This is a genomic window from Nonomuraea sp. NPDC001636 (genome assembly GCF_040298265.1).
Lineage (GTDB): Bacteria > Actinomycetota > Actinomycetes > Streptosporangiales > Streptosporangiaceae > Nonomuraea.
In genome coordinates, this window is the sequence record NZ_JBEOZT010000034.1 from 1 (window position 1) to 54,178 (window position 54,178).

Below are 54,178 nucleotides of genomic sequence, written 5' to 3' on the forward strand. Positions count from 1 at the left end.
GGTCCGCCGACCCGGGGGTGGGGGTGGGGCGGGACTTCGTATACGTGGACCCCGGCCCCCGACCCAGCTGACGCCCCCCCGGCGGGGACCACAACCCCCCCCCGCGGGGGGCGCCCCGGGGGGGGGGCCCCGCCGCTCGGCGACGGCCTCAGTCGTCGCCGAACTCCAGGCGCAGGGCCAGCGTGAAGTCGCTCACGGCCTCCTCGTGCCGCTCCATCTCCTGGAAGATCTCGCCGCGCACCCGGTAGGCCCAGATGTACTCGGGGTCCAGCTCGATGGCCCTGTCCAGGTCGCGCAGCGCGGCCTCGTTGTCGCCCATCTCGCTCAGCACCGCGCCCCGGCTGCCGAACGCGCGGTCGTTGTCGGGGTCGAGCTCGACCGCGCGGTTCAGGTCGGCCAGCGCCTCCTGGTAGCGGTCGGTCATGCGCAGCGCCTCGCCGCGCCGGCTCAGCGCCCGCACGTGGTCGGGGTCGGCCTCCAGGGCCCTGGTGTAGTCGGCGATGGCCTCGCTGTAGAGGTGCATGCGCTGGTACAGGTCACCGCGCGCCACCCACGAGTACGCCAGCTCCTCGTTCAACGCGATGATCTTGGCGTGCTCGTCCAGGGCCTCGTCCAGCCGGTCCAGGTCCACCAGGGCGTCGGCCTTGGCCTCCAGGATCCACAGGGACTCGGGGGCGAGGGTGAGCGCGTGGTCGAAGTCGTCCATCGCCTCCTCCAGCCGGCCGAGCGCCGCGTACGCCTGCCCGCGCGAGCCCAGCGCATACGCGCTGTCGGGTTCCAGTCTCAACGACTCGTCGAAGTCGGCCAGGGCGGCCTCGTACCGCTCGATGACCCGATGGCTCTCGCCGCGCAGCCGCCAGGCCCGGGCGTTGTCCGGGACCAGCGTTATCGACTCGGTCAGATCGGCGATAGCGGCCTCGTGCCGCGACAGCGCGATGTACGATTCGGCTCGGCTGCGCAGCACGGACGCGCGCGACTGGGCGGCTGCCTCGGACAGCTCGGTCAGCTCGGACTGGTCGTTGATCCCCTCGCTCATGGAGGGAATCTATCTAACTAAATCTGGATGATGGCCGCCTTTTCCCGGGTGTACTCCAGGACGGAGTCGTGGCCGTACCCGCTGTCCTTCACGCCGCCGAACGGCAGGCCCGGAGGCATCTGGCGGTAGGTGTTCACCCACACGGTGCCGCTCTGCAGATCCCGCACGAACCGGTGCGCCCGTCCGAGGTCCCGCGTCCACACCCCGGCCGCCAGCCCGTACGGCGAGTCGTTGGCGATCTCCAGCGCCTGCTCGTCGCTCTCGAACGGGATGGCCACCGCCACCGGCCCGAAGATCTCCTCCTGGCAGATGCGCAGGCCGTTGTCCTCGGTCGTGTAGAGCGTGGGCGCCACCCAGTAGCCGCCCGGCAGGCCGGGCACCACCTCGGCCCCCGACCGTCCGCCGAAGACCAGCTCGGCCCCCTCCTTCTCGGCCGTCTCCAGGTACGAGCGCACCCGTTCGAACTGCCCGGCCGACACGATCGGGCCCATGGTCGTGGCCAGGTCGAGGGGGTCGTCCAGGACCAGCCCGGCGCAGATGTGCCTGATCCGCCCGAGCAGGTCGTCCCAGATCGACCGGTGGACGAGGATGCGCGAGCCGGCCACGCACACCTGCCCGGCGTTGCCGGTGTAGACCGAGTTCACGGTGACGCCCTGCGCGGCGGCGTCCAGGTCGGCGTCGGGGAAGACGATGTTGGGCGACTTGCCGCCCAGCTCGAACGTCAGCGGCTTCAGCGCGTCCGCCGAGGCCCGGGTGATGGCCTGGCCGGTGGCCGTGGAGCCGGTGAGGCTGATCTTGCCGACGTCCCGGTGCCGGACGAGCGCGTCGCCGACCTCCTCGCCGAGCCCGCTGACGATGTTCAGCACGCCGGGCGGGAACACCTCGGCCAGCAGCTCCCCCAGCCGCAGCACCGACGCGCCGGCCTGCTCGGCGGGCTTGACGATCACCGTGTTCCCGGCGGCCAGGGCGTAGGCGGCCTTGGCGGAGAAGGTGGAGATGGGGGAGTTCCACGGGATGATGCAGACCGCCACCCCGTACGGCTCGCGCCGCGTCAGCCCGAGGGTGTCGGGCCCGAGCAGGACGGTGTCGCCCTTGACCGCCTCCAGGCACTGCCCGGCGGCCAGCTGCCACAGGTGGGCCATGCCCGGCAGGTCCTTCTTGAGTGTGTCGCGCAGGATGCGGCCGTTGTCGCGGGTCTCCAGCCGGGCCAGTTCCTCGGCGTGCCGGGCGAACAGCTCCGACACCTTGCGCAGGAAGTGCGCCCGGCCCAGGGCGGGCATGGCCGACCAGGCGGGGAAGGCCGCCCGCGCCGCCGCCACGGCGGCCTCGGCCTCGCGCGCGCCACTGGCCGGGATCCGGGCCCACGCCTCGCCCGTGGCGGGGTTGACGGTGTCCATCGTCCGGTCCGCGGGGACCAGCTCGCCGCCGATGAGATTGCGGTAGTCAGGCACGCGCCCAAGCATATGCTTGCTTGTGACGGGCAGGCCAGCCCCGGACGGATCGCGGCATAATGGTCTTCCGTGAAAATCGACCTGACCTGGCCGGAAACCGCCGACGAGCCCCTGCTCGCCGCCGTCCACCGCGTGCTGCACGCCGTCGTCGAGCTGGGTGGCGCGGTCGGCTACCTCGCGCCGCCCACCAGGGACGAGACCGACCCCTGGGTGGAGGCCACGCTCGCCATGGCCGGGAAGGGCGAGGGGCGGCTCGCCCTCGCCACGGTCGACGGCACGGTGCAGGCCATGGGCCTGTGGCGACGCGGCCAGGAGGCGGTCTTCCGGCACTCCGGCGAGATCGGCAAGGTCATGGCCCACCCGCAGGCGCGCGGGCTCGGGCTCGGCCGGGTGGTCGTGTCCGGCCTCGTGGACGACGCCCGCGCCGCCGGCATCGAGACGCTCACGCTGCGGGCGCGCGGCAACAACCACGGCGCGATCGCGCTGTACCAGAGCCTCGGGTTCCGCGAGTGGGGGCGGCTGCCGAACGTGGTCGAGGTGGGCGAATGGCGCTTCGACGAGGTGAACATGTACCTGGAGCTCGGCCGCCCGCCCGGCACCGTCCTGCACGGCTCCTCCCCAGGCGGCCCCGGCTCCTCGCCCCAGCCCGGCTCCTAGCCTCGGTCCCGCCTCCTCCCCGCAGCCCGCCTCCTCCCCGCAGCCCGCCTCCTCCCCGCAGCCCGGCTTCTCGTCTCAGCCCGGCTAGGATCGGGGCATGCTGCTGGCCCCCGGAGTGCACGCCGTCGTCACCGACCGCCACGGAGGGGTCAGCGCCCCGCCGTACGGCTCACGCAACCTCGGCGGCATGGTCGGCGACGACCCGGCGGCCGTCCGGGCCAACCGCGAGGGCCTGGCGGCCGAGCTGGGCGTGCGCGCCGTCGTCTACATGCGCCAGGTCCACAGCGCCGACGTCGCCTACGTGAGCGAGCCGTTCGGTGACGACCCGCCGCCGCTCGACGGCGTGTTCACCACCGAGCCGCGCCTGGCGCTGGCCTCGCTGGGCGCCGACTGCCCGGCCGTGCTGGTGGCCGACCCCGAGGCGCGCATGGTCGGCGCCGCCCACTCCGGACGTCCCGGCACGGAGGCGGGCGTGGCCACCGCCCTGGTCGAGGCCATGACGGCCAAGGGCGCCCGGCCGGGCCGGATGGTCGCGCTGATCGGCCCCGGCGCCTGCGGCCGCTGCTACGAGGTGCCCGAGGACCTGCGCGAGCAGGTGGCCTCAAAGGTGCCGCCCACGTGGTCCACGACGTCGTGGGGGACCCCGGCGCTCGACCTGCGGGCCGGGATCGAGTCCCAGCTCAGGGCGGCGGGCGTCGCCGACGTGCGGCACGACGCGCGCTGCACCATCGAGTCCGCCGAGCTCTACTCCCACCGCCGCGAACAGCCCGGCGGCCGCTTCGCCGGCCTCATCTGGCTGACCTGACCCGGAAGCCGGCCCCGCAGGGGGCTACTTCTCGCGGGAGCCGTTGAAGACGACGTTCACGATGATGATCCCGACCCAGATCGGGATCAGCGCGATCGCCCGCCCGCCCCCCGCGAAGGCCAGCGCGACCGTGGACAGCGTGCCCAGGGAGAGCGAGACGATCGCCAGCGCCAGCCGCTGGCCGTCGGACCCCCTGGCGGGCGCCTTGGCACGCGGAGCCGCGCCGGCCAGGCGCTCGTCGACCCGCCGGTCGACCTCCTGGCCCACCTTGTCGAGGAACGACTCCACCAGGGCGTCCTCGAAGTCGGGGCCGAGGTCGCGCCGCGCGGACACGGCCGCCTTGAGCTCATCACCGGTGGTCATAAGGGAGAGACTAGACCGCTTTGCCCCCTAACGGGCGAGGATGTCGTCGAGGTCGTAGCTGACCGGCCGTTCCAGCTGCTCGTACGTGCACGACTCGGGTGTGCGGTCGGGCCGCCACCGCCGGAAGTGCGCCGTGTGCCGGAACCGGTCGCCCTCCATCTGGTCGTAGGCCACCTCGATCACCAGCTCGGGCCGGAGCGGGATGAACGACAGGTCCTTCTTGGCGTTCCACCGCGACACCGCGCCCGGCACCCGCTGCCCGCCGGTCGCGGGCCCCGCCGCCGGCTGCCCGGCGTTGGCCGTGGCCTGCTCGGCCCAGTGGCCCCACGGGTGCTCGCTGAGCTCCGCCAGGTACGGCTTGAGCTCCTCCACCAGCTCGGCCCGGCGCGCCATGGGGAACGAGGCCGCCACGCCCACGTGGTGCAGCCGGCCGTCGTCGCCGTAGAGGCCGAGCAGCAGCGAGCCGACGATGGGCCCGGTCTTGTGCTCGCGGTAGCCGCAGATCACCACGTCGGCCGTGCGCTCGTGCTTGACCTTGAACATCGTGCGCTTGTCGGGCACGTACGGCTGGTCGCCCGGCTTGACGATGATGCCGTCGAGGCCCGCCCCCTCGAAGGCGTCGAACCATTCGCGCGCCTGCTCGTCGGCGGTGGTGACCGGCGTCAGCCGGACGGACCCGCCCTGGTGCGGGAACAGCTCCTCCAGCCGCCGCCGCCGCTCGGAGAACGGCTCCTCCATCAGCGACTCGTCGCCCACGGCCAGCAGGTCGAAGGCGATGAACTGGGCCGGGGTCTGCTCCGAGAGCAGCTTGACCCGCGAGGCGGCCGGATGGATGCGCTGCTGGAGGGCGTCGAAGTCGAGCTGCGCCCCGCGGGGCAGCACGATCTCGCCGTCGATCACCACCTTGCCGGGCAGCTCGGCCTTGACCGCCTCGACCAGCTCGGGGAAGTAGCGGGTGAACGGACGCTCGTTGCGGCTGCCGAGGTAGACCTCGTCGCCGTCCCTGAACACGATGCAGCGGAAGCCGTCCCACTTGGGCTCGTAGAACAGGGTGCCGTCCTGCTTGGGCATGGCCTTGACCGGCTTGGCCAGCATCGGCGGCACGGGCGGCCGGACCGGGAGGTTGGGCACCGGCTCCGGCTCTTCGACGGGCTGCTCGGTCATGGGCTCTGCTCCCTCGTGTATCTGCAGAAGAGGACCCCCTCCTCTTCCAGGACCTGGCGGAGGTCAAGCGGGACCTGCGCGGCCACGCCGTTCAGTATGCGGGCCGCGCCGCCCGCGACCAGCATGGGACTCACCGACAGGCACAACTCGTCGATGAGGTCGTCGGCCGACAGCTGCGCGTTGATGCGCGGGCCGCCCTCGCACAGCACGCGGGTCAGGCCCCGCTCGTGCAGCTCGCGCACGGCCAGCCGCATGTCGACGCCGTCGTCGCCGGCGATGATCAGGTCGGACCGCCGGCCGGCCAGCTTGCGGCGCTCGGCGGGCGCGGACTCACAGGTGATCACGATCGTCGGGTTGGTCGCGTCGGTGAACAGCTCGCCGTCGAGGTCGAGGTCGAGGCTGCGGGTGATCACCGCGATGGGCGGCACGTCGGGCCGCCCGGCCCGGATCGACGACCAGGAGGCGCGCGGCTTGACCGGGCCGTAGCCCTCGGTGCGGACGGTCGCCGCCCCCGCGACGATCACGTCGGACAACCCGCGCAGGACGGCGAAGATGCGCTTGTCGCCCCTGCTGGACAGCCCGCCCGAGCGCCCCTGCAGCCACGCCGCGCCGTCGGCGCTGGAGACCATGTTGAGCCGCAGCCAGGGCCGCCCCTCGGGGTAGGCGTACGCCTCGGGGATGTCCGGATTGTCTTGAAAGTCGGGATAGATGCGCCGCACTCCTCTACCTTGGCACACCCCACCGACAAACCGTCCCCGGGGGTTTTGCGGCTGACAGCACTTTTGAGTAACTGAAGGACGAAAGGCCCGGAGTCTGCATACGGTGACGGCAGAGCCTCGCCGGGAGGGGACATGGGCCTGCTCACCGCCGTCACATGGACGATCGCCGCACTGATCGGGATCTACCTGCTCCACCGCTGGCTCTCGGCCGGCGGCCTGCGCCGCCAGGAGGCCAAGGTCACCCGCTTCCCGGTGACGCTGCTGCTGTCCCATCCGGCGCTCGCGGCCGCGTCGCTGGCCTGCTGGGTGGCCTACCTGCTGACCGGCCGCGCCCCGCTGGCCTGGCTCGCCCTCTGCGGGCTCACCGTGGCCGCGCTGCTGGGCTTCACGATGTTCACCCGCTGGCTCGGCGGCGGCCGCCACCAGCGCCGGGCCACCGGCTTCCCGGTGCTCGCGGTGATCCTGCACGGCGTGGCCGGGGTGACCACGTTCGCGCTGCTCCTCGTCACGGCCGGCATCGCCCGCGTCTTCTGACGGCCCCGCGGGTCAATACGGCCAGGCGGTCGATGGAGCTAGGGCGTCTGCGGCTCCCTGGGCAGCCGCAGGACCTGGAACGACCGGCCGGTCACCGCCACCAGGTCGCCCGCCCGCCACCGCTCGTCGCCGAACGCCTCCTCCACCACGTCGTGACAGGTGTCGAGCACCGGCAGCCACTCGGCCCCGAACTCCGGCCCCGGCAGCGTGAACGACAGGTTCTCGTGGTGGGCGTTGATGAGCAGGAGGAAGGAGTCGTCCACGATCCGCTCGCCGCGCGGGCCCGGCTCGGTGATGGCCTCGCCGTTGAGGTAGACCATCAGCGACTTGGCGTAGCCGGTGTGCCAGTCGCCGGCCGTCATCTCCTTGCCGCCCGGGGTCAGCCAGACCAGGTCGCGCTTGCCGTTGTCGGGGTGGCGGCCGTGGAAGAAGCGGCGGCGCTGGAAGACCGGGTGCTCGCGGCGCAGCTTCGACAACGTCTTGACGAACTCCAGCAGGTCGGACTCGGCGTGCAGCATCGACCAGTCGATCCAGGCCAGCTCGTTGTCCTGGCAGTAGGCGTTGTTGTTGCCCCGCTGCGTGCGGCCGATCTCGTCGCCGTGGGAGAGCATCGGCACGCCCTGCGACAGGAACAGCGTGGTCAGGAAGTTGCGGCGCTGGCGGCGGCGGAGGGCGACGATGTGCGGGTCCTCCACCGGGCCCTCGGCGCCGCAGTTCCAGGAGCGGTTGTCGTTGGTGCCGTCGCGGTTCTCCTCGGCGTTGGCCTCGTTGTGCTTGTGGTCGTAGGAGACCAGGTCGGTCAGGGTGAAGCCGTCGTGGCAGGTGACGAAGTTGATCGAGGCCACCGGGCGGCGGCCGGAGGACTCGTACAGGTCGGCCGAGCCGGTCAGGCGGGAGGCGAACTCGGGGAGCGCGGAGTTGGTGCCCCGCCAGAAGTCGCGCACGATGTCGCGGTACTTGCCGTTCCACTCCGTCCAGAGCGGCGGGAAGTTGCCGACCTGGTAGCCGCCCGGCCCGACGTCCCAGGGCTCGGCGATCAGCTTCACCTGCGAGATCACCGGGTCCTGCTGGATGAGGTCGAAGAACGCGCTCAGCCGGTCGACGTCGTGCAGCTCCCTGGCCAGGGCCGAGGCCAGGTCGAAGCGGAAGCCGTCGACGTGCATCTCCAGCACCCAGTAGCGCAGCGAGTCCATGATGAGCTGCAGGGCGTGCGGCGAGCGCACGTTGAGCGAGTTGCCGCACCCGGTGTAGTCGAGGTAGTAACGCCGGTCGCCGTCGTGCAGGCGGTAGTAGTTGACGTTGTCGATGCCCCGGAAGCCCAGCGTGGGGCCCATGTGGTCGCCCTCGGCGGTGTGGTTGTAGACCACGTCGAGGATGACCTCGATGCCCGCCTCGTGCAGCGCCCGCACCATCGCCTTGAACTCCAGCACCTGCTGGCCGCGGGTGCCCGAGCCGGAGTAGCGGCCGTGGGGGGCCAGGTAGGCCATCGTGTTGTAGCCCCAGTAGTTGGTCAGCCCCCGGGCCACCAGGAAGTGCTCGGGCACGTAGTGGTGCACCGGCATGAGCTCGACCGCCGTCACCCCGATGGACAGCAGGTGCTCGATGATCGCCGGGTGCCCGACCCCGGCGTACGTGCCGCGCAGGTCCTGGGGCACGCCCGGGTGGCGCATGGTCAGCCCCCGCACGTGCGCCTCGTAGATCACCGTCTCGTGGTACGGGATGCGCGGCGGCCGGTCGTTGCCCCACTCGAAGAACGGGTTGATCACCACGTTCTTCGGCATGTACGGGGCGCTGTCCTCCCTGTTGCGCACCGACGGATCGGTGAAGTAGTAGGGGAACAGCGCCTCGTTCCAGGTCAGCTCGCCGTCGATGGCCTTGGCGTAGGGGTCGAGCAGCAGCTTGGAGGGGTCGCAGCGACGCCCCTGCGACGGCTCGTACGGCCCATGGACGCGGTAGCCGTACCGCTGGCCCGGCTGGATCCCCGGCAGGTAGCCGTGCCAGACGAAGCCGTCGACCTCCGGGAGCGGCACCCGCTCCTCGCTGTCGTCGTCGTGAAAAAGGCACAGCTCGACCCGCTCGGCGACCTCGGAGAACACGGCAAAGCTGGTGCCGACGCCGTCCCAGGTGCCGCCGAGTGGATAGGGTTCGCCCGGCCAGACCTCGCGCATGTGACCCAATTGTCGCACGCGAATGCGTTCCTGTTAGAGGAGTTCGGCTTTCAGGGTGATCGTGGTGCCCGCCAACGCCTTGCTGACCGGGCAGTTCGCCTTGGCGGTCGCGGCGGCCTCCTGGAACTGCTCGGCCGAGATGCCCGGAACGTGCCCCTGCACGGTGAGCACGATGCCCGTGATGCCCTCGCCCGGCTGGAACGTCACGTCCGCGCTCGTGCGCAGCGACTCCGGCGGCGTGCCGGCGCCGGCCAGGGCGTGCGACAGGGCCATGGAGAAGCACGAGGAGTGGGCGGCGGCGATGAGCTCCTCGGGCGAGGTGCGGCCGCCGGGGGCCTCGGCCCTGGAGGGCCAGGAGACCTCGAACGTGCCCACGCCCGAGCTGTCGAGCGAGACGGTGCCCGAGCCGTCGAGCAGGGCGCCCTTCCATTGCGTGGTGGCGGTGCGGGTGGTGGCCATGGCGGGTGATCCCTCCGGTCGTCGTCCGTTCGACACTATCGCGGGGCCGCGGAGCCGGTGGCGGGGGGCGTTCGCCTCAACATTTCCGGCGAATGGTGACATGCTCGGGTCGCGGCGCACCCGCCCGCCTTGGTCCGGACCACGGGAGTGTGGTGCCAGTGGAGGCACCGTACGACGACCGCCTGCTGCACCAGCGGGTGGTCGGCGGCGACGAGTCGGCGCTGGGGGAGGTCTACGATCGGCTGTCCGCACTGATCTTCGGGCTCTCCTTACGGGTCACCAGGGACCGCGTGATCGCCGAGGACATCACGCAGGAGGTGTTCCTGGTGTTCTGGGAGCGCCCGCTGGCCTACGACCCCGGACGCGGCGCGCTGCGCGCCTGGCTGGCCACGATCGCCCACCGCCGCGCGGTCGACCACGTACGGGCCGAGGAGCGCCGCCGGGTCTCCGCGCTCGGGCCGCGGCTGTTCGAGCGCGAGCCCGCCAGGCTGGAGGAGGCCGTGCTGGCCGCCGAGGAGGCCGAACGCGTGCGGCAGGCGGTGACGTCGTTGCCCGAGGGGCTGCGCCGGCCGGTGGAGCTGGCCTACTTCGGCGGCCGGACGTACCGGCAGGTGAGCGAGGAACTGGGCGTGCCCGAGGGCACGGCCAAGTCGCGCATCCGGCTGGCGCTGCGGCGCCTGGCCGACGCGCTGGCGGAGGAAGAAGCGTGATGGATCCTGTCGAGCGCCTGTATCTGGACGCGTTGATGGAGGACCCGGCGGTGTCGGTCCGTTCCCTGCGCCCGCAACTCCTGGCCGGGGCCAGGGCCCGCCGCCGCCCCGCGGCGCCGACCGCCGGCTGGGCGCTGCCGTACGCCGGCCGCGTCGCCGCCATGGACGCGCTGCTGGCCGCGGCCGTGGACGACGACTGGGCGCGCGTCGTCGTCGAGGGCTGGACGCTCCAGGAGCTCGTGGCCCACCTGGCCGCCAAGGACGGCCTGCTGGCCGCCTCCGTCGGCGCGCCCGTGCTCGGCCCGCCACTGGCAGACCTGGACGCGGCCGGCCGCACGGCGGACGTGCAGGCCTACGAGCGGGCCCGCAGCCCCGAGCAGACCAGGCGCGACTGGCGGGCCCAGGCCGACGCCCTCTGCCGCCACCTGGGCGAGCTCGACCCGGCCACCCCGGCCACGGTGGACGGCATGGAGACGGTCGTGCGCGACCACGTCCTGGCCAGGAGCCTGGAGACGTGGGTGCACGCCGCCGACGCCGCCACGGCGGCCGGGGTCCGCCTGCCCGACCCGGTGCCCGAGCACATCCGCCCCACGGCCGACCTGTGCGCCCGCCTGCTGCCCTGGACGATGCTCCTGTCCGGCCTGGACGGCTCCGGCCGGACCCTGCGTCTCACCCTCACCGGCGCGGGCGGCGGCGACTGGCGCATCCCGCTCGGCGTCACCGACACCGCCCCGGGCCCGCCGGACGCCCACCTGACGGCGGACGTGGTCGCGTTCTGCTTCCTGCTGGGCGGCAGGGGCGAGCCGGACGCCTTCCCCGCCGAGCTGACGGGCGACCTCGCGCTGGCCCGCGACGTCCTGACCACGGCTCCCGCCCTGTCGGGACCGTGAGCTGGTAAGCTGTGATCGATCTGTGACCTAATATAGGGTGATAAATCGGGATCCATAGGGAATCCTTTGATCCGAAGTCCAGCAGAGGGCTTCACCTCACGTTCAAACGTGGCGTGCCTCTGCCTGGGCTTTTTCCATGGGCGGGGCCGCCTTCGGGCATATGGAGCTACTCAGATGGCCGTCCTGGATATCGCACTCGACGAAATGACCGCCGAACAGCTTCTGGCTGAGATGAACAGGCCGGAAGCCTCGGACGAGCACAAGGCCCGCATCCGTGAGCGCGTCGTCACCATGTACGACTCCCTCGTCACCGAGGTCACCCGTCGCTACCGCCACCAGCGCGAGCCGATGGAGGACCTGCGCCAGGCCGCGTACGTCGGCCTGATGAAGGCCATCAACGGCTTCGACCCCGAGCTCGGCCACGAGTTCCGCGGCTACGCCATGATCACGATGGTCGGCGAGGTCAAGCGGCACTTCCGCGACCGCACCTGGGCCGTCAAGGTGCCGCGCGTCTACCAGGAGCGCCGGCTGGAGCTCAACAAGGCCACCGCCGACCTCACCCAGACGCTCGGCCACTCGCCCACCGTCGCCGAGCTCGCCGCGCACATGAACATCACCGAGGAGGACGTCCTGCTCACCCTGGACGCCTCCACCGCCTACAGCGCCCTGTCGCTGGACGCCCCCGTCGGCGGCGACAACGACGGCGCCGACCTCGGCGACTTCCTGCCCTCGCAGGACGAGTCGCTGGACACGCTGCTCGGCAAGTACGCGGTCAAGCCGCTCATCGACGCCCTGCCGTCGCGGGAGCGCAACATCCTGCTGATGCGCTTCTACGGCAACATGACCCAGTCGGAGATCGCCGCCGAGTTCGGCATCTCGCAGATGCACGTCTCCCGCATCCTGCGCGCCGTGCTGAACCAGCTCCGCACCGCCCTGTCGGACTGACCGGGGTGGGCGGGCGGCCCCCTGCTCCAGGGCCAGAACCCGGGCCCCCGGCGGCCCCGCCCAGCGGGCGGCCGCCGGGGGCGACAGGATCACTCCCCGCCGATCTCCATGACGAGGTCTCGGGCGTATTCGTCGTCGCTCTCCTCCAGCACCCGCCGGACGCCCTGCTCGGCCCGCTCGTCGCCGCGCGCCGCGAGCCCCCGCGCCGCCTCGGCCACCGTGCGCAGGTCGGCGTCGGCCAGCCGGTCGGCCAGCGCCTCCCGGATGCGGGGCGTGTCCGCCGACAGCCCGGCCAGCCCGGCCGTGGCCCAGTCGCGGACCTCGGCCTCCTCGTCCCGGGACATCTCGATGAGCAGCGACAGGCCCTCCTCGTGGTCGGCGGGCAGGACGTCGGCCAGCGCGATGGCGTCGGTCATCGTGCGCTTGTGGCCCGGCCGGCCGATGATGTCGAGCACGGCGGGCAGCGCGCGCGGGTCGCCCTGGTGGCCGAGCGCGGCCAGCACCGAGCGCAGCACTTGCGGATTGCCCTCGGTGGTCACCATCTTCTGCAGCAGCGCGAGCGTGCGGTCGAGGTAGGGCTTCTCGCCGTCGGCGAACCCGAACTGGGCGATCGCGTCGACCCCGAACTCCCGCTCGCGCGCGTCCTCGCTCACGCACAGCCGGGACAGGGCCTCGTACGTCTCGTCGTCGGCCCGCCGGCCCAGCGAGTCGGCCACGATCCACCAGGTCTCGGCGTCCTCGTCGACGTCGCGGTGGGCGACGGCCCTGGCGACGAGCTGATCGACCGGCGTGTGGACGCCCGCCGCGTCCTCCAGGACGGTCGCCACGGCGGCGTGGCCCCGCTGGGCCTGCACCTGCTCGGTCTGCGAGCCGTCGGGGGAGCGGCCGGCCACGGTGACCAGCTCGGTGCCGTCCTTGGCGTACTGGCGGCCGACGACGTACTCCCAGCCCTCCTGGGCGATCTGGTCGAGCAGCGCGGACTCCAGGTGCACGCCCACCCAGTCGGCCGCGATGTCGAGCGGGCTGTCGCCGTCGCCGTCGAACTTCTCGTGGTCGGCGCCCGCCTCCAGCAGCGTCTGGACCACGCCCAGCGCCCCGCGCCTGGCCGCCAGCGTGAGCGGCGTGTCGCCGTCGTCGTTGGCCGCGTCGACCTCGGCCCCGGCCTCGATCAGCACGCCCGCGGTCGCGGCGTGGCCGTTGGCGGCGGCCCAGAGCAGCGCCGTCCAGCCGCCTGCCTCGCGGCCGTTGACGTCGGCGCCGGCCGCCAGCAGCGCCTCGGCGACCTCGACGCGGTCCCAGGCGGCGGCCGCGCACAGCGGCAGCCCGGCCTCCTCGCCCTCGCTGGCCTTGTTGGGGTCGGCGCCGCCGGTGAGCAGCTTGCCCACGGTCTCGGTCTCGCCGTTCAACGCCGCGCGATAGAGCTGTTCCTCATGCATGACAGGACCCTAGCGTCTTCGCAGCCCGCGGTCGCCGGAGCACGCTGACGGGCGGCCTGGAGGCCCAGGGACCCATCCAAGGGTGTACGGATGTTCCTCCCAGGGGAGGAGCCCCAACCGGCCCAAGACGCGATATGTTGCGTCTATGACAGATCCGGGTGAGGTGCGCGCGTCGGACGCCGAGCGCGAGGCCGTCGTGGAACAGCTCCGCGTCGCCTCGGTCGAGGGCCGGCTCACGCTCGCCGAGCTGACCGACCGTACCGAGGCCGCCTACACCGCGACCACCCACGCCGAGCTCGCCCTGCTCACCCAGGACCTGCCCGTGGGCGGCGGGCCCGCGCCCGCGCCCGCCCCGGCCCGCGAGGGCGGCAAGCGGCGCTGGTTCGTCGGCATCATGGGCGACACCAAGCGGCGCGGCACCTGGCGCATCGACCAGGAGCTCGGCGCGGTCGCCGTCATGGGCGACGTGCTGCTCGACCTGCGCGAGGCCGAGGTGCGCACGGACGTGGTCGACGTCACGGCGGTGTCCGTGATGGGCGACGTCAAGATCATCGTGCCCGACGGCGTGAACGTCGACCTCGACGGCGTCGCCGTGATGGGCGACAAGAAGGTCGACGTGCTGGAGGCGGCCCCCGGCATGAACGTGCCGGTGATCCGGGTGCGCGCCTACGCGGTGATGGGCGACGTCAAGGTGCTCGGCGACTCCCGCGCCCAGCCGGTCAAGCGCGGCCTGGCCGCCTGGCGGGAGCACTGGCGGGCGCTGCACGGCGACGACTGGCGCGAGGTCGGCCGCCAGATGCGCGACGACGCCCGCGAGGTCGGCCGGCAGATCCGCGACGAGCACCGCGCCCTGGAGCGCGAGCGCCGCGACCGCCGCCGCGACCATCGGGGTTACTGAGGCCGTGCAACGCGGGCGGGGGTCTTCGGCGTAGTGATCGGTGAACATCACCGGACAGTGAGGACCCCTCGATGCGGGATCGTGCCGACTTCGAGCGATACGTCGAGCAGCGCTCGGCCCGCCTGCTCAGGACGGCGTACCTGCTGTGCCGCGACTGGGCCACGGCGGAGGACCTGACGCAGACCGCGCTGGCCAGGGCCTGGCTGGCCTGGCGGCGGGTCGGCGCGAACCCCGACCCGTACGTCTACCGCATCCTGACCAACACGCACGCCTCCTGGTGGCGGCGGCGCTGGCGGGGCGAGGTGGCCACGGGCGAGCTCCCGGACCGCCCCCAGGAAGCGGACGACACGGCCGGGCTCGGCACCCGGGACGCGCTCAGGGCCGCCCTGGCCGCGCTCCCGGCCAAGCAGCGGGCCGTGGTCGTGCTGCGGTACTTCGAGGACCTGCCCGACGAGGCCATCGCCGAGATCGTGGGCTGTTCGGTGTCCACCGTACGCAGTCAGGCCAGCCGCGCGCTGGCCAAGCTGCGACTCGACCCCGCGGCCAGGGCCGCGGCGGAGACGGGGAGCTGACGATGACGGAACAGCGACTGCGCGACCTGCACGACCTGCTCGAACACGACACCGCCGACGCGCCCCCCGGCGGGGTGCGGCTGGCCGACGTGGACGCCCGCGTCCGCCGGATCCGGCGGCGCCGGGGCCGGGCGGCGGCCTCGGTGGCGGCGGCGGCCCTGACGGTCACGGCCGTCACGGTGCTCACCGTGGACGCCCGGCCCGTCCCGGTGTCCGCCCCCGCCGCCGGGGACGTGTGGGCCGGCGCCCTGGCCCAGCCCGCGCCGGCGCGCGCCCAGCCCCGGCCGCCGCTCTTCCACGGCTACACCCGGGGCGGCAGGCGGGAGACGTTCACCTTCGAGTCGAAGGCCGGGAAGGTGTCCTTCGCCCTCACCTGCCCGTCCGGCGGCTACGGGCTGGTCTGGCTGAACGGCGACCTGGTCGCCACCGGCGCGTGCGGGCCCACGGTCCGGCAGCCGCCCGGCTGGTTCGGCGACGCCCAGGCCCGCGACGGCGTGAACGAGCTGAGCGCCGCCGTGGTGCAGGCCGCGGACGCGGGCACCGGCACGATGACCGCCGAGCGCGCCGAGCTGCTGCTTGCCAGGACCGCGTCCTACCCCGCCGAGTGGCGGCTGACGGTGGTGGACGCCCGCACCCGGGCGTGCCGGCCCAACATGGTCAGCGTCGATCCGAGGACCGGCGAGATCAAGGCCCGGTGCTGAGGGTCAGCCGGCCACGGGCAGGCGCTCGCGCAGGGCCGACTCGTACCGCTCCAGCAGCACGTCCACCAGCTCGGGCGCCGGGCCGAGCACGTCGGCGCAGACGGCCGGGGCGGTGGCCCGGCGGATCCGGTCGGCGAAGAAGCCGGGAGCCAGCAGGTAGGGGGCGACGGCCACGCGCGGCGCGCCCGCCGCCCGAAGCCGCGCGACGGCCTCCCCGGGCGTCGGCCCGGCGGCCGAGGCGTAGGCCGCGGTCACCGTCCACCAGCCGGCGCGCCGCCAGGCGCGGGCCATGCCGGCGATCACCTCGTTGGCCCTGGCGTCGCTCGACCCGGCCGAGACCAGCACGACCGCAGTCTCGGGGTCGCCGGCCGGCACGCCCGCCTCCGCCAGCCGCCGCTCCAGCGCCGGCAGCAGCAGCGGGTGCGGCCCGAGCGTCGTGCCGTAGCGGACCCGCAGGCGCGGATCGCGCGCGCGGGCCTCGTTGAGCGCGGCGGGCAGGTCGACCCGGCTGTGGTAGGCCTCGGTGAGCAGCAGCGGCAGCACCACGGCTTCGCTCAGCCCGTCGAGCGCCTGGCCCAGCGTGGGCGCGCAGTGGTCGAGGTAGGCCACCCGCACCGGCACGTCGGGACGCGCCAGGCGCACCCGGTCCAGCAGCGCGGCCACGGTGGCGGCGGCACGCGGGTCGCGCGACCCGTGCGCGACCGCCACCAGTGGCACGCGCCCGGGGGCCGGCCCGTCTGCCAACGGGACGCGGCCCCTGCCGGGGATCACAGGTGAATGCCGCATTCGACCTTCCCCAGCCCCGCCCAGCGGCCGCTGCGCGGGTCCTCGCCCTCGGCGACCTGGCGCGTGCACGGCGCGCAGCCGATCGAGGGGTAGTTGTCGTAGTGCAGGGGGTTGATCAGCACGCCGTTGTCGGCGATGTAGTTGTCGACGTCCTCCTGCGTCCAGGCGGCGATCGGGTTGACCTTCACCATCTGGCGCTTGGCGTCCCACTCGACGACCCTGGTGTCCGTACGGCTGGACGACTCGTCCCGGCGGATGCCGGAGATCCACGCCAGGTACGGCTCCAGCGCCCGGTTGAGCGGCTCGACCTTGCGCAGGTAGCAGCACAGGTCGGGGTTGCGGCCGAACAGGCGCGGCCCGAGGTCGCGATCCTGCTCCTGGACCGTCCTGGACGGCTTGATGTCGATCACGTTGACGTCATAGACCTGCCGCACGGCGTCACGGGTGCCGATCGTCTCGGCGAAGTGGTAGCCGGTGTCGATGAACAGCACGTCCACGCCGGGTTTGACGCGGCTCACCAGGTCGATGAGCAAGGCGTCGCTCATGGAGGACGTCAGGCACAACCGGTCGCCGAACGTCGCCGCCGCCCACCGGATGATCTCCCGGGCCGGGGCGCCCTCAAGGAACGTGGCGGCGGACTCGACGATGTCCTGCAGGTCGAGCGTGCCACGCTGATCTCGCAAACCCACCTCGATGTCGACGAGCGTCATATCTTCACTCCGATTCCGAGAAACTTCAGCTTGAAGGCGCGGGCGCAGGCGCGGCAGTACCAGCCGCCGTCCCCCTCGTAGGGCTCCAGGTCCTCGTCACCGCAGTACGGGCAGTGGAAGGGGACCGCTCGCGTGGTCATTTCAGGTCCGCCTCGTCCGCGCGCTGCACCCAGTCGGCGAAGGACTCGCCCTCCTTCTTCTGGGCGTCGTAGTTGCTCACCACGCGCTCGACGTAGTCGGGCAGGGCCTTGGCGGTGGTCTTCAGTCCGCGCACCTTGCGGCCGAAGCCGGAGTTCACGCCGAGCGAGCCGCCCAGGTGGATCTGGTAGCCCTCGACCTGGTCGCCGTTCTCGTCCACGACGAGCTGGCCCTTCAGGCCGATGTCGGCGACCTGGATGCGGGCGCAGGAGTTGGGGCAGCCGTTGACGTTGATGGTGAGCGGCTGCTCGAAGTCGGGCAGCCGCCGCTCCAGCTCGTCGATCAGGTTCGCGGCGGTGGCCTTGGTCTCGACGATGGCGAGCTTGCAGTACTCGATGCCGGTGCAGGCCATCGTCTGGCGGCGGAACGTGGAGGGGTTGACCTGCAGGTCGTTGGCCTCCAGCTCGGCCACGATGGACTCCACCCGGTCCGGCGCGACGTCGAGGACGACCATCTTCTGCTCGACGGTGGTGCGCACCCGGCCGGAGCCGTGCCGCTCGGCGATGTCGGCGATCACGTGGAGCTTGTCGCCGTCGAGGCGGCCCACCTTGGGCGCGAAGCCCACGTAGAAGTTGCCGTCCTTCTGCGGGTGGACGCCGACGTGGTCGCGGCGGCCGCCGCGCGGCAGGGTGGGCGCCGGGCCGTCGGGCAGGCTCTCCTTGAGGTACTCGGTCTCCAGCACCTCGCGGAACTTCTCCACGCCCCAGTCGTTGACCAGGAACTTCAGCCGGGCCCTGTGCCGCAGCCGCCGGTAGCCGTAGTCGCGGAAGATGCCGATCACGCCCCCGTACACGTCGTCGGCGCGGTCGGGGCTGACGAACACGCCCAGGCGCTTGGCCAGCATCGGGTTGGTGGACAGGCCGCCGCCGACCCACAGGTCGTAGCCCGCCTCGCCGTGCTCGTTGACGACGCCGACGAAGGCGACGTCGTTGATCTCGTGCACCGTGCAGTGGGCCGGGCAGCCGCTCAGCGCGCTCTTGAACTTGCGCGGCAGGTTGGAGTACTCGGGGTTGCCGATGAACTGCCGGTTGATCGAGTGGATGTCGTCGGTGGCGTCCAGCACCTCCTCGGCGTCGATGCCGGCCAGCGGGCAGCCCAGGATCACCCGCGGGGTGTCGCCGCACGCCTCGGTGGTGGACAGGCCGACGGCCTCCAGGCGCTCCCAGATGTCGGGCACCGACTCGATCTCGATCCAGTGGAGCTGGATGTTCTGCCGGTCGGTGAGGTCGGCCGTGCCGCGCGCGTACTCGTTGGCGATGTCGGCGATCGTGCGGAGCTGGCGCAGGTCGAGCTGGCCGCCGTCGATGCGCACGCGGAGCATGAAGTAGCGGTCGTCGAGCTCCTCCGGCTCCAGGACCGCGGTCTTGCCGCCGTCGATGCCGGGCTTGCGCTGGGTGTAGAGGCCGTACCAGCGCATGCGCCCGCGCAGGTCGGCGGGGTCGATCGAGTCGAAGCCGCGCTTGGCGTAGACGTCGATGATGCGCTGACGGACGTTGAGCCCGTCGTCGTTCTTCTTGTTCTCTTCGTTCTTGTTCAGCGGTTCCCGGTAACCGAGGGCCCATTGGCCCTCGCCGCGCGGGCGCTTGTGATGCCGGCTGGCAGGGGTGCTCATTGCGCGTCCTTCGTTTCGTGGGCGCGCGCAGCGTTCCTCCTGCCTCGTCGTCGAGTGCAGGGGTTCAGGTGAATGCGACGCGCTCTGCGGTGGAGAAGATGAGTTAGCGGGCGTCGCAACAGATGGCACTGCGGACACGCTGAAGGTCGACGTGGCGTCGACCGACGAGCATGGGGTCCGCTGGCATACCTTGAAGATACTCCGGAGATCCCGGATGTCCAAGATGGGGTCCAGAGTCTGGACTCCGCGGGCTCCTAACCCTGGCGCGGCCAGTCGAGCGGCGACTCCTGCGGCCGCTCCTCGCTCTGGTGCTGGCAGTCGCACCAGGAGCCGCCGCGGCAGTCGTCGTGACGCTTGTCCTTGCAGCTCTCGCAGATCACGTCTGCATTATTCTCCCAGAACGTTGTTCGGGTTAGGCTGGCGCGCGTGGACCTCATGGCCGGACTGCTGGCCGACCTCCGGGCCGAGAGCGATTCCCTGGAGGCGCTGCTGGCGCCGCTGCGCCCCGCCGACTGGGAGACGCCCACGCCCGCCGCGGGCTGGGCGGTGCGCGACCAGGTGAGCCACCTGGCCTGGTTCGACGACGCCGCCGTGGTCTCGGTCACCGACCCCGACGGCTTCCGCGCCCTGGCCGCGCGGGCCGGCTCGGTGGACGACCTCGCCCACGCCGCGCGCGGCCTGCCGCCGGAGGAACTGCACGCCTGGTTCCGCGCGTCCCGCGCCCGGTCGCTGGAGGCGTTCGCGAGGCTCGGCGCGCGCGTGCGGGTGCCGTGGTTCGGTCCGGCGATGTCGGGGGCGTCGTTCGTCACCGCGCGCCTGATGGAGACCTGGGCCCACGGCCAGGACGTGGCCGACGCGCTCGGCGTCGCCCGGGAGCCCACCGAACGGCTGCGGCACGTGGCCCTGCTCGGCGTCCGCGCCCGGCCCTACAGCTTCGCAGCCCGCGGCCTGCCCGAGCCCGCCGGGCCGGTCCGCGTCGAGCTCACCACCCCCGGCGGCGACCTGTGGACCGCCGGCCCCGCGGACGCGCCCGCCGCCGTGCGCGGCCCGATGCTCGACTTCTGCCTGCTCGTCACCCAGCGCGTGCACCTGTCGGACACCGCCCTGGAACCGGCCGGCGAGCCCGCCCGCGCCTGGATGGAGATCGCCCAGGCGTTCGCCGGGCCGCCGGGGAGCGGGCGGCCGCCCAGGTCAGGGTAAGTTCAGGGTCGTACCGGATGACGTCGGAGGCACGGCCGGTGACATGCTGTGAGCATGCGGACCATTCTGAACGTCATCTGGCTCGTGTTCGCCGGCATCTGGCTGGCGATCGGCTACGCCGTGGCCGGGATCATCTGCTGCATCCTCATCGTCACCATCCCGTTCGGCATCGCCTCGTTCAGGATCGCCGCCTACGCTCTGTGGCCGTTCGGCCGTACGGTCGTGCGCGATCCCGACGCCGGCGTCTTCTCCCTCATCGGCAACGTCATCTGGTGCGTGGTCGCGGGCATCTGGCTGGCGATCGGGCACGTGGTCACCTCGATCCCGCTGTTCATCTCCATCATCGGCATCCCCATGGGCATCGCCAACCTCAAGCTGATCCCCGTCTCCCTCCTCCCGCTGGGCGCGCGCATCGTGGACAACGACTAGGGCAGGAGCCGGGACGTAAGCTGTTCCGGAGAGTCACTGCGAAATACCGTTGGGTGCCATGACGTCCACCAATGCGCCTTCCCGGTCCAGGAGGCGGCTCGCCTCGAACGCCCGGGCCAGGCTGAACTGGGTGCTCGACACCAAGTCGTGGGCGATCGTGCGCGCGGCCACGAACGCCGGTGTCGACTACCGGGTCACCGGCCTGGCCGGCGAGGCCGCGTTCTTCGCGCTGCTGTCGCTGCCGCCGTTCGTGCTGGGCCTGATCGGCGTGCTGGGCAAGCTCGGCACCTGGCTCGGCGGCGGCGTCGTCACCGAGGTCAAGACCTGGGTGATCGAGCAGGCCGGGCTGCTGTTCACCGACGACGCCGTCAAGAAGGTGATCAACCCGCTCATCACCGACGTGCTCAGGGACGACGCCAACAAGGTGTCCATCATCTCCCTGGGCTTCCTGCTGTCGCTGTGGTCGGGCTCGCGGGCGCTCTACGTCTACGTCGACCTCATCTCGGTCGCGTACGGGCTGGGGGAGGAGCGCGGCATCATCCGCACCCGGCTGATGTCGTTCGGCCTCTACGTCGTCGGCCTGATCATCGGCATCATCGTCATGCCGATCCTGGTCATCGGCCCCACCCTGCTCAAGGACGCCCTCCCCGGCGAGTACGGCATCCTCATCGACATCCTCTACTGGCCCGTCGTGATCAGCGGCTCGGTGCTGTTCCTGACCGTGCTCTACCACGTCAGCGTGCCGGTGCGGACGAAGTGGTACCGGGAGCTGCCCGGCGCGATCCTGGCCCTGTTCCTGTGGATCGTGTGCGCCGCCGTGCTGCGGGCGGTGCTGGCGGCCTGGTTCTCGCCGGTGTCGGTCTACGGCTCCCTGGCCGCCCCGATCGCGCTGCTGCTGTGGCTGTACATCACCGCCCTGGCCGTGCTCATCGGAGCCATCCTCAACGCCGAGGTCGACCGGCTCTGGCCGGGTGTGAGCCGGACCAAGTAGCGGGACGAGCGGCCGGTTGCGCATCCGCTATCGTCTAGGGCGACGCGACTGGCGCATTCGGTGGGATCGACCACCAGGGAGCGAATCAACCGGGAGCGGAGGCCGAGCGCCTGGGTCTTCGCCAATTGTCAATGATGACAGGGGAGTCATGAGTTCTCTTGCTAGCGCCGACCCGCAGCTCGCCGAGCTCATCAAGGCGGAGGAGCGCCGCCAGGCCGACACCGTCAAGCTGATCGCGTCCGAGAACTACGTGTCCAAGGCCGTGCTCGAAGCGACCGGCACGGTGCTGACCAACAAGTACTCCGAGGGCTACGCGGGCAAGCGCTACTACGAGGGCCAGCAGGTCATCGACCAGATCGAGACGCTGGCGATCGAGCGGGCCAAGGCCGTGTTCGGCGTCAACCACGCCAACGTCCAGCCGTACTCGGGCTCGCCCGCCAACCTGGCCGTCTACCTGGCCTTCCTGCAGCCCGGCGACACCGTGCTCGGCATGGGCCTGCCGTTCGGCGGCCACCTGACCCACGGCTGGTCGGTCTCGGCCACCGGCAAGTGGTTCAACCCGGTCCGTTACGGCGTGCGCCGCGACACCGGCCGCGTCGACCTCGACGAGGTCCGCGAGCTGGCCCTGGAGCACCGGCCGAAGCTGATCTTCTGCGGCGGCACCGCGATCCCGCGCACGATCGACTTCGAGGGCTTCGCCTCCATCGCCCGCGAGGTCGGCGCCGTGCTCGCGGCCGACATCGCGCACATCGCCGGCCTGGTCGCGGGCGGCGCCCACCCGTCCCCGGTGGGTCACGCCGACGTGATCTCCACGACCACCCACAAGACGCTGCGCGGCCCGCGCGGCGCGATGCTCATGGCCACCAGCGACGAGCACGCCACCGCGCTCAACAAGGCCGTCTTCCCCGGCCTCCAGGGCGGCCCGCACAACCACACCACCGCCGCCATCGCCGTCGCGCTGCACGAGGCCGCCCAGCCGTCCTTCCGCGACTACGCCCACCAGGTCGTCGCCAACGCCAAGGCGCTGGCCGAGGAGCTGTCCAGCCGGGGCTTCGACCTGGTCTCCGGCGGCACCGACAACCACCTGATCCTGCTCGACCTGACGCCCAAGGGCATCGGCGGCAAGCCCGCCGCCCAGGCGCTCGACCGGGCCGGCCTGGAGACCAACTACAACGCGGTGCCGTTCGACACCCGCAAGCCGTTCGACCCGTCGGGCATCCGCATCGGCACCCCGTCGGTCACCTCGCGCGGCATGGGCGAGGCCGAGATGCGGCAGATCGGCGCCTGGATGGACGAGGTCGTCACGGCCCTGGCCAAGGGCGACGCCGAGGACGTCATCACCCGCGTCCACCACGAGGTCAGCGAGCTGACCGCGCAGTTCCCGGCCCCCGGCCTGGCCTGATCCCGCGGCCCGCCCGTCCGGCCCGTCCCGCCCCTCGCGGCGGGCGGCCGGACGGTCAGTGCCGGACCGTCACCACGATCTTGCCGAACTGCGCGTTCGACTCCAGGTGCCGGTGGGCCTCGACGATCTCCTCCAGGTCGAACGTGCGGTCCACCACCGCCCGGAAGGCCCCCGAGCGCAGCCCCGAGGCCACGAACGCCGCCGCCCGCCGCAGCCGTTCGGGCACCCGCGTCGTCTCGTGCATCGTGTACGTCCGCATGTTCAGCGCCGGCATGCCGAGGTCGATCCCCGGATAGGGCGTCGGCTCGCCGCTCAGCGCGCCGTACACCAGCAGCAGCCCCTCGGGGGCGACCACCCTGGCCAGGTCCGTCACGCCCGGCCCGGCCACCGCGTCGAAGACGAACTCCGCACCGCGCCCGCCCGTGGCCGCCAGCACCCGCTCGGTCACGTCCTCCTCCTCGGTGACGATCACCTCGGCCGCCCCCTCCTTCAGCAGGGCCTCCTTCTTGGCCGCGGTGCGGGTGAGCGCGATCGGCGTGGCGCCCATGCGGTCGGCGACCCGGATGGCGGCCAGGCCCACGCTGCTGGAGGCGGCGTTCAGCACCACCGTGTCCCCGGGACGCATCCCGCCCACCTCCACCAGCGCGCCGTAGGCCGTCACGTACGGCATCCACACGGCCGCGCCCTCCACCGGGTCCACCCCTTCGGGACGGGGCAGCACCGCCGCCGCCGGCACGACCGCCCGCTCGGCGTACACGCCGTAGTCGTTCTGCGAGAACGCCGGCACCGTGCTCACCGGCTGGCCGGTCCGCAACCCGGTGACGCCCGCGCCCACCGCCTCGACCACCCCGGCGGCCTCGGTGCCCAGCCGGGCGGGGAAACTCCGTACGGGCTCGATGTAGTGGCCGCTGCGGAACAGCGCCTCGGCCCGGTTGAGGCCGATCGCGTCCACCCGGATGCGCACCTCGCCGGGCCCCGGCTCGCCGGCCGCCACGTCCGCCGGCTTCAGCACCTCGGGCCCGCCGAGCTCGTGGAACAGCACCGTCCTGGTCATCACATCGTCCTTCCGCGTCAGAGGCCGCCATTCAACCGCTGAAGTACGACCGCCGTCAAACTTCGATGGATGTCGTACTATGGACCCATGGACGCCGACCGCACCCCTGACCACCCCGACCTGCGCGAAGTCACCCTGCAACGGGTTCTCGAAGCCCTCGTCGACCCGGTCCGGCGCAGCATCGTCACCCAGCTCGCCACCGCCGCCGGCGACATCAGCTGCGGCGGGTTCGACATCTCGGTGAGCAAGTCCACCGCCACCCACCACTTCCGGGTGCTGCGCGAGGCCGGCCTCATCCGGCAGCACTACGCCGGCACCTCCCGCCTGAACACCCTGCGCAGGGCCGAGTTCGACCGGGCGTTCCCCGGTCTGCTCGACGCCGTCGTCACCGCCGACCGCGCGTCCGCCTGAACGCGGCGAGGCCCTCCCGCCCGCGGCGGAAGGGCCTCGCGCGGGCCTGCGACCTCAGGTCCTGACGGTGAGCAGCGTCGTGCCCGTCCTGGTGACCACCTCGAAGCGGTCGATCTCCGCCAGCGGCGTCGCGCTGCCGCCGTGCATGTAGAGCGGGGCCGGCGAGCCCGGCACGCCGTAACCCGGCGCCGGCACCGACCATCCGGTCATCACCCGCCGCTCGCCCGACTTGCCCACCGACACCAGCTCGCACTCCAGCGGCCCCTTCACCCCCGACAGCTTGAGCGCGGCGTGCGTGCCCCAGCCCTTCGACTCCACCACCAGCCCGCCCGACACCCCGCCGACGCCCTTGCCCGCGATCGGCGTGCCGTCGGCGTAGAACTGCTCGGCCGGGCCCATGTGGTCGGCGCGTCCCGCCATGGCCTGCGGCGGGTCGCCGCCGCCGGTGAGCTGCGTGCCGACGGTCAGCCCGCCGGCCACCAGGGCGACCGCCGCGGCCATCCCGAGCAGGAACGTCCCCCTGCGGGCCCGCCGGTCGGCCGCCTTCTTGCGCTGGAGCAGGTCGACCACGCCGGCCTGCCCCTCACGAGGAGGGCCGGCGTCCTCCAGGGGGCCGATGCCGTGCAGCACGCTCGCGACCCCCGCCAGGTCCGACAGCTCGAAGCGGCAGGAGGGGCAGGTGCGCAGGTGGGACTCGAAGGCCAGCCGGTCGTCCTCCTCCAGCAGGCCGAGGGCGTAGGCGCCCACGTCGGTGTGCTCGACTCCCGCGGTCACGCCGTCACCCCCCGCTCCTCCAGCGCGACCCGCAGCGCGCGGACCGCGTAGTAGACCCGCGACTTCACGGTGCCCACCGGGATGCCGAGCGCGGCGGCGGCGTCGTTGACCGACCGGTCCCGCAGGATCGTCTCGTTCAGGATCTCGCGGTGCGCCGGTGACAACGCCTTCAGCGCCTCCGACACGACCACCTGGCGCAGCAGCCCCTCCAGCTCGTCCGGCACCGGCACGCTGTCCAGCGCCGCGTCGCCCGATTCCGGCGGGCGGGCCTCCCTGCGCCGCCGGTCGTCGATCACGATGCGTCTGGCCACCGTGGCGAGCCAGGGCATGAGCGAGACCGAGTCGGGGTCCAGCCGCTCCGCGCTGCGCCAGGCCCGGATCATCGTCTCCTGCACCACGTCTTCCGCCCACTGCCGGTCGCCCGCCGTCAGCCGTACCACGAAGGCCAGCAGCGGCCGGTGGTACTCCCGGTAGAGCGCGGACACGACCACCTCGTCGTCCGGTCGCACCCGCCGGATCAGGTGGCGTAGGCGCGGCTTGCCCACCGGGGCCGTCTCCTCGGCCGAGGGCGGGGGATACGTGCTGATCCGCATCATTCCCCTTTCTCGCGTCCGTCGGGAGGGAGTACGCTCGGCCGCCCTGGCGGGGTTCAACGGATCGCCGAACATAATGCGATTGCATCTGCCGGGACAGGGTGGTTAGAGTCGCCTTCGTACCGATCGAGGAGGTGAGGGCTATGCGGGTCGTTCTGTTCCGCCTGTCGTCCGTCTACCTCCGGGCCCTCGTCTGAGCTGCCCGTTTCCTTCTCGATCAAAGGTTTCACCGTCTTGTCTTACGACCTTTCCCTGCTCGGCTGGACCGATGTGCGTGCCGCCGAGCTCCCTGCTGACACCGTCCCGGCGCGGGTGGCCCGCGTCGACCGCGGCGCCGCCGAGGTGATCGCCGCCGACGGTCAGCACCACGTCCGCTACGGCGCCCGCGTGCGCCGTTCCTCCGCCGACGACCCGGTGGCCCTGCCGTGCGTCGGCGACTGGGTCGCGCTCAGATGGCTGCCCGAAGGCCGGTACGAGCTCGACCAGGTGCTCTCCAGGACCACCGCGTTCATCCGGGGCGGCGTGAGCCGCCACTCGACCGGCGGCCTGTCCGGCGACGGCCAGGGCCAGGTGCTCGCGGCCAACGTCGACGTCGTCTTCGTGGCCGAGCCGTCCATGCACTCGACCGACTTCGCCGACCTCGGCCGCATCGAGCGCCTGGTGGCCCTCGCCTGGGAGTCCGGCGGCACGCCCGTCGTGCTGGTGACCAAGTCCGACCTGTTCGAGGCGGGCCTCGACGAGCTGATGGCCGACGTGCGCGCCGCCGCGCCGGGCGTCGACGTGCACGCCGTCTCCTCGGTGCTGGGTGAGGGGGTCTCGCTGGCCGCCAGCTACCTGCACGGCTCCCGTACGGCGGTCGTGCTCGGGCCTTCCGGCGCGGGCAAGTCCACCCTGGTCAACGCGCTGGCCGAGACCGGCGTGATGGACACCCAGCAAGTGCGCGCGGCCGACGGGCGCGGACGGCACACCACCGTCCACCGGGAGCTGATCCCGCTGCCCGGCGGCGGCCTGATCATCGACACGCCGGGCATCCGCCGGATCGGCCTCTACGACATCGGCGACGGCGTCGACCTCGTCTTCGCCGACATCGAGCAGCTGGCCGAGCGGTGCCGCTTCGCCGACTGCGGGCACGTCAGCGAGCCCGGCTGCGCCGTCCTCGACGCCATGGAGAACGGCGAGCTGCCCGAACGCCGGCTGCAGAGCTGGCGCAAGCTGCAACGCGAGGCCGCCTGGATGGCGTCCCGCACGGATGCGCGGCTGCGCAAGGAGCAGCAGAACAAGTGGAAGATCATCCACAAGGAGATGCGCCGCTCCAGCCGCAACCGCCCCTGACCGTCCCTGACCGTCCGCGGCCGGCTTTCTCGCCTTCCTCCTGCCTGGTGCGGAAGGGAGGCGAGTAGAGCCGGTCGTGCGGGTATGCACAGGTCATGCAGGTGTTCGCGGATCGGGCCGAGGCCGGGGCGTTGCTGGCCGAGCGGCTGCCGGAGGTGCACGACCCCGTCGTGCTGGCGTTGCCGCGCGGCGGGGTCGCCGTGGCCGTGCCCGTCGTCCGCCGGCTCGGCGGCGAGCTGGACGTGCTCGTCACCCGGAAGATCGGCTACCCGCCCGCTCCCGAGCTGGGCGTGGGGGCGATCGCCGAGGGCGGCGAGCCGGTGTTCGACCTGACGATGCTCGACCGGCTGGGCCTGACGCCCGAGGACGTGGCCGACGTGGTCGAGCGGGAGCGGCACGAGCTGGCCAGGCGGGTACGGGCCTACCGGGGCGACCGGCCGCTGCCGCCGCTGGCCGGACGCGAGGTGATCGTCGTGGACGACGGCCTCGCCACGGGCGTGACGGCACGGGCCGCCCTGCGCGCGGTGGCCGCGGCCGGCCCCGCCAGGGTGACGCTGGCCGTGCCGGTCGGCGCCGAGGAGACCGTCGAGATGATGCGTGCGGAGGCCGACGAGGTGGTGGTGCTGCTCACCCCGATCGACTTCAGGGCGGTCGGCCAGTGGTACGAGCACTTCGACCAGCTCACCGACGACGACGTGCTCGACCTCCTGGAGCGGAGGTGACCTTCGCCGGACGGCGCCGCTCGTACCGGTGTCTATGCGGACAGGACCGCCCAGACCAGCTTCCGGGAGCCGCCGGGGGCGAACCAGCCCCACGCGCTGCAGAGCGCGTCGACCAGCCGCAGCCCGCGCCCGAACTCGGCGAACACGTCGGTCGTCGCCGCCACCGGGACGGTCTGGCTGTGGTCGGTCACCACGCAGGCCAGCTCGGGCCGGCGGAAGAGCAGCCGGAGCTGCACGGCTCCGCCGCCGTGCCGCATCGCGTTCGTGACCAGCTCGGAGACCACCAGTTGCACGTCGTAGGCGAGGTCGGCGGCGGCCCACGAGGTGAGCGTCTGGTCCACGAACCGCCGGGCCATCGCCACGCAGGCCGGCTCGACCGCGGTGCGCTCGTGGAAGGGGAACACCGCGTCGCACTCCCCGGCGCGCCCATCCACCAGAATGGTGGCGAGCCACCCTGGTGGCCGGGCACCGATGGCGGCTTGCGGCCGAGCGTCGAAAGTCGTCATTCTGGCCCCCGAAGCGCGGTCTGGTGATCCAGTGCCCATCTTTACGGGGTGTGGGTAGTGATGCAAGACTTTTCGTGTTTTACCGATGCGAATACCATCTGCACGTGCAGATGATCTAGGAGCGGTCGAGTGAGCGCACAGAGCGCGGAGGGAAAGCTTCTCAGCTACACGCCGGGAAGCCCGACGGTGCTGCGGATCCTGCTGGGTACGCAACTGCGCAGGCTCCGTACCGAGAAGGGGATCTCCCGGGAGGATGCCGGATACTCGATTCGCGCATCTCATGCGAAGATCAGCCGACTTGAGCTCGGTCAGGTCAGTTTCAAGCAGCGGGACGTCGCCGACCTGCTCACCCTCTACGGCGTCACCGCCCCGGAGGACCGCGAGCCGCTGCTCGCCCTGGCCCGGCAGGCCAACGCGCCGGGCTGGTGGCACAAGTACGGCGACCTGCTGCCCGGCTGGTTCGAGGTCTACATCGGGCTGGAGGGGGCCGCCTCGGCCATCCGCACGTTCGAGAACCAGTTCGTCCCCGGCCTGCTGCAGACGCCCGCGTACGCCAAGGCCGTGATCAGGCTCGGCAACGAGAAGGCGCTCGACCCCGAGCTCGACCGCCGCGTCACCCTGCGCACCACCCGGCAGAAGCGGCTGGAGAGCGGGCTCAAGCTGTGGGCCGTGATCGACGAGGCCGTCCTGCGGCGGGGGCTCGGCGGGGCCGGCGTCATGCGGGAGCAGATCCGCCACCTGCTCGACGCCACGGAGGAGCCCAACGTCACCGTCCAGGTGATGCCGTTCGAGAGCGGCGGGCACGCGGCGGCCGGCGGTTCGTTCAGCATCCTGCGCTTCCCCGAGCGCGACCTGCCCGACGTGGTCTACATGGAGCAGCTCACCAGCGCCCTCTATCTGGACAAGCCGGCCGACTCCGACCACTACATGGAGGTCATGGACCGGCTGAGCATCCAGGCCCTGGAGCCGAAGCAGACCCGGCGCTTTCTGGAACAGCTCATTTCCGGATGAGCTGCTGAAACTCCTGTGATCCACTCCATAGTCGGATTTTTGGGCATCCGGTATATGGAGTCTGTCGTGCTGTCGTATGGTCAGCGCAAACGCGGATGCACGTGCATCCGTAAGATCGCTAGGAGCTTCCCCCATGCACGAGTTCCGGAACGGAACCCCCGCCGGTCACCTCCCCGTCGTGTGGCGCAAGAGCAGGCGAAGCAATCCCAACGGCAACTGCGTCGAGGTCGCGGGCCTGCCCACGGGTGAGATCGCCATGCGCAACTCCCGGTTCCCCGACGGCCCCGCGCTGGTCTACACGCAGGCCGAGATCAGCGCGTTCGTCCTGGGGGCCAAGGACGGCGAGTTCGACGACCTGATCGTCTGACCATCCGGTCCGATCCCCCGCCTGATCAGCGGGGTTCGTTGTACCAGCGCCACCGGGTCTGACGCGGCCGTCCGGGCAGCTCGCCGCGGCCGGTCGCCCACAGCAGCGTGGCCCAGGGGGCGGTGTCCACGGGGGCGTCGGGGAACAGGCGGGCCAGCACTCGCGAGCACAGGTCGGCGGGCGGCTCCCAGGCCAGCCCGAGCCCCTCGGACACGTCGTGCATATGCACGAGCGTTTCGACCAGGCCCATCGCGGCGGTCGCCGACGCGTCCGCCATGCCGAAGATGTGATGACCGCGCGCCTGCGGCGGCGCGGTGCGGACCATGGCCGACAGCAGCGCGCCGCAGGCATGGAGCACCTGCAGCAGCCCGGTGGGCCCGGCCGCGCGGTCGGCGTGGATGGTGTTGTTGGGGCCGCCGGGCCTGCGCCGCTCCAGCGCGAAGGGCACGTACGTGTCCAGCGGCGGCACGGTGAGCCCGAGCTGGGCGGCGTAGGCGAACAGGTCGTCGGCGAGGTGCTCGACGGTCTCCCAGCAGGTCCACTCCAGTGAGCCCGCCTTCGCCTCCCACGCCTGCGGCGGCGCGTCCCGCAGCGTGTCGACGGCGAGGGCGACGGCCTGGTCGAGGTCGTCCGCGGTCACGAGCGCTGTATCCGGCATGCACGGCACCTTATCGCCGTCCGCTTCGTGCGCCCGCGGGTAGGGTCGTCACGATCCGCACGTCCGGACGGGAGCCGTACCGCATGACCGAGCCCGAGGACCTCACGGCGCGCGCCCGCATCAGGGAGGCGGCGCTGCTGCACTTCGGCGAGCACGGCTTCGAGGGGGCCACGACCCGCGCCATCGCCGGGACCGCCGGGGTGTCCCCGGGGCTGCTGCGCCACCACTACGGCTCCAAGCAGGCGTTGCGCGAGGCGTGCGACGACCATCTGATCAGGCTCGTCCGGCGGATCGACGACGACGTCCGCGCCGGCGCCGTGCCCGCCGGGCGCAACCCCGTGGCCGCGGCGCTCGACGCGCTCGCGCCCTACCGGCTGTACGTGGCGCGGGCGCTGGCCGAGGGCTGGGCTGCGCCGCTGTTCGACGGCATCGCCGAGCTGAGCGAGCGGTGGCTGGCGGAGCTCGACCGGAGCCGCACCGACGAGCCGTTCGCCGGGCGCAGGGCGCGCGCGACCGTGTCCACGGCCATGTCGCTGTCGGTCGGCGTGCTGCACAGGCACGTCTCCCGCGGCCTCGGCGTGGACGTGTTCAGCCCCGAGGGCGCCCACCTGCTCGCGCTCACCCTGCTCGACCTCTACTCCCACCCCCTGCTGACCCCGGAGGCGGCGGCGGAGCTCCGGGACGCCCTCGGCAGGCCCCCCGGAAGCGGATGATCTACCCCAGCCAGGCTCGTTCCGGTACGGACCCGCTCAGGACAGGAAGTCCGTCAGCGTCGGCAGCAGCGCCTCCGGCCGGCCGAGCACGCCGTGGTCCTCGCCGGGCAGCACCACGTGCCGGGCGCCCGGCACGGCGTCGGCGACGGCCCGCACGGCGTCCAGCATCCACTTCGGGGACTGGTCGCCGCCGATCGCCAGGGTGGGCACGGTGACGCGGGACAGCCGCTCGACCGGCAGTGACTGCCCCGGACCGCACACGGCGGCGTCGTAGGCGAGCGTGTGCGCCAGGGTGGTGAACCAGCCCCACACGGGCTCCGACCGCATGCCCGCCACCACCTCGGCGGGCACGTCGGCGCCCTCGGTCAGGAACAGCGCCACGGCCTCGTCGCGGCGATCGCCCTCGACGAGGGCGCGCAGCCGCTCGGCGAAGTCGCGGCCGGGCGCGGTGCGTGCGCCGTCCACGACGTACGGCGGCTCGTAGACGGCCAGACGGGCGATCGGCAGCCCGTACGCGGCGGCCTCCAGCGCGAGGATGGCGCCGGAGGAGTGGCCGAAGACGCTCGCCGAGCCGCCCGCGTGCTCGATCAGCGCGGCGAGGTCCTCGATCTCGCGCTCGACGGCGTAGGCGGGCGCGTCGCCGCTGCCGCCCCGGCCGCGGCGGTCGTGGGCGATCGCGCGGAAGCCGGGGGCGAGCGCGGCGGCGAGGGCGGCGACGGTGGTGCGGTCGTTGAAGGCACCGCCCACCAGGATCACCGGGTGGCCCTCGCCGCTGCTCTCGAACGCGATGCGGGTGCCGTCGGCCGAGGTGACGGTCTGAACCGTGGACTGCATGTCGGACTCCTTCTGCGGGCTCTTGTCAGCAGGAGGTCGGAGCCGTCCCACGCTTCTCTACATGCTTCTACCGGAAAAACCTGCTTCTACCGGAAAACACGCTTCTACCGGAAAACACGCTTCTACCGGAAGATTCGCGGATCGGCCTGAAGACCGCGCGCGAGCCGGACGGTGATGAACTCGTTGTCGTCGGGACGGCCCGGCGTGCGGCCGCTGGAGAAGGGGAAGTTGTTGTCGTCCAGCAGGCCCAGGGTGTGGTCGTCGAGGACGACGAAGTCCTCGATGGTCTGGAACGGGAACCTGAACGTGCCGGGCGGGCCGCCGAGGCCGCGCGGGTCGGCCAGGTCGAGCAGGTCGGCCACCAGCGTCTTGTCCAGGGCGCCGTCGTGGTCGCGGTCGCGGGTGTCGGCCACGTAGACGCGCTTGACCTTGGCCGCCTCGCCCTGGAGGTTGTCCCGCTCGATGATCAGGAAGCGGTTCGCGTCCACGGCGACGGCGTCGCCGATGGAGTGGGCGGGGTCTTCGAGCCGGTACGTCCACGTGCGCCCGGTGTACGCGCGCTTGCGCAGGTCGAACTCGTTCATCCGCAGCGTGCCCGCCGGGTCGCCGTTCACCGTGCCTTCGAGCAGCGGGTAGAGCCGGCGGCCGTCCACCGACCTGGCCATGCCCTCGAAGCCCTTGCTGCCGGCCAGGTTGGGCTGGGCGCCGTTCAGCCAGGGGTTCTCGGGGGCCTTGACGCCGGGCAGCTCGATCGGGGCGTCGAGCAGCCGGCCCTTGCGGTCGAAGTGCAGCAGGAACGGGCCGAACTCGTCGCCGATCCAGTACGTGCCGTCCGTCGCGCGCACGATCGACTCGACGTCGAAGTCGGAGCCCGTCAGCGTACGGTCCTGGCGGGTCAGGGCGAACGGGACGAGCCCCCGCGGGTCGGTCAGGTTGAAGCCGCCGAGCACCTCGACCGTCCTGGCGGCGAAGTCCGGCTTGACGCGGTGCACCCGCAGGAGGAAGTCGGCGCTGTTGGCCTTGTTGCCGAAGCCGTTGTCGGACAGCACGTCGAAGGTGCCGTCGTGGCGGCGGGCGATGCCGCTGAAGCCCTGCACGGGCTGGCCGGGGAAGGGCGGGGTGACGCCGTTGACCGGTGCGGTGCCGAGGAGGGAGCCCGACGGCTCGCTGCCGGGCACGTACGTCTGCGCGGGCAGCGCGGCGAAGCCGGTCAGCGCGGCGCGGCCGAACGCGGCGGGCCCGCGGTCCCCGGGCCGGGCGGGGTCGGCCGTGGCGGCGGTGGCCGCGGCGGTGGACGGGGCGGCGAGGGCGAGCGCCATGGCCGCCGCGCACGTCAGGGTGGTGATGCGTCTCATGGCGGGCACGCTAGAGGCGGCACATGACGGCATTCCGAACATGAGACGACCTTCAGGGACGCTCATGACATCATTGCCGCTCCGCCCGAGCCCGGTGACCTGCGCACATTCCCGGACGAAAGGCGCGCACGACGGGAAACGCGACGGCCACCCCTGCCCTGGGTCGGGCGGGGGTGGCCGGGCGATGCTTGGTGCGGGATGACGATCTCGGGCCTGATCAGGCAGTTGCCCCGACCGGGTTCGCCAGAGCCTGGACATGGAAGGCCAGGCTCCGGTTCATCGGGACAACTGAGTGATCACGCGATGATCGTTGATGCTGCCGAGGTGTGTCAGGCGGCGGAGATGCCGGCGCTGGCGGCGCGGCGCATGCGACGGCGACGCTCGCTGGCGCGCTCGTCCTCGTTGAGACCGCCCCACGTGCCGTACTTCTCCGGCCGGGACAGCGCGTAGTCTAGGCACTCGTTGCGGACAGGGCACCCGGCGCAGATCGCCTTGGCCTTCCGCTCACGTACGTCACGCTCGGGCTGCCGCTCCCCGTCGGGGCCGAAGAAGAGCACGAGATCCTCACCCCGGCACGCGGCATCATCCTGCCAACCCCAGCTGGGGCGCGGGCGGGCGAGCTGCCGACGTACCTGAGACATGAGAAAACCACCTTCGTGAGAGGTATTTCGGTAATTGAGCCGCATTGGACGCTTTTGGCGTCACTGTTCCAACGCAAGGACGGGCCGTGATGTTCCCTAGTCAGGCGAGGGCGGGCGTGGCGTACCGCACAGGCGTGAGCCTGTCCAGCGAAACCAGCCGGTAGGTGGTGATCGTCTCGGCGCAAGCCGTACCACACGGCGCTGTGAACGCCGATGGCTCAACCACAACCTGGAACCGGACGTCTCCGCAGCGCACGACTGCTTCGGTGACGTCGCCGTCCGACCTGGAGGATTCCACGGCCACTGCGCCGACGGAGCACTCTCCCGTATGGGCTCGGGCAAAATGCTCGACGGCTTGCAATGGCTCAGGGATGCCTGCGCGCCCCCGGAGACGGTCGAGAATGACCTCGCCCGACCGGTACGCGTTAGCCGCTGCCAGTGCAGCAGCCTGAGACATGCTGCCGTAGAAAATTCCGTGTGGCAAGCACACGAGGTTGGCGGCGTAGCGATCGCCGCCAACGTGTGACGTTTCCCACACTCTGTCCGGCAAAAATTCGGCCAGGGACCGAGCGAGGGGTAGTCCAATGCGGGCGCAGCACGCATTGCGCTTGGCGTGCGTGCAGACCAGAAATACCGGCTCGTCTTCAAGTATGCAGGACTCCGGGAGCACTCCGGCCACGAAGGCGTCCAGGTCAAGATCGTCCGGACCTGCGACGACGCCGCCGGCCAACCAGGGGTGGTCGCCCGCCGCGTAGGCCAATAGCACACGGATGCCCTGCTCCCGCTGGCGGGTTCGCTTGCCCGGGCGCCTGATGAGCTGGGGCCTGATACCGCGTTCGAGCGCTCTGCGCACGAGTTCGGAGATTTCTTCAGGAAGTTGCAAGCTTTCCAGGTGGGACGGCCACGGCCCGGCGTACTCGACGAGCAGCCAGAGCCTGGCTCCCACGGTGGCGCTGGCCAGGGTGGGCATGGCTCCCGTGTGGCAGCCCGCCGGATGCTCGCATCCCCTCGCCAACGCCTCCCCCTTCCCGAAGAATTAGGTAAGGATAACCTAACGCATTGGCGGGTTCGGGGCCGGGGGTCACCCGGTGGCGAGCACGTCGCGTGTCGCGGGCAGCGCCCGGTCCCGGTCGGCGGCGACCAGGCCGATCCTGGTCCTGCGGTCCAGCAGGTCGGCCTCGTCGAGCGCGCCCTCGTGCCGGACCGACCAGAGCAGGTCGCCCTTGGTCAGGCCGAGCCCGACCTCCTCGGGGTGGGCCTTGACCAGCTCGTAGGCCGCCGCGGCCTCGCTGCCGTACCGCTCGGCCAGCCGGGGCGGCACCCCGTCCGGCTGCGGGCCCGCGCCGACCAGGGGGATCTGCTTCGTCCGGCTCGGTCCGGCGCTGAGGTCTTTGAGGGAGACCGCCCGGTCGATGGCGTCCTCGGCCATGCGCCGGTATGTGGTCAGTTTGCCCCCGACGACCGTGACCACGCCGCCGTCCGACAGGACCGCGTGCCGGCGCGAGAGGTCCGCCGTGCGGCCGTCCGCGGCCAGGAGCGGCCTCAGACCCGCGTATGCGCCCGCGACCGCCTCAGGGGTCACCGGAGTCTCCAGAATGCCGTTCAGCACCTCCAGGAGCGCCGTGACGTCCTCGGCGGGCACCTCGGGGACGTCGGGCACCGGCCCGTCCACCGGCTCGTCGGTCAGCCCGACGTAGACGCGGCCGTCGCCCTGGGGGAGTACGAGCGCGAATCGGTTGCTCTCTCCGGGAATGGGCACGTGCATGCCGGCGATCAGCCCCGGCAGCGTCCCGGCGTCGAGCACGAGGTGGCTGCCCCGGGACGGCCGCAGCCGCACCGCCGGGTCGAGCTGCCCGGCCCACACGCCCGTCGCGTTGACCACCGCTCTGGCCCGGATGGTGAACCGCTCGCCGGTCAGCTCGTCGCGCACCTCGGCGCCCTCGTCCGTGAGCCGCAGGGCGCGGCAGCGGGTCAGGACGCGGGCGCCGTGCCCGGCGGCGGTCCTGGCCAGCGCCACGACCAGGCGGGCGTCGTCGAGCAGCCGGCCGTCCCACGACAGCAGGCCGCCGCGCAGGCCGTCGCGCGTCAGCACCGGCGCGAGCGTGTGGGCGCGCGCCGCGCCGAGCCGCGTGGGGCCGGGCAGCAGGCGGCGCGGCGTGCGCGCGGCGGTCCGCAGCCCGTCGCCGAGCCGGTAGCCGGTCATCACCAGGGCGGCCTGCCGCGGGGAGACCGCCGGCGTCAGCGGCAGCAGGTACGGATGGGCCTTGACCAGGTGCGGAGCCGTCGTCCTGAGCAGGATGCCGCGCTCGACCGCGCTCTCGTAGGCCACGTCCACCTGGCCCTTGGCCAGGTAACGCAGCCCGCCGTGGACCATCTTGGAGCTCCACCTCGACGTGCCGAAAGCCAGGTCGTGCGCGTCGACCGCCGCTACGCTCAACCCGCGGGAGGCGGCGTCGAGGGCCGCGCCGGCTCCCGTCGCGCCGAGCCCCACCACCAGCACGTCCAGCCGCCCGTCGGCGACCACGCCCAGTTCGTACGACCTTCTGCGGGCGTTCAGCGAGCTATCCAAGGTAGGCCTCCAGCAGGGCGGCGAGTTCGGCGTCCAGGTCGTCGAGCGTCACGGGGTCGAGCATCGTGGGGGCCGACAGCAGGAACGACTGGGCGACCAGCAGCACGGCCCGCGCCCTGGCCGGCCCGCCGACGGCCGGCTCCAGCAGGGCCAGCACCGCCTCGTGGCTGGCCCCCCGCCGGTCCAGCAGGTACGGCAGCAGCAGCTCGGGGTCCGCCTCCACGATCTTGCGCCAGAGCGGGTGCCCGCGCAGCCCGCGTACGCCCGCCACGATCGCGGGCACCGGATCGGACAGGTCGAGCCCCGACACGACCGCGACCCACTCCCGCGTCATCAGGTCGGCGACCAGCGAGCGCACGTCCGGCCAGCGGCGGTAGATCGTCATCCGCGACACGCCCGCCCGCCTGGCCACATCCGTGAGCGTGGTCCTGCGCACGCCGTAGGCCAGCACGCACGCGCGGGCCGCATCCAGCACACCCTCATTGTGACGGTTCGACGTCATGTGTCACAGTGTATGCGTGACCGGTGAACCCATGCTGTGGTGTGGCTGGGGCGACCCCGCCAAGGCCCGCGAGCTGCCCGAACAGATCCGCAAGCTGCTGCACGACCTGCTCGGCGTGCGCGCGCCCGAGACCCCGGCCGCCGCCATCGACGAGGTCCGGCTGCCGCCGGTCGCGCTGGCCGAGCCGGTGCTGGCCGCGCTCGCGGCCGTCACCGGGCCCGCGCACGTGCTGACCTCCCACGAGGCCAGGCTGCGGCACACGCGCGGCAAGTCCACGCCCGACCTGCTGCGGATGCGCGCGGGAGACGGCTCCGACGCCCCCGACGCGGTCGTGCTGCCCGGCTCGCACGAGGAGGTGGAGGAGCTGCTGCGGCTGTGCGCGGCCGAGCGGGTCGCGGTCGTGCCGTTCGGCGGCGGCACCTCCGTCGTCGGCGGGCTCGTGGCCGCGCGGGCCGGCTTCACCGGCGTGATCGCGCTCGACCTGGGCCGGCTCGACCGGCTGCGCTCGGTCGACGCCGAGTCGATGGTGGCCGACTTCGAGCCGGGCGTGCGCGCCCCCGAGGCCGAGCGGCTGCTCGCCGAGCACGGCCTCACGCTGGGGCACTTCCCCCAGTCCTTCGAGTACGCCACGCTCGGCGGCTTCGCCGCGGCCCGCTCCAGCGGCCAGGCCTCGGCCGGGTACGGGCGCTTCGACGACATGGTCGTCGGCCTCACCCTGGCGACGCCGTCCGGGACGCTGGAGCTGGGCCGCGCGCCCAAGTCCGCGGCCGGGCCCGACCTGCGCCAGCTCGTCCTGGGCTCGGAGGGGGCGTTCGGCGTCATCACGTCGCTGCGCCTGCGGGTGCGCGGGCGGCCGGCCGAGCGCCGCTACGAGGGCTGGCGGTTCGAGTCGTTCCGAGCGGGGACGGCCGCCGTGCGGGCACTCGCCCAGGAAGGCCCGCTTCCCACCGTGCTGCGGCTCTCCGACGAGACCGAGACCATGATCGGCCTGGCCCGGCCGGACGCGATCGGCGGCGGCGGCTCCGGCTGCCTGGTGATCCTCGGCGTCGAGGGCGACTGGATCGGCCACCGGCACGCCGCGGCCGCCGCGGTCCTGTCCCGGCACGGCGGCGAGCCGCTGGGGCCCGAGCCCGGCCAGGCGTGGGAGCACGGCCGCTTCTCCGCGCCGTACCTGCGCGACTCGCTGCTCGGCGCGGGCGCCACCGTGGAGACCCTGGAGACGGCCGGGTTCTGGTCGAACCTGCCGCGCCTGTACGACGCCGTCCGGCTGGCCCTGCTCGGCGCGCTCGGCTCGCCGCTGGTCATGTGCCACGTCTCGCACGTGTACGAGACCGGCGCCTCGCTGTACTTCACCGTCGTGACCCCGCAGCAGGGCGACCCGGTCGAGCAGTGGGAGCGGGCCAAGGAAGCGGTGAACGCGGCGATCGTCGAGGCCGGCGGGACGATCTCGCACCACCACGGGGTCGGCCGCGACCACCGGGACGCCTACGGCGCGGAGCTGGGCCCGCTGGGCGTGGGCGTGCTCCAGGCCGTCAAGGACCGGCTGGACCCGGCGGGGATCCTCAACCCGGGGGTGCTGGTCCCTCAGTCGCCGCCGGGGATCTGATCGGCCTCCGCCAGCGTCTCGGCGGCGTCGCTGTAGCGGTGGAGGGCCTCGTACGCCTCGGCCAGCCGGTAGAGGGAGACCGCGAGGTGGCCGCCGTCCAGCCCGCGGCTGAGCGCCACCGCCTCCTGCGCCATGGGCAGCGCCTCGGTGGCGCGGGAGCGGTCGAGCAGCAGCCTGGCCGTGGTGCGCAGGCAGTGGGCCAGCAGGCCGGTGTGCTCGGCGGGGGAGCGGGCGGCCAGCGCCCGGCTCTGGGCGACGGCTTCGAGTGCCCGGTCGACGCCCCGGCCGCCCCGCCGGGGGAGGGTCAGGGCGTAGGCGAGTAACGCCTGCACGGCCGCCGCGTCGGGGCTGCCCATCCGGGTCGCGTCGTCCGGGCCGTTCCGGTTCATGGGAGCCCACCTCCGCGTCCCAAGGGCTTGCTTGGGGACGTGAGGTTACACCATGCCGCACCATCTGTGTTTCCGGGAGTACGGAGCGTGGAGTGTGCGCGAATGGTGGATGCCGGTAAAGATGTGGTCATGGTGGAAGTCGCGGCCGAGCGCGGGAAGCAGCATTCGTCACGGGTGTCGGAGGCGGGGGCCGGCTGGGCCTGTACGGAACCGGGGACGTTCGCCCAGCTCAGACCGGACAAGGGCGGATTCACCTGGTTGAATTTACGCACGCTCTGGTTGTCCAGGAACGAGATCCTGGCGACCTTGTTCGGTGATCCTTCGGGGGAGGTGCGGAAACGGTGGATCGCGGCTCAGGAAGCCCGTGGGATAGATCCGGAATTTCGTATCAAGCCCGGCGTCGGGGGAAATTTCAATTTCCTGATTCTGGGCGACACCGGCGAGGGCGACGCCTCCCAGTACGCCGTCGTCCCCGGGATGCTCAGGATCGGGCAGGACACCTCGTTCGCGGTCATCGCCAGCGACGTCATCTACCCGACGGGGTCGGGCAACGAGTACGGGAACAAGTTCTTCCGCCCGTACAAGGACTACGAGGCGCCGATCTACGCGATCCCCGGCAACCACGACTGGTACGACGGGCTCGGCGGCTTCATGCGGGTCTTCTGCGACGCCCCGCCGCTCAAGCCGAAGCCGGACCGCGGGCTGCGCGGGCTGCTGTGGCGCAAGCCGGAGACGATCGACGAGGGCAGGCTGGCCGAGGCGCGCAAGCTCCGGGGGCGGCCGGCCCAGCAGGCCGTGCAGCCGGCGCCGTACTGGGCGATCGAGAGCGACAGCCTGCTGGTCGTGGGCGTCGACACCGGCATCAAGAACGTGATCGACAAGGCCCAGACGGCCTGGCTGCGCCGCGTCTCGCTCGACCCGCGGCCGAAGATCCTGGTGACCGGGAAGCCCATCTACACCGGCAACGTGCACAAGCCGTCACCGCTGGAGGAAGGCGGCACGATCGATGACATCGTGCGCGACCCGGCCCACCGGTACGTCGCGGCCATCGGCGGAGACGTGCACAACTACCAGCGCTATCCGGTCAAGGTGGGCGACCGGGTGATCCAGTACATCGTGACCGGCGGCGGCGGCGCCTTCATGCACGCCACCCACATCATCGGCAGGGTGGACGTCGCCGGCGTGGCCGAGGACGACTTCAAGTGCTACCCGCTGCGCGGCGACTCGCTGTCCTTCTACAGCCAGCTCTACGCCCGCCGCCTGCGGATGAAGTGGCTCTGCCTCACCCCCGACGAGGCGGTGTGCATCATGTCCAGCCAGATCGGCAACCGGCCGGCCCGGCCGATCGAGGGCGCGGTCACGGTCACCCGGCGGATGCGCTGGGCGGCGCGGCTGCTCGGGGCCTGGCCGTGGCCGTTCAGGCTGCCGGTGGACAAGGTGTTCCACCGCTTCCTGTCGGAGCTGTCCGACTGGGACCAGCCGCCGTTCTTCAAGCAGTTCCTGCACGCGTCGGTCACCCCCGACCGGCTGACCCTGCGCTGTTTCGCCGCCACCGGCTGCCTGGAGCAGGAGCTCCGGCCGCCGCTGGAGGACGAGGTGCACATCGATTTGTCGTAGCTGTTTGGCACCCTTATGTGCGTGTATGTCGTGGTAGCGGGGGAGACGGTGCTCCCCGTCGGAGGAACGGCCCGGCGCGCGGCCGACCCGGCGTCCGCGGTGCGGGAGCTGGAGTCCGGGGGCGGGCCGCGATGGGTCTGGGCCGACACGCGGGAGACGTACCCGCCGCTGCTGGAGCAGGGCGTGCGGGTCGCGCGCTGCCACGACCTCGCGCTCACCGAGGGGCTGCTGCTCGCCCACGAGGGCCGCTACGGCGAGCCGCGCTCGGCGCGGGCCGCCCACGCCCGGCTGCACGGCCTGCCGGTGCCCGACGACCAGCCGAGCGTGCCCGGCACGCTGTTCGCGCCGGAGCCGCTGGGGGCCGAGGCGGTGGCCGAGGTGCTGGCCGACCAGCTCCGCCGGATCGAGGCGCTGCCCGAGCCGGGCCGCTTCCGGCTGCTGGTCGCCGCCGAGTCCGCGGGCGCGCTGGTGGCGGCCGAGATGTCGCACGACGGCATGCCCTGGCGCCTGGACGTGCACGACGCGCTGCTCACCGACCTGCTCGGCCCGCGGCCCGTGCACGGCATGCGCCCGGCCAAGCTGCAGGCGCTGGCCGACGAGGTGGCGGCGGCCTTCGGACGGCCGGTCAACTCCGACTCGGTGCAGCAGCTGGTCAAGGCGTTCAAGGGGGCGGGGGTGGCGCTGAAGACCACCCGGTCGTGGGAGCTGAAGAAGATCGACCATCCCGCCGTCGCGCCGCTGCTGGCCTACAAGGAGCTGGCCCGGCTCTACAGCTTCCACGGCTGGGTGTGGGCCGACCAGTGGGTGCGCGGCGGGCGCTTTCGCCCCGAGTACGTCGTCGGCGGCGTGGTGTCCGGCCGGTGGGCGACCAGCGGCGGCGGCGCGCTGCAGATCCCCAAGGTGATGCGCCGGGTCGTGGTGGCCGACGAGGGATGGACGCTGGTCGTCGCCGACGCGGCCCAGCTGGAGCCGAGGGTGCTGGCCGCGATGGCCGGCGACGGCGGGCTGGCCAGGGCGGCGGGGGAGATCGACCTGTACTCGGCGCTGGCCCAGTCGTTCGGCGGCGAGCGCGGGAACGCCAAGATCGCCATGCTGTCCGCCATGTACGGCGGCACCAGCGGCGACGCCTCCAAGCTGCTGGCCGTCATGCGTCAGCGCTTCCCCAAGGCGTACCAGTTCGTGGAGGACGCGGCCAAGGCCGGGGAGGAGGGGCGGCTGGTGCGGTCGTGGCTCGGGCGGACCAGCCCGCCGCCGTCCGGGCGGTGGAAGGAGCTGGTGTCCGGCCCGGAGGGCGGCCGGGCGGCCCGCGACCGGGGCAGGTTCACCAGGAACTTCGTGGTGCAGGGCACGGCCGCCGAATGGGCCTTGGCGCTGCTGGCGGTGCTGCGCGGGCTGCTGCCCGAGCCCGCCAGGCTGGTGTTCTTCCAGCACGACGAGGTCATGGTGCACTGCCCGCTGGAGCAGGCCGAGGAGGTCACCGCGGCGGTGACGGCGGCGGCTGCGGAGGCGAGCAGGCTGCTGTTCGGCTCGACCCCGGTGCGCTTCCCGATGGAGACGGTGGCCGTGGGGTGCTACGCCGACGCCAAGTGACCGTTCAGGCCGGTCTGTCGCGGTACCGGGCCGAGACCAGCCAGAGTCCGGCCAGCGTGACCATGACGCCGACGACCAGGCCGAGCACGCCGTAGGACAGGATGCCCACGATGGCGCCCGCGATGATCGTCCCGGTGGCGCCGCAGACGTTCATCAGCAGGTCCGACAGGCCCTGCACGGCGGGCCGGCGGTCGATCGGCACCGACTCGGTGACCAGCGCCGACCCGGCGACCAGCCCGCACGACCAGCCGAGCCCGAGCACGACCAGAGCCGTCGTCACCTGCCACACCCGGTGCCCCGCGGTGCCCGCCAGGACGGCCGCGGCCAGCAGCAGCGCCGAGCCGAGCACCAGCACCGGCACCTTGCCCGCCCGGTCGGCCAGCCAGCCCACGACCGGCGAGAACATGTACATGCCGGCGATGTGCAGACTGATCACCAGGCCGATGACGTTCAGGTTCGAGCCGTCGTGGTGGAGCTTGACGGGGGTCATCGACATGATCGAGACCATCGCGGTGTGGGCCACCGCGATCATGACGAGCGCGCGGCGGGCCATGGGGGTCTCGCGCAGTGTGCGCAGGCCCGTTCTGATTGTGCGGTGGCGGCCGGGGCCGGGCTCGGGGGCGCCGTCCAGTTCGCGGGCCAGCTTGAGCGGGTCCGGGCGCAGGCCGCCGATGATGATCACGAGCGCCACGGCGAACGCCAGCGCCGCGAACGCGAACGGCCCCGCCTTGACCGCCAGCCCGGCCTCGATCCCCATGCGGTCGGCGGGCTCGGCCAGGTTGGGCCCGGCGACCGAGCCGACGGTCGAGGCCCACACCACCAGCGACAGGTGCCGGGCCGAGTGGCCCTGCGGCGACAGGTCGGTGGCCGAGTAGCGGGCCGCCAGGCTGCCCGCGCTGCCGCCGCCGACCAGCACCAGCCCGGCCAGCAGCAGCGGCCAGTTGCCCAGGCTGATCGCGGCCACCGAGATCGCGCAGCCCGCCAGCGCCGCCAGGTAGGCCAGCGACAGGCCCGCCCGGCGGCCCCCCAGGCTCGACAGGCGCGCGGTCGGCAGCGCGAGCAGTGCCGCCCCGAGCACGGTCGCGGTTCCGGCGAACCCGCTGATCACGGTCGAGCCGGACAGCTCGTCCACGACCACCGAGCTGAGCGCCAGCCCGACGGCCACCCCGACGCCGCCGACGATCTGCGCGGCGGACAGGACGACCAAGGTTCGACGCTGGACGCTGACGAGGTCAGGCAGGGAGACGGGGGGTTTCGTGGGGGCGCTGGTCACCTGTGAAGTCTCGCATAGCCCCCGACATCCCCCCAAAGAGGACAGGCATCCATTTCTATTGGGAAAGGTGCCTTTTTTAGAGGATGGTGACGGAATCCCCCACGGTGATCGTGCCGGGGGCGTCCGGGATCAGGTTGATGCCGAACCAGACCTTGCCGTCCCACTTGCGGTGGCGGGACAGCGTCCTGATGGGCTCCTTGCCCTTGGTGTACGTCGCGGTGTCGATCGTGGTCAGCACGCAGCGGTCGCAGCCCTTGGTCACCCGGAAGGTGACCGCGCCGATGCGCAGCCGCTTCCACTCGTCCTCGGCGAACGGCCGCTCCACGCCGTCGATCACCACGCTGGGCCGGAAGCGGTGCATGGGCAGCGGCGCGGGGACCTCCTCGCCGCGTTCGGCCGCCGTCTCGGCGATCCAGTCGTTGAGCCGGCCGAGGGAGGCGGTCGTGGTCAGCAGCAGGGGATAGCCGTCGGCCAGGCTCACCCGGTCGCCGGGCAGGCCGTACTCGGGGTTGACGGGACGCCGGGCCGGGTCGTCGAGCCAGGCCAGCCGCGCCGGGCGGCCGATCAGCTCCGACAGCCAGCGTGCCGCGTCGTCGCCGCAGTCGGTGAGCTCGACGGGCGTGCGCCAGACGTCCACGGTGGTCATGGCGGCGGTGGGGGTGACCCGCAGCGGGGGCGCGTGCGGGCCGGTCAGGGTGAGGACGTCGCCGTCGAGCCGGGCCACGCAGGCCAGCAGCCTGGGGTGCTCGCGGGCGGTCAGCATGCCGCCCTGGCCGTCGGTCACCAGGTAACGCCGGTCGCCGGCCAGCCCCCACGGCTGCACCTCGGCCTCATGGACGTCATGCCCGGCGGTGGACTTGACGGGATAGAAGTGGATGCTCGCCAGTTCCATGGCCAGGACCGTATCTCACGCCCTCGGGACGGCTTCGGCCCGGTGGGCCGCGGCGACCGGCTCCCGGCCCGGACGGGCCGACAGGGCCACCACGCCCAGCGCCGCCGCGCCGAGGACGGCGCCGATCCAGCCGACGGACGGGTATCCGGCGCCCGCCCCGATGGCCAGCCCGCCGAGCCACGGGCCGACGGTGATGCCGACGTTGAAGGCGGAGACGTTCATCGCGGCGGCCATCGTGGGTGCGTCCTTGGCCAGGGTGAAGACGCGGGTGTTCAGCGTCGGGTTGGTGGCGAAGCCGAACCCGCCGAGCAGCAGGACCAGCGGCACGGCCAGCACCGCGACCGGCGCGGCCAGGGCCAGCAGGACCGAGGTCACGACCAGCCCGGCGATGCCCGCGTACAGGGTCGGGAAGGGGCGCGTGTCGGCGGTGCGGCCGCCGATCGTGATGCCGATCACCGCGCCGACGCCGTACAGCGCCAGGACGGCGGGCACCCAGGCGGCCCGCAGGCCGGTCGTGTCCACGAGCATCGCGCTCAGGTAGCTGAAGGAGACCAGCAGGCCGCCGGTCGCCAGGGCGGTGGTGGCGAAGGCGAGCCACAGGCGCGGGCTCAGCATCGAGCGCAGCTGCTCGGCGACGCCCGGCGCGGCCTCCCGCTCGGGACGGCCGCCGGGGATCGTGGCCAGCACCCCCAGGGCCGCCAGCGCCGACAGCGCGGCCACGGCCCAGAACGCGGCGCGCCAGCCGAGGTGCTGGCCGATGACGGTGCCGAGGGACAGCCCGACGACGGTGGCCACGGTCAGCCCGCCCGCCACGATGCTCATCGCCTTCCCCCTGGCGTTCGGCGGCACCAGGCCGACCGCCGTGGACGCCGCGACCGCCCAGAACCCGGCGTAGACGAAGGCGCCCGCCACGCGGGTGGCGAACAGCAGGCCGTAGCTGGTGGTCAGGGCCCCGGCGACGTGGGTCAGCGCGAAGACCGCCATGAACGTCAGCAGCGCCGTCCGGCGCGGCCAGCGCATCGTCACGACGGCCAGCACCGGCGCCCCCACCAGCATCCCGATCGCGAACGCCGAGATCAGCAGCCCCGCGTCGGGGACGGACACGCCGAGGTCGGCGGCCATCTCCGGCAGCAGTCCGGCCAGCATGAGCTCCGAGGTGCCCTGGGCGAAGATCGCCAGCCCCAGGATGAACACCGCCAACGGCATGAGAACTCCTTCAGTTTTAGAACGCTCAGTACAAAATTCGGGCACGAAAAGAGATGGAGGCGCAGGAAGGGTCAGAAAGCGGTCAGCGCCGTCGTCGCGACGGATTCGAGCACCGCGCGGCCCGCCCCGCCCCGGGCCGCGACGCGCAGGCCGCTGACCGTGGCCACGACGAAGTGCGCGAGCGCCAGGGCGTCCTTGTCCGCGCCGACCTCGCCGAGGGCCTGCCCGCGCTCGATCGCGCCGCGCAGAGCCTCCACCCGCCGCTCGCCGTCGCGGCGCAGCAGGACGGCGATCTCCTGGTCGTGCGGAGCCAGCTCTACCAGGGCGTTGACGACCAGGCAGCCGGCCGGGTCGCCGGCCTCGGGATCGACCGCCTGCCACAGCACGGTCCTGATCTTCTCCACGACCGGCCGGTCGGCGGCCATGAGCTCGATCAGCGCGGACGTGCGCTCGTCCTGGTAGCGGCGCAGGGCCCGCTCGTAGAGGTCGCGCTTGTTCGCGAAGGTGTTGTAGATGCTGCTGCGGCCGAGGCCGGTGGCCTCGCACAGGTCCTGGGTCGAGGTGCCTTCGTAGCCCGCGTCCCAGAACGCGCGCATGGCGGCCTCGACGGCGCGGTCCTCCTCGAACGTCCGTGGTCGTGCCATGACGAGCACGTTAGCACGTTTTGGAATGACCAGTGCAATATGGGTCAGGTGGTCTGGCGGAACGTGTCCAGGAACGTCTTGCGGACCCCGGCCTGGTCGTCCCACTTCAGCTCGGGCATGTCGAACGAGATCGTGAAGGCGGTCTTGTCGTCGAGCGTGACGTGCCGGGTCAGGGCGTGCATCGGGACGCCGTCCTTGGAGGTGTAGGTGTACTCCCAGTCGGCGGCCTTCCAGCCGCGGTAGTCGGTGGCCTGGAGCTGCACCTGGATGTAGCCCTCCACGCCGCCGTCGGCCTCGCGCCGGCTCAGCTCGGCGAGCCCGTCGGCCTGCGGGGCGGCCTGCTCGACGACGATCCGGGTGCCGGAGTCCTTGGGGCCGGTGAAGGTGGCCGCGTCCCCCGAGGTGGCCAGCTTCCAGCCGTCCGGGACCGCCGCCGCGAAGCCGGGCGGGGTGTGCTCCTTGTAGCCGTCGGGCACCGGTGACGGGCCGGTCTTCCGCGGCGCCTGGCTGGTGGCGGCGGCCGACTGCGTGCCGGGCGAGACCTGCGGCGCGCCGCCGGACAGGATGACCACGATCGCGCCGATCACCACGGCCACGCCCGCGACCGCGCCGGCGATCAGCAACGGCGTGGGCCGGCCGCCGCGCATCCAGGGGCCGTCGCCCTCCTGGACCCTGCGGCGGCTCGTGCCCGCCCGCGAACTGCCGCCGCGCGTGGGGCCGCTGCGCGCGGGCCCGGTCCGGGTGGAGCCGGTGCGCGAGGAACCGGTCCGGCCGGTACCGGTCCGGGTGGCGCCGGTGCCCGACGGGCCGGTGCGCGACCCGGAGCCGGGCAGCGTCGCCAGGCGGCTGTGGCTGATGTCGTGCGACAGGTCGCGCGAGTGCTCGCGCAGCTCGTCGGCCGAGGCCAGCGGCCACCGGGCCGGGGCGGCGGCCGCCCTGCTGTCCGTGGTCAGCGGCAGGATCGGCTGCGGCGCGGGCGGGGCGGGCGCGCCGAGGTCGTCCAGGTCGTCGAGGTCCGCGGCGGGCGGTTCCATCCGGTGCGGGCCGGACGGGCCGCCGAAGGCGTCGAAGCCGCCGGCCGGTGACGGGAGCCGGTCGGTGCGATGGCTGCCCGACGGGCTCGACAGGCCGTCGTGGGGCGGCGTCGCGTACCCGCCCGCCGGGCCGGCCAGCGGGTCGTACGGTACCCGCACCGGCCCAGAAGGGGTCTCCACGATGCGCGAGGGCATCGGCCCGGACGGGTGCTCCAGCGGCGGCAACATGCCCAGCGGCGTGTGGTCCGACTCGGCCGGCAGCGTCTCGGGCGGCCGCGGACGGGCCGAGCCGTGGGCGCGCAGCACCGCTTCCAGCAGGTCGGCGACCTGCTCCGCGGTGAGCCGCTCGGCCGGGTTCTTGCGCAGCAGGCCCTCGATCACCGGCAGCAGCGACCCGGCCCGCTGCGGCCTGATCGGCTCCTGGGTGAGCACCGCGCCCAGCACGGCGATCGCGTCCGGCCCTTCGTACGGCGGCCGCCCCTCCACGGCCGCGTACAGGGTCGCGCCGAAGGACCACAGGTCGGCCGCCTGCCCGATCGGCTGCCCGGACAGCCGCTCCGGCGGCACGTACGCGGGCGAGCCCATCAGCAGCCCGGTCTGCGTGATCGTCACGTCACCCTCGATGGCGGCGATGCCGAAGTCGGTCAGCACCACGCGGTCGGAGGTCAGCAGCACGTTGCCCGGCTTGATGTCGCGGTGCAGGATGCCGGCCGCGTGCGCGTGGCGGAGCGCGTCGAGCACGCGGATGCCGATCTCGGCGGCCTGGATCACCGGCAGCGGGCCGCTCTGCCGCACGGCCTGCTCCAGCGACCAGGCGCGGACCAGCTCCATCACGATCCACGGGCGGCCGTCCTCCTCGACGACGTCGTGGACGGTGACGATACCCGGATGCGTCAGCCGGGCCGCCGACCTGGCCTCGCGCAGCATGCGCCGGTGGGCCATCTGCTTGCCCGCCTGATCCAGCCCGTACGGCAGGATCAGCTCCTTGACCGCGACGTCCCGGTCGAGCAGCACGTCGTGGGCGTGCCACACCATGCCCATGCCGCCCCGGCCGACCGGCGACATCAACCGGTAACGCCTGCCGACCAGACGCCCCTGGCTCTGCGGGTCACCCCCCGGCGCACCCTGGTCCGGGCCGGGCCCGCCGAGCAAGCGGTCGGCTGCCATCTTGCCGCCCCCATTCAGCCTCATCCGTCACATCAGAGCGTGACCACTTCGTGCGGTGGATCGCCGTACGCGCCACCGTGCGCCATGCGCTACTTGCAGATTATGAGGTTCGCCACGATATCGGCGGAAAATCGGCAATGGAAGGCGAAGGGCCTTTACAGTCGCTCTGACCTGCAGATATACCGCTTTTCAAACTGATCACTTACTCAGCGGCGAGTGCGATCAACGCGCTGGTGAACGCCTGCGCGGGCGGCTCCACCAGCCCCGCGCCGACCTGTCCGGTGCCCGCCACGCGCCCCGCGATGCCGGTGTTGACGACCGGCAGAATGCCCGTCCTGGCGACGAGCGTCACGTCGATGCCGACGGGCGTGCCGCGGAATCCGAGCCCGGGAATCTGGTACGCGGGATGCTCGGCGAGCGTGATCTCGTACATCGAGCGGGTGGCCCGGACCGCGTCGGCCACCTCGCCGCCGACGAAACGCACGATCGCGGGCGCGGCGGCCATCGCGAAGCCGCCCAGCCCGGAGGTCTCGGTGATCGTGGAGTCGCCGATGTCGGGGTTGGCGTCCTGGGGGCCGTACGCGCCGAGGTAGAGGCCGTCCGGTACCCCGGCCGGGCCGGTGAACCAGCGTCCGCCGAGCCCGGAGACCTGCACGCCGAAGTCGGTGCCGTTCCTGGCCATGGCCACGACCAGCGAGGAGCCGGGGATGTCGCGGGCGGCGTCCGTGCTCACCTTGCCCGCCGCCATGCCCGCGTTGAGGAAGAAGTGGTCGTTGCCGTTGACGAAGCGCAGCACCTGCGCCGCCTGCGCGGGCGCGGCCTCCACCAGGGCCGGGGCCAGCTCGCGCAGCAGCAGCGAGGTGGCCGCGCGGTTGCGGTTGTGCAGCTCGTCGCCCATCTGCAGGGCCTGCGCGATCAGCGAGCGCAGGTCGATCGGGCCGGTACGGGCCAGCGTCGCGGCGAGGACCGGGCCGAGCACCTCCTCCATCCAGCGCAGCCGGTCGAGCACCTCGGGGCCGTACGCGCCGTACCTGAGCACCTTGCCCAGGCCCTCGTTGAGCGAGCAGTAGGCGGTGCCGCCGTGCTCCTCGTCGCGTACCTCCAGCAGCCACATCGACGGGCTCACCACGCCCGCCATCGGGCCCACCGTGGCGTGCTCGTGGCAGGGCCGCAGCGCGACCGCGCCCGCCGCCAGCCCGGCCGCGGCCTCCCGCTCGTCGGCCGCCAGGCCCTCCAGCAACATCGCGCCGATCAGCGCGCCGCGCATCGGGCCCGAGGCGCGGTCCCACTCGATCGGCGGCCCGGCGTGCAGGAACGTCCTCGCGGGCAGCACCTCGGCGGCCCGCCGCAGGCCCACCAGGTAGGGCCGCGCGCTGGTCAGCCTGCGCACGGCCAGCTCGTTGGCGGCCGTCCTGCGCGGGTCGGCCAGCACCTTGGCCAGGGCGTCGGCGGTGCCGGGCAGCGGCGGCCGCCAGGCCACCGGCGTCGTCGGCACGGCCTGGGCCGCCAGCGCCTCGTCGAGCAGCCCCGCGCCGACGGTGATCACCCGCGGCGGCCCCGACAACAGGCTCGGCGCCGGGGCGGGCGGGGTCACAGGAGGCTCCGGGCGTGGCGGGCGGCCTCGGCGTTGGAGACGAACACGGCCGCCCCGGCCTCGCGCAGCGCCGCGGCCTGCCGGTGCAGGTCCTGGGGATCGCCCGCGCTGCCGACCAGCGCCGTCACGACGGTGGCCGGCGTACGGGCGACCGCCGGCGCGAGCGAGGCCGCCGGGTCGGGGTCGGCGGCGTGGCCGAGCACGACGTCCATGAGCACCACCTCGTCCGCCCGGACCCGCGACAGGGCCTCCAGGCGCAGCGTCGGATCGATCATCGGATGCGCCCTGCCCCTGGTGTAGGCGTCGTCCCCGAAGTCGGTGAACTCGCCGGGCCCGGCCAGGACGGCGGCCTCCGCGCACAGCGTGCCACCGGAGTACAGGCCCCTGACGCTCCGCGGCTCCCCGCGCAGCGCGCCCGGCCACGACGGCCATCCGGGCACGCCGCGGCCCAGCGCCCGCAGCGCCCGTCCGGCGGCCTCGGTCAGATCGGTCTCCGGCAGCACCGCCTCCACCACCGGCGTGCGCAGCCCGGCGGCCACCTCCCGGACGGCCTCCGCCACGCCGGGGCCGGGCGGCTTGCCGACCAGCACGATCAGCTCGGTGGCCGGATCGTCGTCGAGCAGCCGCAGGGCGCGCATCGTGGCCAGCCCGCCGACCTCGGCCGACAGGTCCCTGCCGCCCACGCCGAGGATGTGGCTGATCCCCGCCTCCGCCCAGTCGAGCAGGCAGGACACCTGCTGGGCGCCCGTGCCGGAGGCGGCGACCAGGCCGACCGGCCCCGGCCGCAGCACGTTGGCGAAGCCGAGCCCGACGCCCGCGATCGAGGCGGTGCCGCAGTCGGGCCCCATGACCAGGACGCCGCGCTCCTCGGCCAGCTCCTTGAGCCACCGCTCCTGGGCCAGGGGCACGCCGTCGCTGAAGATCATCACCGGCAGCCCGGCCTCGACGGCGTCGCGGGCCTCGCAGAAGGCGTGCTCGCCGGGCACGGACACCAGGACCAGGTCGGCCGGCGTCCTGGCGGCCGAGTAGGTGGTGAGCGGCGGCTGCTCCCCGGCCACCGTGGCGGCCCCGGTGGTGGCGGCGGTGGCGGCGGCGGTGGCGGCCCGCGCGGTGAGCCGGGCGTCCAGCTCCGCGACGGCCCGCGCGGGGTCGGCGCCGCGCACGGCGATGAGCAGGTCGCCGGGGCCCGCGGGCGGGGGCTCGAAGCCGAGGTCGCGGACGATGGCGAGGTTGAGCTCGGTGGCCATGGCCACCATCGCCACCTCCACGCCCGGCATTTCGGTCAGCGCACGACTTATTCGCATCAAGGTGACGGAGTCGTGGTACGTCCCTTTTCTCAGCTGGATCAGGTCGTCGCTCACGGGCGCCCGCCCAACGCCCGGACCGAGGCCAGCCCGATCGAGATGCCCTGGGCGAGGTCGGCGCCCGAGGTGTGGCCGAGCCGGTGCAGGCGCCGCAGCGCCGGTTCGAGCGCCTGCCTGCCCGCGATGCCGCGCAGCACGCCGGTCACCTCCGGGCTGGCCTCGCCCCTGGCCGCGCAGTGCAGCAACGTCGCCGAGATCGGCGTCGTCCGGGTGCGCGCGTCGTAGGTGACGGTCGCCGCCAGCCAGTCGGCCAGCCAGACCGCCCGCCGCGTGCCGGTCGCCGTGCCGAGGTGCCTCAGCGTCACCAGCAGCCCGGCCAGCACGTCGTCGCCGCTCGGCGTGAGCCCGGGACCGAGTCCCACGAGCCGTTCGGCCGCCGTCACCGCGCCCAGCAGCCGGCCCTGCGCGCAACTGCGCGCCAGCAGCTCGACCGCGTCGTTCCCGGCCAGGCCGGGCCGTCCGGGGCCGTCCAGGACGACGTCGGCCAGGCTCAGCGGATCGACCGGGCCGAGCGCCGGAGCCGGGTCCCACCAGCGGCGCACGCCGAGGCTCAGCGAGCCCAGCTCGATGCCGCGGTCGCCGACGGAGGCGTCGTCACCCACGGTGACCTTCGGCAGCGGCGTGGCCAGCAACACCGAGTTGGGCAGCCGGGCCGCCTCGCCGGTGATCAGGGCGATCACCGAAGGCTCGCAGTCGGTCCTGACCTCCAGGTATATCCCCGCGGAGAAGGCCGCGAGCACCCGGGCCGGGCTGCGCGGGGCCTCCAGCACGGGACGCACGGCGGTGCTGGCCGCGCCCGTCACGCGGACCCGGGCACGCCGCGCATGAGTACTGACGGTCACCGAACCTCCCATCGGACCCTGGTCCTGACCGTAGAACGGCCGGAGAACCCTCCGTACGGAGAAATTTGCCAACAGTCAGCGGGAAGGTTGGCTCTTCCTGACAGACCGTCTGGGGAGTCACAATCACCACATGGAGCCCCCCGTGCGTCTGGCCAGCACCGGAACGATCATCCACGGCGTCTCGGTCGGAGAGGTGCTCGGCGTCTCGACGCTGGCCGAGGCCAGGCTGATCGCGGGAGAGGGCGGGCTCGGGCGCATCGTGCAGCGGCTCAACGTCATGGAGGTGCCCGACATCCTGGCCTGGGTCAAGCCGCACGAGCTGCTGCTGACCACCGGCTACCCGCTGCGCAACACCCCGCAGTCGCTCGGCCGCCTGGTCGCCGACCTGGACGAACGCGGCCTGGCCGCCCTGGCGATCAAACTCGGCCGGTACGTGGACGAGCTGCCCGCCGAGATGACCGAGCAGGCCGACCGGCTCGGCTTCCCGCTGATCCTGCTGCCCAACGACGTCGGCTTCGACGACATCCTCAACCAGGTGCTCACCGACATACTCAACCGCCAGGCCGCCGTGCTGGCCCGCGCCGAGGAGGCGCACCGGGCGCTGGTCCACGTGGTGCTGGCCGGCGGCGGGCTCAACGAGGTCGCCGCCGAGGTGGCCCAGCTCCTCGACGTGGCCGTGGCCGCCGTGGACGGCTCCGGCCAGGTCCTGGCCACCGCCGGGACGGCCGAGCACGTCGCCGCCCTGCGCGAGTCGATCTCCCGCGAGGGGCCGCCGCCCGCGCGGTCCGCCGACACGCCGGGCCGCGGCCGGGCGTTCGCCTCGGCCCCCGTGCTGGCCGGCGGCCACCACCACGGCCGGATCGTCGCCTACAGCGCCACCGGCGCGATCCGCGACAGCGACATCGGCATCCTCGAACGCGCCGCCACCGTCGCCGCGCTGGTCGTGACCCGGCAGGAGGCGGTCAACGCGGTCGAGAGCAAGTACCGGGCCGACTTCCTGCGCGACGTGCTCACCGGCCGGGCCGGCACGCCCGAGCGGGTCGACGCCAGGGCCAGGGCGTTCGGCTGGGACCTGGCGCGGCCGGTGATCGTGCTGGTGGCCGAGCTCGACCCCGACGGCGACGAGCGCAGCGCCCAGGACCGGCTGGTGTCCTGCTGGACGGCGGCCGTGCGGCGGCACGACCCGCGCGGCGCGGTGGCCGGGTTCTCGCACGAGGTCGTCGCCGTCGTGGACGCCTCGCTCGACGCCGCCAGGGTGGCCAAGGACGCCGCCTCGGCGTTCGCCGACGTGCCGCCCGCGACGTTCTCCACCGGCACCTCGCGGCCGAGCCCGGGGGCCGGGACGCTGCCGGAGGCGTACGCGCAGGCGATGAAGGCGGCCCGGGTGGGCCGGCAGCTGCACGGGCCGGGCGCGGTCGCGCACTTCGACCAGCTCGGCGTCTACCGGCTGCTGTCGCTGGTGAACGACACCGGCGAGCTGCACGCGTTCGTCCGCGAGACGCTGGGCCCGCTGGCCTGGGACGAGGACGCCGAGAACGCCGACCTGCGGCGCACGCTCCAGGTGCTCCTGGAGACCAACCTCAACGTCGCCGAGACCGCCCGCCGGCTGCACTTCCACTACAACACGCTGCGCTACCGGATCGGGAAGCTGGAACGCCTGCTCGGCAACTTCACCGACGACCCCCACCTGCGGCTCAACCTGACCCTGGCCCTGCACGTGCTGCGCATGCGCGGCATCTAGGCTTGGGGCTCGTGGATCTGGATTTCGAACTGCGTTCCGAGTACATCCCGCTGTGCGACCTGCTGAAGTACTGCGGGGTCACCGAGACCGGCGGCATGGCCAAACACCTCATCGCCGAGGGCCTGGTCCAGGTCGACGGCGAGGTCGAGCTGCGGAAGACGGCGAAGATCCGTACCGGCCAGGTGGTGAGCGGCGACGGGTTCACGATCCACGTGCAATAACGGCCCGCCGTATCCGGATGGTCGCGACACCCCTTATTGTGCTCTCCGACATACTTCGGAAGACGTCGCCGCTGGTCAGGCGGAAGATTGAGGTGGGTTCGCGGTGTTCGGTTGGAAGCT

The 54,178-nt window shown here is 72.7% G+C and carries 59 protein-coding genes and 1 riboswitch (1 of these 60 cut by a window edge); of the genes, 25 read left to right on the forward strand and 34 right to left on the reverse strand.

Annotation, left to right across the window (positions count from 1 at the left end; translation table 11 throughout):
• Positions 1-148: 148 nt before the first annotated feature.
• Together ABT158_RS42920 and ABT158_RS42925 are read right to left on the reverse strand one after the other, a co-directional pair.
• Positions 149-1,036: a tetratricopeptide repeat protein gene (locus ABT158_RS42920; RefSeq protein ID WP_352363773.1), complete on the reverse strand. Its 888-nt coding sequence runs from the start codon at positions 1,034-1,036 to the stop codon at positions 149-151.
• A 17-nt stretch (positions 1,037-1,053) separates the two neighbouring features.
• Positions 1,054-2,499, reverse strand: a complete 1,446-nt coding sequence (locus tag ABT158_RS42925) for an aldehyde dehydrogenase family protein (RefSeq protein ID WP_502911615.1) — start codon at positions 2,497-2,499, stop codon at positions 1,054-1,056.
• 57 nt (positions 2,500-2,556) lie between these two features.
• On the opposite strand from ABT158_RS42925, the gene ABT158_RS42930 reads away from it, so the two are divergent.
• Positions 2,557-3,144 (forward strand): GNAT family N-acetyltransferase, encoded by a 588-nt coding sequence (locus ABT158_RS42930; protein ID WP_352363777.1) that lies wholly within the window; start codon positions 2,557-2,559, stop codon positions 3,142-3,144.
• 97 nt (positions 3,145-3,241) lie between these two features.
• A complete protein-coding gene (pgeF, locus tag ABT158_RS42935; protein ID WP_352363779.1) occupies positions 3,242-3,949 on the forward strand; it encodes a peptidoglycan editing factor PgeF in 708 nt (235 codons plus the stop codon).
• A gap of 24 nt (positions 3,950-3,973) precedes the next feature.
• Here pgeF and ABT158_RS42940 read toward each other — a convergent pair whose 3' ends face one another.
• From ABT158_RS42940 to ABT158_RS42950, 3 genes are read right to left on the reverse strand one after another with little or no spacing between them, the layout of a single operon-like run.
• Complete coding sequence (locus tag ABT158_RS42940; RefSeq protein WP_352363781.1) at positions 3,974-4,312, reverse strand: hypothetical protein; 339 nt, start codon at positions 4,310-4,312, stop codon at positions 3,974-3,976.
• A gap of 27 nt (positions 4,313-4,339) precedes the next feature.
• Positions 4,340-5,476, reverse strand: coding sequence for an ATP-dependent DNA ligase (locus ABT158_RS42945; RefSeq protein WP_352363783.1), 1,137 nt, complete (start codon positions 5,474-5,476; stop codon positions 4,340-4,342).
• Positions 5,473-6,195: a pyrimidine reductase family protein gene (locus ABT158_RS42950; protein WP_352325690.1), complete on the reverse strand. Its 723-nt coding sequence runs from the start codon at positions 6,193-6,195 to the stop codon at positions 5,473-5,475. The genes ABT158_RS42945 and ABT158_RS42950 overlap by 4 nt, the downstream gene beginning before the upstream one ends.
• A gap of 132 nt (positions 6,196-6,327) precedes the next feature.
• Between ABT158_RS42950 and ABT158_RS42955 the strand changes: the two genes are divergently transcribed.
• Positions 6,328-6,729 (forward strand): hypothetical protein, encoded by a 402-nt coding sequence (locus ABT158_RS42955; RefSeq protein ID WP_352363786.1) that lies wholly within the window; start codon positions 6,328-6,330, stop codon positions 6,727-6,729.
• A 38-nt stretch (positions 6,730-6,767) separates the two neighbouring features.
• Here ABT158_RS42955 and glgX read toward each other — a convergent pair whose 3' ends face one another.
• Entirely contained in the window at positions 6,768-8,897 is a 2,130-nt protein-coding gene (gene glgX / locus ABT158_RS42960) for a glycogen debranching protein GlgX (protein ID WP_352363788.1), read from the reverse strand.
• A 33-nt stretch (positions 8,898-8,930) separates the two neighbouring features.
• Positions 8,931-9,356 carry an OsmC family protein gene (locus tag ABT158_RS42965; RefSeq protein WP_352363790.1) on the reverse strand — a complete coding sequence of 142 codons (426 nt, stop codon included), beginning with the start codon at positions 9,354-9,356 and terminating at the stop codon, positions 8,931-8,933.
• A gap of 158 nt (positions 9,357-9,514) precedes the next feature.
• Between ABT158_RS42965 and ABT158_RS42970 the strand changes: the two genes are divergently transcribed.
• The 3 genes from ABT158_RS42970 (at position 9,515) to ABT158_RS42980 (ending at position 11,901) form a co-directional block, all read left to right on the forward strand.
• The gene (locus tag ABT158_RS42970) at positions 9,515-10,066 is read left to right on the forward strand and encodes a sigma-70 family RNA polymerase sigma factor (protein ID WP_352363792.1); all 552 of its coding nucleotides are present in this window, start codon (positions 9,515-9,517) and stop codon (positions 10,064-10,066) included.
• Positions 10,066-10,956, forward strand: a complete 891-nt coding sequence (locus ABT158_RS42975) for a maleylpyruvate isomerase family mycothiol-dependent enzyme (protein ID WP_352363794.1) — start codon at positions 10,066-10,068, stop codon at positions 10,954-10,956. The genes ABT158_RS42970 and ABT158_RS42975 overlap by 1 nt, the downstream gene beginning before the upstream one ends.
• A gap of 174 nt (positions 10,957-11,130) precedes the next feature.
• Positions 11,131-11,901, forward strand: a complete 771-nt coding sequence (locus ABT158_RS42980; RefSeq protein ID WP_352363796.1) for a SigB/SigF/SigG family RNA polymerase sigma factor — start codon at positions 11,131-11,133, stop codon at positions 11,899-11,901.
• Positions 11,902-11,990: 89 nt separating this feature from the next.
• Here ABT158_RS42980 and ABT158_RS42985 read toward each other — a convergent pair whose 3' ends face one another.
• Positions 11,991-13,337, reverse strand: a complete 1,347-nt coding sequence (locus tag ABT158_RS42985; protein ID WP_352363798.1) for an ankyrin repeat domain-containing protein — start codon at positions 13,335-13,337, stop codon at positions 11,991-11,993.
• Between the two features lie 145 nt (positions 13,338-13,482).
• Here ABT158_RS42985 and ABT158_RS42990 point away from each other — a divergent pair, with 145 nt between their 5' ends.
• The 3 genes from ABT158_RS42990 (at position 13,483) to ABT158_RS43000 (ending at position 15,508) form a co-directional block, all read left to right on the forward strand.
• The gene (locus ABT158_RS42990) at positions 13,483-14,235 is read left to right on the forward strand and encodes a DUF1707 SHOCT-like domain-containing protein (RefSeq protein ID WP_352363800.1); all 753 of its coding nucleotides are present in this window, start codon (positions 13,483-13,485) and stop codon (positions 14,233-14,235) included.
• Between the two features lie 71 nt (positions 14,236-14,306).
• A complete protein-coding gene (locus ABT158_RS42995) occupies positions 14,307-14,807 on the forward strand; it encodes a SigE family RNA polymerase sigma factor (protein ID WP_352363802.1) in 501 nt (166 codons plus the stop codon).
• A gap of 2 nt (positions 14,808-14,809) precedes the next feature.
• Positions 14,810-15,508 carry a hypothetical protein gene (locus ABT158_RS43000; RefSeq protein WP_352363803.1) on the forward strand — a complete coding sequence of 233 codons (699 nt, stop codon included), beginning with the start codon at positions 14,810-14,812 and terminating at the stop codon, positions 15,506-15,508.
• A 3-nt stretch (positions 15,509-15,511) separates the two neighbouring features.
• On the opposite strand, the gene ABT158_RS43005 is transcribed toward ABT158_RS43000, so the two are convergent.
• The 6 genes from ABT158_RS43005 to ABT158_RS43030 form a co-directional block, all read right to left on the reverse strand.
• Positions 15,512-16,216 carry a sirohydrochlorin chelatase gene (locus ABT158_RS43005; RefSeq protein WP_352363805.1) on the reverse strand — a complete coding sequence of 235 codons (705 nt, stop codon included), beginning with the start codon at positions 16,214-16,216 and terminating at the stop codon, positions 15,512-15,514.
• A gap of 59 nt (positions 16,217-16,275) precedes the next feature.
• Complete coding sequence (locus ABT158_RS43010; protein WP_352328173.1) at positions 16,276-17,004, reverse strand: phosphoadenylyl-sulfate reductase; 729 nt, start codon at positions 17,002-17,004, stop codon at positions 16,276-16,278.
• Entirely contained in the window at positions 17,001-17,144 is a 144-nt protein-coding gene (locus ABT158_RS43015; protein ID WP_103955276.1) for an Insertion element protein, read from the reverse strand. Before ABT158_RS43015 ends, ABT158_RS43010 begins: the two co-directional genes overlap by 4 nt.
• Positions 17,141-18,814 carry a nitrite/sulfite reductase gene (locus tag ABT158_RS43020; protein WP_352363808.1) on the reverse strand — a complete coding sequence of 558 codons (1,674 nt, stop codon included), beginning with the start codon at positions 18,812-18,814 and terminating at the stop codon, positions 17,141-17,143. Before ABT158_RS43020 ends, ABT158_RS43015 begins: the two co-directional genes overlap by 4 nt.
• Before the next feature lie 103 nt (positions 18,815-18,917).
• Entirely contained in the window at positions 18,918-19,001 is an 84-nt protein-coding gene (locus tag ABT158_RS43025; protein ID WP_311132608.1) for a putative leader peptide, read from the reverse strand.
• A gap of 67 nt (positions 19,002-19,068) precedes the next feature.
• A complete protein-coding gene (locus ABT158_RS43030; protein WP_352328175.1) occupies positions 19,069-19,194 on the reverse strand; it encodes a hypothetical protein in 126 nt (41 codons plus the stop codon).
• Positions 19,195-19,249: 55 nt separating this feature from the next.
• Between ABT158_RS43030 and ABT158_RS43035 the strand changes: the two genes are divergently transcribed.
• The 4 genes from ABT158_RS43035 (at position 19,250) to glyA (ending at position 22,836) form a co-directional block, all read left to right on the forward strand.
• Complete coding sequence (locus tag ABT158_RS43035) at positions 19,250-20,014, forward strand: TIGR03084 family metal-binding protein (RefSeq protein WP_352363985.1); 765 nt, start codon at positions 19,250-19,252, stop codon at positions 20,012-20,014.
• A 54-nt stretch (positions 20,015-20,068) separates the two neighbouring features.
• Positions 20,069-20,443, forward strand: a complete 375-nt coding sequence (locus ABT158_RS43040; protein WP_352363810.1) for a YccF domain-containing protein — start codon at positions 20,069-20,071, stop codon at positions 20,441-20,443.
• A gap of 58 nt (positions 20,444-20,501) precedes the next feature.
• Positions 20,502-21,434 carry a YihY/virulence factor BrkB family protein gene (locus ABT158_RS43045; RefSeq protein ID WP_352363812.1) on the forward strand — a complete coding sequence of 311 codons (933 nt, stop codon included), beginning with the start codon at positions 20,502-20,504 and terminating at the stop codon, positions 21,432-21,434.
• A 34-nt stretch (positions 21,435-21,468) separates the two neighbouring features.
• Positions 21,469-21,557: riboswitch (ZMP/ZTP riboswitch) on the forward strand.
• Position 21,558: 1 nt separating this feature from the next.
• Positions 21,559-22,836, forward strand: a complete 1,278-nt coding sequence (gene glyA / locus ABT158_RS43050; protein WP_502911616.1) for a serine hydroxymethyltransferase — start codon at positions 21,559-21,561, stop codon at positions 22,834-22,836.
• A gap of 55 nt (positions 22,837-22,891) precedes the next feature.
• Here the strand turns inward: glyA and ABT158_RS43055 are convergent, their stop codons facing one another.
• Positions 22,892-23,890, reverse strand: a complete 999-nt coding sequence (locus tag ABT158_RS43055) for a zinc-dependent alcohol dehydrogenase family protein (RefSeq protein WP_352363816.1) — start codon at positions 23,888-23,890, stop codon at positions 22,892-22,894.
• 87 nt (positions 23,891-23,977) lie between these two features.
• Between ABT158_RS43055 and ABT158_RS43060 the strand changes: the two genes are divergently transcribed.
• Positions 23,978-24,301 (forward strand): ArsR/SmtB family transcription factor, encoded by a 324-nt coding sequence (locus ABT158_RS43060; RefSeq protein ID WP_352363817.1) that lies wholly within the window; start codon positions 23,978-23,980, stop codon positions 24,299-24,301.
• 54 nt (positions 24,302-24,355) lie between these two features.
• Here ABT158_RS43060 and ABT158_RS43065 read toward each other — a convergent pair whose 3' ends face one another.
• Complete coding sequence (locus ABT158_RS43065; protein ID WP_352363819.1) at positions 24,356-25,075, reverse strand: anti-sigma factor family protein; 720 nt, start codon at positions 25,073-25,075, stop codon at positions 24,356-24,358.
• On the reverse strand, positions 25,072-25,668 hold the full coding sequence (locus tag ABT158_RS43070; RefSeq protein WP_502911617.1) for a sigma-70 family RNA polymerase sigma factor: 597 nt from the start codon (positions 25,666-25,668) through the stop codon (positions 25,072-25,074). Before ABT158_RS43070 ends, ABT158_RS43065 begins: the two co-directional genes overlap by 4 nt.
• Before the next feature lie 234 nt (positions 25,669-25,902).
• On the opposite strand from ABT158_RS43070, the gene rsgA reads away from it, so the two are divergent.
• Positions 25,903-27,000, forward strand: a complete 1,098-nt coding sequence (rsgA, locus tag ABT158_RS43075; protein ID WP_352363821.1) for a ribosome small subunit-dependent GTPase A — start codon at positions 25,903-25,905, stop codon at positions 26,998-27,000.
• Between the two features lie 95 nt (positions 27,001-27,095).
• Positions 27,096-27,722 (forward strand): phosphoribosyltransferase, encoded by a 627-nt coding sequence (locus ABT158_RS43080; protein ID WP_352363823.1) that lies wholly within the window; start codon positions 27,096-27,098, stop codon positions 27,720-27,722.
• 32 nt (positions 27,723-27,754) lie between these two features.
• On the opposite strand, the gene ABT158_RS43085 is transcribed toward ABT158_RS43080, so the two are convergent.
• A complete protein-coding gene (locus ABT158_RS43085) occupies positions 27,755-28,156 on the reverse strand; it encodes an ATP-binding protein (RefSeq protein ID WP_352363826.1) in 402 nt (133 codons plus the stop codon).
• A gap of 201 nt (positions 28,157-28,357) precedes the next feature.
• On the opposite strand from ABT158_RS43085, the gene ABT158_RS43090 reads away from it, so the two are divergent.
• Together ABT158_RS43090 and ABT158_RS43095 are read left to right on the forward strand one after the other, a co-directional pair.
• Positions 28,358-29,239 (forward strand): Sco1979 family transcriptional regulator, encoded by an 882-nt coding sequence (locus ABT158_RS43090; RefSeq protein ID WP_352363828.1) that lies wholly within the window; start codon positions 28,358-28,360, stop codon positions 29,237-29,239.
• A gap of 133 nt (positions 29,240-29,372) precedes the next feature.
• Positions 29,373-29,606 (forward strand): DUF397 domain-containing protein, encoded by a 234-nt coding sequence (locus ABT158_RS43095; RefSeq protein WP_352327185.1) that lies wholly within the window; start codon positions 29,373-29,375, stop codon positions 29,604-29,606.
• A 25-nt stretch (positions 29,607-29,631) separates the two neighbouring features.
• On the opposite strand, the gene ABT158_RS43100 is transcribed toward ABT158_RS43095, so the two are convergent.
• Positions 29,632-30,264, reverse strand: a complete 633-nt coding sequence (locus ABT158_RS43100) for a maleylpyruvate isomerase N-terminal domain-containing protein (protein ID WP_352363830.1) — start codon at positions 30,262-30,264, stop codon at positions 29,632-29,634.
• Positions 30,265-30,347: 83 nt separating this feature from the next.
• Between ABT158_RS43100 and ABT158_RS43105 the strand changes: the two genes are divergently transcribed.
• Positions 30,348-30,977 carry a TetR/AcrR family transcriptional regulator gene (locus tag ABT158_RS43105; protein WP_352363832.1) on the forward strand — a complete coding sequence of 210 codons (630 nt, stop codon included), beginning with the start codon at positions 30,348-30,350 and terminating at the stop codon, positions 30,975-30,977.
• A gap of 36 nt (positions 30,978-31,013) precedes the next feature.
• Here ABT158_RS43105 and ABT158_RS43110 read toward each other — a convergent pair whose 3' ends face one another.
• From ABT158_RS43110 to ABT158_RS43135, 6 genes are all read right to left on the reverse strand, one after another.
• A complete protein-coding gene (locus tag ABT158_RS43110) occupies positions 31,014-31,811 on the reverse strand; it encodes an alpha/beta fold hydrolase (RefSeq protein ID WP_352363834.1) in 798 nt (265 codons plus the stop codon).
• Between the two features lie 122 nt (positions 31,812-31,933).
• Entirely contained in the window at positions 31,934-33,166 is a 1,233-nt protein-coding gene (locus ABT158_RS43115) for an esterase-like activity of phytase family protein (RefSeq protein ID WP_352363836.1), read from the reverse strand.
• A 329-nt stretch (positions 33,167-33,495) separates the two neighbouring features.
• Positions 33,496-33,807 (reverse strand): WhiB family transcriptional regulator, encoded by a 312-nt coding sequence (locus ABT158_RS43120; RefSeq protein ID WP_125634885.1) that lies wholly within the window; start codon positions 33,805-33,807, stop codon positions 33,496-33,498.
• A gap of 100 nt (positions 33,808-33,907) precedes the next feature.
• Positions 33,908-34,777 carry a sucrase ferredoxin gene (locus ABT158_RS43125; protein ID WP_352363838.1) on the reverse strand — a complete coding sequence of 290 codons (870 nt, stop codon included), beginning with the start codon at positions 34,775-34,777 and terminating at the stop codon, positions 33,908-33,910.
• Positions 34,778-34,888: 111 nt separating this feature from the next.
• The gene (locus ABT158_RS43130) at positions 34,889-36,376 is read right to left on the reverse strand and encodes a glycerol-3-phosphate dehydrogenase/oxidase (RefSeq protein ID WP_352363840.1); all 1,488 of its coding nucleotides are present in this window, start codon (positions 36,374-36,376) and stop codon (positions 34,889-34,891) included.
• Positions 36,369-36,878, reverse strand: a complete 510-nt coding sequence (locus ABT158_RS43135; protein WP_352363842.1) for a TetR/AcrR family transcriptional regulator — start codon at positions 36,876-36,878, stop codon at positions 36,369-36,371. The genes ABT158_RS43130 and ABT158_RS43135 overlap by 8 nt, the downstream gene beginning before the upstream one ends.
• A gap of 31 nt (positions 36,879-36,909) precedes the next feature.
• On the opposite strand from ABT158_RS43135, the gene ABT158_RS43140 reads away from it, so the two are divergent.
• The gene (locus tag ABT158_RS43140; protein WP_352363990.1) at positions 36,910-38,484 is read left to right on the forward strand and encodes an FAD-binding oxidoreductase; all 1,575 of its coding nucleotides are present in this window, start codon (positions 36,910-36,912) and stop codon (positions 38,482-38,484) included.
• Here ABT158_RS43140 and ABT158_RS43145 read toward each other — a convergent pair.
• Entirely contained in the window at positions 38,463-38,873 is a 411-nt protein-coding gene (locus ABT158_RS43145; protein ID WP_352363844.1) for a hypothetical protein, read from the reverse strand. The genes ABT158_RS43140 and ABT158_RS43145 overlap by 22 nt on opposite strands.
• A gap of 129 nt (positions 38,874-39,002) precedes the next feature.
• On the opposite strand from ABT158_RS43145, the gene ABT158_RS43150 reads away from it, so the two are divergent.
• On the forward strand, positions 39,003-40,490 hold the full coding sequence (locus ABT158_RS43150; protein WP_352363846.1) for a metallophosphoesterase family protein: 1,488 nt from the start codon (positions 39,003-39,005) through the stop codon (positions 40,488-40,490).
• Positions 40,491-40,505: 15 nt separating this feature from the next.
• Positions 40,506-42,080 (forward strand): bifunctional 3'-5' exonuclease/DNA polymerase, encoded by a 1,575-nt coding sequence (locus tag ABT158_RS43155; RefSeq protein WP_352363848.1) that lies wholly within the window; start codon positions 40,506-40,508, stop codon positions 42,078-42,080.
• 4 nt (positions 42,081-42,084) lie between these two features.
• Here ABT158_RS43155 and ABT158_RS43160 read toward each other — a convergent pair whose 3' ends face one another.
• The 8 genes from ABT158_RS43160 to ABT158_RS43195 form a co-directional block, all read right to left on the reverse strand.
• A complete protein-coding gene (locus ABT158_RS43160; RefSeq protein WP_352363850.1) occupies positions 42,085-43,287 on the reverse strand; it encodes an MFS transporter in 1,203 nt (400 codons plus the stop codon).
• Between the two features lie 142 nt (positions 43,288-43,429).
• Positions 43,430-44,245: an MOSC domain-containing protein gene (locus ABT158_RS43165; RefSeq protein WP_352363852.1), complete on the reverse strand. Its 816-nt coding sequence runs from the start codon at positions 44,243-44,245 to the stop codon at positions 43,430-43,432.
• A 15-nt stretch (positions 44,246-44,260) separates the two neighbouring features.
• A complete protein-coding gene (locus ABT158_RS43170) occupies positions 44,261-45,451 on the reverse strand; it encodes a Cmx/CmrA family chloramphenicol efflux MFS transporter (RefSeq protein WP_352363854.1) in 1,191 nt (396 codons plus the stop codon).
• Positions 45,452-45,522: 71 nt separating this feature from the next.
• Positions 45,523-46,095 (reverse strand): TetR/AcrR family transcriptional regulator, encoded by a 573-nt coding sequence (locus ABT158_RS43175; RefSeq protein WP_352363856.1) that lies wholly within the window; start codon positions 46,093-46,095, stop codon positions 45,523-45,525.
• A 44-nt stretch (positions 46,096-46,139) separates the two neighbouring features.
• Positions 46,140-48,296 (reverse strand): serine/threonine-protein kinase, encoded by a 2,157-nt coding sequence (locus tag ABT158_RS43180; RefSeq protein WP_352363858.1) that lies wholly within the window; start codon positions 48,294-48,296, stop codon positions 46,140-46,142.
• Positions 48,297-48,498: 202 nt separating this feature from the next.
• Positions 48,499-49,890 (reverse strand): YlbE family protein, encoded by a 1,392-nt coding sequence (locus tag ABT158_RS43185; RefSeq protein WP_352363860.1) that lies wholly within the window; start codon positions 49,888-49,890, stop codon positions 48,499-48,501.
• Positions 49,887-51,251: an AllF/FdrA family protein gene (locus ABT158_RS43190; protein WP_352363862.1), complete on the reverse strand. Its 1,365-nt coding sequence runs from the start codon at positions 51,249-51,251 to the stop codon at positions 49,887-49,889. Before ABT158_RS43190 ends, ABT158_RS43185 begins: the two co-directional genes overlap by 4 nt.
• On the reverse strand, positions 51,248-52,096 hold the full coding sequence (locus ABT158_RS43195) for an oxamate carbamoyltransferase subunit AllH family protein (RefSeq protein ID WP_352363864.1): 849 nt from the start codon (positions 52,094-52,096) through the stop codon (positions 51,248-51,250). Before ABT158_RS43195 ends, ABT158_RS43190 begins: the two co-directional genes overlap by 4 nt.
• A gap of 130 nt (positions 52,097-52,226) precedes the next feature.
• Between ABT158_RS43195 and ABT158_RS43200 the strand changes: the two genes are divergently transcribed.
• The 3 genes from ABT158_RS43200 to ABT158_RS43210 all read left to right on the forward strand — a co-directional run.
• On the forward strand, positions 52,227-53,837 hold the full coding sequence (locus tag ABT158_RS43200) for a PucR family transcriptional regulator (RefSeq protein ID WP_352363866.1): 1,611 nt from the start codon (positions 52,227-52,229) through the stop codon (positions 53,835-53,837).
• 11 nt (positions 53,838-53,848) lie between these two features.
• A complete protein-coding gene (locus ABT158_RS43205; RefSeq protein WP_352363868.1) occupies positions 53,849-54,058 on the forward strand; it encodes an RNA-binding S4 domain-containing protein in 210 nt (69 codons plus the stop codon).
• A gap of 103 nt (positions 54,059-54,161) precedes the next feature.
• Positions 54,162-54,178, forward strand: partial view of a uracil-xanthine permease family protein gene (locus tag ABT158_RS43210; protein ID WP_352363870.1) — the 5' end (the start) only. 1,312 nt of this gene lie beyond the right edge of the window; only the first 17 of its 1,329 coding nucleotides appear in the window; it begins with the start codon at positions 54,162-54,164; the stop codon falls past the right edge of the window.

Excerpts from the sequence above, each read along its gene's own strand:
- ABT158_RS42920 (WP_352363773.1), bottom strand. The coding sequence starts at position 1,036 with ATGAGCGAGGGGATCAACGACCAGTCCGAGCTGACCGAGCTGTCCGAG.
- ABT158_RS42925 (WP_502911615.1), bottom strand. The coding sequence starts at position 2,499 with ATGCTTGGGCGCGTGCCTGACTACCGCAATCTCATCGGCGGCGAGCTG.
- pgeF (WP_352363779.1), top strand. The coding sequence starts at position 3,242 with ATGCTGCTGGCCCCCGGAGTGCACGCCGTCGTCACCGACCGCCACGGA.
- ABT158_RS42940 (WP_352363781.1), bottom strand. The coding sequence starts at position 4,312 with ATGACCACCGGTGATGAGCTCAAGGCGGCCGTGTCCGCGCGGCGCGAC.
- ABT158_RS42945 (WP_352363783.1), bottom strand. The coding sequence starts at position 5,476 with ATGACCGAGCAGCCCGTCGAAGAGCCGGAGCCGGTGCCCAACCTCCCG.
- ABT158_RS42955 (WP_352363786.1), top strand. The coding sequence starts at position 6,328 with ATGGGCCTGCTCACCGCCGTCACATGGACGATCGCCGCACTGATCGGG.
- glgX (WP_352363788.1), bottom strand. The coding sequence starts at position 8,897 with ATGCGCGAGGTCTGGCCGGGCGAACCCTATCCACTCGGCGGCACCTGG.
- ABT158_RS42965 (WP_352363790.1), bottom strand. The coding sequence starts at position 9,356 with ATGGCCACCACCCGCACCGCCACCACGCAATGGAAGGGCGCCCTGCTC.
- ABT158_RS42975 (WP_352363794.1), top strand. The coding sequence starts at position 10,066 with ATGGATCCTGTCGAGCGCCTGTATCTGGACGCGTTGATGGAGGACCCG.
- ABT158_RS42980 (WP_352363796.1), top strand. The coding sequence starts at position 11,131 with ATGGCCGTCCTGGATATCGCACTCGACGAAATGACCGCCGAACAGCTT.
- ABT158_RS42985 (WP_352363798.1), bottom strand. The coding sequence starts at position 13,337 with ATGCATGAGGAACAGCTCTATCGCGCGGCGTTGAACGGCGAGACCGAG.
- ABT158_RS42990 (WP_352363800.1), top strand. The coding sequence starts at position 13,483 with ATGACAGATCCGGGTGAGGTGCGCGCGTCGGACGCCGAGCGCGAGGCC.
- ABT158_RS42995 (WP_352363802.1), top strand. The coding sequence starts at position 14,307 with ATGCGGGATCGTGCCGACTTCGAGCGATACGTCGAGCAGCGCTCGGCC.
- ABT158_RS43000 (WP_352363803.1), top strand. The coding sequence starts at position 14,810 with ATGACGGAACAGCGACTGCGCGACCTGCACGACCTGCTCGAACACGAC.
- ABT158_RS43010 (WP_352328173.1), bottom strand. The coding sequence starts at position 17,004 with ATGACGCTCGTCGACATCGAGGTGGGTTTGCGAGATCAGCGTGGCACG.
- ABT158_RS43015 (WP_103955276.1), bottom strand. The coding sequence starts at position 17,144 with ATGACCACGCGAGCGGTCCCCTTCCACTGCCCGTACTGCGGTGACGAG.
- ABT158_RS43020 (WP_352363808.1), bottom strand. The coding sequence starts at position 18,814 with ATGAGCACCCCTGCCAGCCGGCATCACAAGCGCCCGCGCGGCGAGGGC.
- ABT158_RS43025 (WP_311132608.1), bottom strand. The coding sequence starts at position 19,001 with ATGCCAGCGGACCCCATGCTCGTCGGTCGACGCCACGTCGACCTTCAG.
- ABT158_RS43035 (WP_352363985.1), top strand. The coding sequence starts at position 19,250 with ATGGCCGGACTGCTGGCCGACCTCCGGGCCGAGAGCGATTCCCTGGAG.
- ABT158_RS43040 (WP_352363810.1), top strand. The coding sequence starts at position 20,069 with ATGCGGACCATTCTGAACGTCATCTGGCTCGTGTTCGCCGGCATCTGG.
- ABT158_RS43045 (WP_352363812.1), top strand. The coding sequence starts at position 20,502 with ATGACGTCCACCAATGCGCCTTCCCGGTCCAGGAGGCGGCTCGCCTCG.
- ABT158_RS43055 (WP_352363816.1), bottom strand. The coding sequence starts at position 23,890 with ATGACCAGGACGGTGCTGTTCCACGAGCTCGGCGGGCCCGAGGTGCTG.
- ABT158_RS43060 (WP_352363817.1), top strand. The coding sequence starts at position 23,978 with ATGGACGCCGACCGCACCCCTGACCACCCCGACCTGCGCGAAGTCACC.
- ABT158_RS43070 (WP_502911617.1), bottom strand. The coding sequence starts at position 25,668 with ATGCGGATCAGCACGTATCCCCCGCCCTCGGCCGAGGAGACGGCCCCG.
- ABT158_RS43080 (WP_352363823.1), top strand. The coding sequence starts at position 27,096 with ATGCAGGTGTTCGCGGATCGGGCCGAGGCCGGGGCGTTGCTGGCCGAG.
- ABT158_RS43095 (WP_352327185.1), top strand. The coding sequence starts at position 29,373 with ATGCACGAGTTCCGGAACGGAACCCCCGCCGGTCACCTCCCCGTCGTG.
- ABT158_RS43100 (WP_352363830.1), bottom strand. The coding sequence starts at position 30,264 with ATGCCGGATACAGCGCTCGTGACCGCGGACGACCTCGACCAGGCCGTC.
- ABT158_RS43105 (WP_352363832.1), top strand. The coding sequence starts at position 30,348 with ATGACCGAGCCCGAGGACCTCACGGCGCGCGCCCGCATCAGGGAGGCG.
- ABT158_RS43110 (WP_352363834.1), bottom strand. The coding sequence starts at position 31,811 with ATGCAGTCCACGGTTCAGACCGTCACCTCGGCCGACGGCACCCGCATC.
- ABT158_RS43115 (WP_352363836.1), bottom strand. The coding sequence starts at position 33,166 with ATGAGACGCATCACCACCCTGACGTGCGCGGCGGCCATGGCGCTCGCC.
- ABT158_RS43120 (WP_125634885.1), bottom strand. The coding sequence starts at position 33,807 with ATGTCTCAGGTACGTCGGCAGCTCGCCCGCCCGCGCCCCAGCTGGGGT.
- ABT158_RS43125 (WP_352363838.1), bottom strand. The coding sequence starts at position 34,777 with ATGCCCACCCTGGCCAGCGCCACCGTGGGAGCCAGGCTCTGGCTGCTC.
- ABT158_RS43135 (WP_352363842.1), bottom strand. The coding sequence starts at position 36,878 with ATGACGTCGAACCGTCACAATGAGGGTGTGCTGGATGCGGCCCGCGCG.
- ABT158_RS43140 (WP_352363990.1), top strand. The coding sequence starts at position 36,910 with ATGCTGTGGTGTGGCTGGGGCGACCCCGCCAAGGCCCGCGAGCTGCCC.
- ABT158_RS43145 (WP_352363844.1), bottom strand. The coding sequence starts at position 38,873 with ATGAACCGGAACGGCCCGGACGACGCGACCCGGATGGGCAGCCCCGAC.
- ABT158_RS43150 (WP_352363846.1), top strand. The coding sequence starts at position 39,003 with ATGGTGGAAGTCGCGGCCGAGCGCGGGAAGCAGCATTCGTCACGGGTG.
- ABT158_RS43155 (WP_352363848.1), top strand. The coding sequence starts at position 40,506 with ATGTGCGTGTATGTCGTGGTAGCGGGGGAGACGGTGCTCCCCGTCGGA.
- ABT158_RS43165 (WP_352363852.1), bottom strand. The coding sequence starts at position 44,245 with ATGGAACTGGCGAGCATCCACTTCTATCCCGTCAAGTCCACCGCCGGG.
- ABT158_RS43170 (WP_352363854.1), bottom strand. The coding sequence starts at position 45,451 with ATGCCGTTGGCGGTGTTCATCCTGGGGCTGGCGATCTTCGCCCAGGGC.
- ABT158_RS43175 (WP_352363856.1), bottom strand. The coding sequence starts at position 46,095 with ATGGCACGACCACGGACGTTCGAGGAGGACCGCGCCGTCGAGGCCGCC.
- ABT158_RS43180 (WP_352363858.1), bottom strand. The coding sequence starts at position 48,296 with ATGGCAGCCGACCGCTTGCTCGGCGGGCCCGGCCCGGACCAGGGTGCG.
- ABT158_RS43200 (WP_352363866.1), top strand. The coding sequence starts at position 52,227 with ATGGAGCCCCCCGTGCGTCTGGCCAGCACCGGAACGATCATCCACGGC.